The sequence below is a fragment of the Barnesiella sp. An55 genome, assembly GCF_002161555.1.
In the GTDB taxonomy this organism is placed as follows: Bacteria; Bacteroidota; Bacteroidia; order Bacteroidales; family Barnesiellaceae; genus Barnesiella; species Barnesiella merdipullorum.
This window is the reverse complement of sequence record NZ_NFHZ01000002.1, coordinates 1-57,380: the sequence shown is the minus strand read 5'-3', so window position 1 is coordinate 57,380 and position 57,380 is coordinate 1. Positions and strand designations below refer to the sequence as shown.

The following is a 57,380-nucleotide window of genomic DNA, read 5'->3' as shown; positions in this document are numbered from 1 at the left end:
CGATGCAACTATCTTGAACCAGAATCTGGTCATCAGCGACAAGGAGGCCGAGCTGATGCGCATTTATGCCCTCTTGGCTGGGGTGACGGCTGTTGTGCTGGTGCTGGCCCTCCTGTTTGTGTATCGGCGCAAGCGGGTGAAACAGCGTGAGGAACAGATGTTGCGTCGCATCGTTACCATGAAGATGGAGAATGCGCGCAACCGCATTACTCCGCACTTCATCTACAATGCTCTCAACCATGAGCTCTTGGCCCGGCAAGAGGGTCGGCCTTCGTCGTTGGGCGTATTGGTCGATATGCTTCGCCAGGGGCAGTCGTTGGCCAGTGTGTTTTGCACGACACTGCGCGAGGAACTGAAGTTTATCGACCTCTACGTGGCGGTCGAAGGGGAATCGCTGGGCGAGAAATTTGAGTATAAAGTGTCGGTGGCCGAGGGTATCGATCTGGATGCCGTGCGGTTACCGTCGATGATGGTGCAGATATTTGTCGAGAATGCCATTAAGCATGGGCTGAAAAAGAAACCTCTCGATGCCGAAAAACGCCTGACCGTGCAGGTCGAACATCGCGATGCCGCCATTTGCATCGAGGTCCTCAACAACGGTCCGCTGCCCGTGGTGCAGCGGGGAGGCGACAAGTCGCAGGTGGGGTTGAGGGTGGTTGCCCAGATTATACAACTGCTCAATGCCCGCAACAAGCACCAGATGCGGTTTGAGTTGAACGGCTATCATAGCCCCGAGGGGGAGGAGGGGTGCCGCGCCCTGCTGGTTATTCCCGACGTCTATAATTTCGATATAAACGACTGATCATGGAAAATAGAATTGACACGGTAATTGTCGATGACGATAATCTGTCGATACGAGTACTGGCCGAGCGTCTGAAGGCCTATCCCGATGTGCATCTTGTAGCGACTGCGGGCAATGGCGAGGAGGGCTGGAACACGGTGATGCAATACAAACCCGAGTTGCTGTTTCTCGATGTAGAGTTGTCCGACACGTCGGGATTGGAGTTCCTGTCGTCGCTCGACAAGCACATCGATTGGAATATGAAGGTCGTGTTTTATACTTCGTATGAGAAGTATCTGTTGCCGGCCTTGCGGTTACAGGCGTTCGACTTCCTGCTCAAGCCAGTCAGCGACAGTGAACTTTCGTTGATCATGAACCGTTTTTCTCTGTCGCGCGAGGAGGCATTGCGGTCGGGGGCCCAGCCGGTTCCGCCGAGGCCCGTGTCGCAGCCGGCCCAATCGATATTGATCACGACCATTACCAACGACAAGCTCATCGTTCGCCCCGAGAATATCGGATTCTTCAAATACGACTCGGAACGCAAGTTGTGGAAGGTGGTGCTGAACAGTCTGCAGCATTTCATCCTGAAGCACCAGACAACGGCCGATACAATCTTGAATTATGCTCCCGAGTTTATCCAGATTCACAAGGCGTATATCATCAACATCAATTACCTGTACCTCATTTCGGAGAACAGCTGCACGTTGTTGCCGCCATTCAACAAGGTGTCGGAGTTGAAGGTGAGCAAGATGTACAAAAAGAAATTGCTGGACAAGTTTTACGATATGTAACCCTTGCCCAGCAATAGTTTCGTTAATCGGCTCTGACTTTTATTTCGAGGCTTTCAACCCTCGGATGACGGCTGTCGAGAAACCGGCAGCCTCCATTTCGTTGAGCCCTTTGATGGTAATTCCGCCAGGGGTGGTTACCCGGTCTATCTCTACCTCGGGGTGATTGCCGGTAGCCAGCAGCAGTTCGGCTGCCCCTTTTACGGTCTGTTCGACTACCAACTGGGCATCCTTGGGGTAGAATCCCATCTCTACGCCGCCTTCGACCGCCGCGCGCATGTAGCGCATGGCAAAGGCGGTACCGCATGAGCAGAGGGCCGTGCCGGCCTCCATGAGGCTCTCATCGACGAGCAGGCTCTTGCCCAGACTGTCGAGCATGGCCCGGATGCAATCGACTTGCTCGGGCACTGCATTGTAGGGAGTGAAGAGGGTCATGCTCTGCCGGATGGCAATAGCCGTGTTGGGCATCGCCCTGAAGATGGCGGGGATGGAGTCGCCCGAGGTGAAGAGCGAAGCCAGTCGCTCGATGGTGACACCGGCCACAATCGATACAATAATCTGGCGGGGCAGGTCGAGCTCGTTGCGGATGTCGATGGCCACGCTCTCGAGTACCCAGGGCTTCACGGCCAGCACAATGATGTCGGCATCTTTCACGGCCGCCTTGTTGTCGGTCGTGGTGTGGACTTCGGGGTTGTAGGTCTTGAGTAAATCGAGTTTCTCTTTGCCCCGGTTGCTCACGGTGATGTCGGCCGGAGCCACAAAATTGCTTTTTGCCAGTCCGCGGGCGATGGCTCCACCCATATTCCCGCAGCCTATAATCGTTATTTTCATGGGAGTATATGTTTAAGTTTACCGATAAAACAATCGGCTTGTTCTTGCGATAGCGACAGGGGCGGCAGCAGCCGTATGACATGAGTGCCCGAGGCCCCGGTAAATACGTGTTGCTCAAACAGAAGCTTTTGCCGCAGCTCTTTCACGGGGTGGTCAAACTCGAGCCCGATCATCAGTCCTTTGCCTCGCACCTCCTTGATTTGGGGTATCTCCCTGAGCCGGTCGATGAGGTATTGCCCCACGCGGGCCGCATTGTCGATGAGGTGTTCGTCGCGCATGACGTCGAGCACGGCACAGGCTGCGGTGCAGGCCAGGTGGTTGCCGCCGAAGGTGGTGCCCAGCATCCCATACACCGGGGTGAACTGGGGACTGATGAGGACTCCACCGATGGGAAATCCGTTGCCCATTCCCTTGGCGACGGTAATGAGGTCGGGGCGTATGCCGGCGTGCTGGTGGGCAAAGAACTTGCCCGTGCGGCCGTAGCCCGATTGCACTTCGTCGAGGATGAGTACAACGTGGTGGCGGGTGCAGGCTTCGCGCAGGTCGCGCAGGAATTGGGGGTCGGGTATCTGTATGCCGCCCACGCCCTGTATGCCTTCGATGATGACGGCACACACATCGCCACCGGCCATCTCGCGCTCTACCCGTTCCATGTCGTTGAGGGGCAGGAAGGCCACCTCGAAGGTGTCGTTGATGGGAGCGACGATGCGGGGATTGTCGGTCACCTTGACAGCGGCCGAGGTGCGGCCGTGAAAGGAGTGGGCAAAGGCGATGACCTTCTTCTTGCCGGTGTGGAACGAGGCCAGTTTCAAGGCGTTTTCGTTGGCCTCGGCACCCGAGTTGATGAGGAAGAGGGCGTAGTCGTCATAGCCCGACAGGCTGCCCAGCTTGTCGGCCAGCTGTTGTTGCAGGGGGTTGACAACCGAGTTGGAATAGAAGACGAGCTTCTGGGCCTGCTCGGTGATGCGGCTCACATAGTAGGGATGCGAGTGACCTATGGAGATGACGGCGTGGCCGCCGTAGAGGTCGAGGTACTCGGTGCCTTGCGAGTCGTAGGTATAGCAACCCTTCCCCGATACGATTTCTATATCGAAAAGCGGATATACATCGAAAAGTTTCATAACGGTTTCTCCCTTAAAAGGCCGAAGGTTTCAAATGCAACCCTACCCGTTCGTGCAGGCCGAACAGAAGGTTCATGTTGTGTACGGCTTGTCCCGAGGCTCCTTTCAACAAGTTGTCGATGACCGATACGATGAGCAGCTTGTTGTCGTGTTTCTCGAGATACAAGAGGCACTTGTTGGTGTTGACCACCTGTTTCAAGTCGGGCATCCTGTCGGTGAGGAACGTGAAGTTGTGATCCTCGTAGTAGTTGTTGTACAACTCTTTCAACAACTCCAGCTCGACGGGGCAGTCGAGGTAGAGCGAGGCAAAGATGCCTCGCGAGAAGTTCCCTCGCACGGGTATGAAGTTGATGGGAGCCGAGAAGCTGTTTTGCAGTTTCGAGAGGCTCTGCCGTATCTCGGCCAGATGCTGGTGGTTGAACGGCTTGTAGATGGAGATGTTGTCGTTGCGCCAGCTGAAGTGGCTGGTGGGCGACGGTTTCTGCCCTGCACCGGTCGAGCCGGTGATGGCATGAACGTGTATCTCGCTGTTGAGCAGCAGGTTCTTGGCCAGGGGAAGCAGTGCCAGTTGAATGGCTGTGGCAAAACAGCCGGGGTTGGCCACATGTTTCGACCGGATGATGTACTTCCGGTTCAACTCGGGCAACCCGTAGATGAAGTCGTTGTCGGGCGAGTCGAGCCGGTAGTCGGCCGAGAGGTCGATAGTGCGCAGCTCGTCGGGCAGCGAGTGGCTCTCCATAAACTTGCGGGTATCGCCGTGTGCCGTACAGAAGAAAAGCAGGTCAATCTCGTCGAAGGGCATCTCGCGGGTGAAGACAAGATCGGTCTCGCCAAACAGACCGGTGTGTACGTCGGTGATTTTGTTGCCGGCGTTGCTCTCGCTGTGTACAAACACAATCTCGACATCGGGGTGGTTGATCAACAATCTTATCAGTTCTCCGGCGGTGTATCCAGCGCCTCCAATAATACCTACTTTAATCATAATGATGGGTTAACGATTTGATTTCGGACTCGAATCTACGATTTATTTTTTGTTTTTATTTTGTACGGAATAGAAAATTTTCATCTGGTTGCCCAAAATTTTTGTGAATCCCTTCACGTCGTCGGCACTCCAGGCTTTGTTCACCTCGCCATATTCGCCGAAGTCGGACTTCATCAGGTCGTAGTCGCTCTCGATGCCCACCAGTACATAGCGGTAGGGATGCAGCTCGACAATTACGCGGCCCGTGACATTCTGTTGCGAGTTGTCGAGGAAGGCCTCGATGTCGCGCATGACCGGCTCGAGGTGTTGGGCTTCGTGCAGAAACATGCCATACCAGGTGCCCAATTGGTCTTTCCAGTATTGCTGCCACTTGGTGAGGGTGTGTTTCTCGAGCATCTTGTGGGCGGCGATGATGAGCATGGGGGCTGCGGCTTCGAATCCTACCCGGCCCTTGATACCGATGATGGTGTCGCCTATGTGCATGTCGCGGCCTATGGCATAGGGCGCGGCGATGGCTTCGAGAGCCTGTATGGCCTTTACCTTGTCGGTGTAGCTTTTCCCGTCGATGGCGGCAATCTCTCCCTTGACGAAATCGATCGTGAGGGTGCGGCTTTGGGTGGCAGTCATCTGCGAGGGGTAGGCCTCTTCGGGCAGAGTCTGGTTGCTTTTGAGGGTCTCCTTGCCCCCTATGCTGGTGCCCCACAGCCCTTTGTTGATCGAGTATTCCATCTTTTTGAAGTCGGCGGTATAGCCATGATTCTTGAGGTATTCGATTTCGTATTCGCGGGTGAGGGTCATGTCGCGGGTAGGGGTGATGATGCCAATCTCGGGAGCCAGAATTTGGAAGGTGAGGTCGAACCGCACCTGGTCGTTACCGGCTCCGGTGCTGCCGTGAGCCACGTAGTCGGCCCCTATCTCTTTGGCATAGTTGATGATGGCAATGGCCTGGAAGGTGCGTTCGGAACTTACCGAGATGGGGTAGGTACCGTTGCGCAGGATATTGCCGAATACCATGTATTTGATACTCTTCTGGTAATACTCCTGGGTGATGTCGAGTGTGACGTGTCGCACGGCGCCCAGCCGGTAGGCTCGCTCTTCGATTGATTTCAACTCTTCGGGACCGAAACCGCCGGTGTTGGCAATGGCGGTATAGACGTCATACCCGCATTCTTGCGACAGGTATTTCACGCAAAAGGAGGTGTCGAGACCTCCGCTAAAAGCCAATACTACTTTCTTGTTAGCCATAATGTGCTGTATTATTTAGAGGGTTGGTTGTCGTGGTTGTCGTTCTCGTGTTCGTGTTCGTGGGGGTCGTAGAGCATGCCGGTGCAGAGGCACATGCGACGGTTGTTGCGTTGCAGAATGTCGAAGTTGACACAACTCTCGCACCCTTTCCAGAAGGCGGGATCGTCGGTGAGTGAGGCAAAGGCGACGGGTCGGTATCCCAACTCGTTGTTGATTTTCATCACGGCCTCACCGGTGGTGAGGCCAAAGATTTTGGCTTCGGGAAACCGCTCTCTCGACAGTTCGAAGGCTTTGCGCTTGATGCGCTTGGCCAGACCGTGGCCACGGTAGGTATCGACCACGATAAGTCCCGAGTTGGCCACAAACTGCTTGTTGCTCCAACTCTCGATGTAGCAGAAGCCTGCAAACTTGTCGCCGTCGAGGGCGATGATGGCTTTGTGCTCGAGCATCTTCTGTTTTACATATTCGGGGGAACGTTTGGCAATACCGGTTCCTCTTATCTTGGCGGCTTTTTCGATGGTGTCGAGAATGGTATCGACATACTTGATGTGACGTTCGTCGGCTACAATGACTTTAATTTCTTCCATAATGTGGTTCACCTCTTCTCCTTAAAAGAGGATTTTGACGTCGGGGGGGATAGTGAGTTTACTTGTGCAGGTCGGGCATGAAGGGCGAGAGCGCCAGCATGGCCTGCTGGTGGTTGATGTTCTCATTGAGAATCACCAGCACCGTATCGTCACCGGCAATTGTGCCGAGGACCTCGGGCGGGGTGTTGCTGTCGATGTCGTAGGCCAGGCTGCCGGCGTATCCCGGGCGGGTCTTGATGACGGCCAGGTTGCCCGAAAAGTTGATTGAGATGAAGCTCCCGGAGATTTGTCGTTCGGGATTTTCGGCCAGTTTCTCCTGCATGAGTTTGCCTACGCTCCCGATCTCGGGCATGATATAGACATAGGACCCGTCGCTGCCGGGTACTTTGGCAATGCGCAGTTGTTTCAAGTCGCGGGAGAGGGTGGCTTGAGTCAGGTCGAATCCCGATTCGTGAAGGCGGCTCAAGATTTCGTCCTGGCTTTTTACCCTCGAGTGGATGATGATTTCTCGGATGGCTTGTAGGCGAGCAGCTTTATTTTTCATATAATAGAATTTTATGGGTTGAATAATTATGCGGCAAATATAACTATAATTTGGTATATTCGAACGATATTTGTATATTTTTTACAGTATAACCTGAAAATTTAAACTATTGATGCATGTGTATGCAGGAATAAGAGCCCCGTCGGGCAGTGTCATCGGTTGTTACGGATGATAAACTTGAAGCGGGTGCACCTCGGTATTGGGTACACCCGCCCGATAGGGATGAACGTGTGTGATTTGTATTGTCTATAGGCCCAGTATCGAAGCAAATTCGGGAGTAACACCTGTGGCCGAGTCGTCGGTCGTGCAGGGAACGATGGTAGCATATCCCCGGTCGAGCCAATACTCGTCGGTGTCGGTAGCCTGCGGTTCGTTGTTGACAAACTTGCCTGTGAGCCAGAAATACTCCTGTCCGTGAGGATCTACCCGGCAGTCATACTCTTCGGTCCAGTAGCCTTGGGCCGCCCGGCATAGTTTGATGCCCTTGAGTTGAGGCGTGTTGGGTATGTTGATGTTGAGCCCGATACCTTGCGGCCAGTTGGTGGCGGCCAGAGCTTTCTGGCAAATGCCGGTGACGAGTTCGTGATAGTGTGAGAAGTCGGCATCGGCCTTGTGGTTGCAGAGTGAGAATCCAATGGAGGGGATATGTTGCAGAGCCCCCTCGAAAACGGCACCCATGGTGCCCGAATAGATGACGCTCACCCCCGAGTTGGAGCCGTGGTTGATACCCGACACGATGAGGTCGGGGTGACGGTCGAGCAGGATGTTCATCGACAGTTTGATACAATCGACCGGTGTGCCGTTGGTGCGAATCAGGTAGAACCCCTCCTGCTCGTCGATAACCTTTATGCGCAGGGGTGTGGTGACCGTGATGGCCGAACTTTGTCCCGAGCGGGGGCCGTCGGGAGCTACGACCACGATATCGCCCAACGGTCTCAGAAATTCGGCAACCTGCTGCAGGCCCTTGGCCTGGATGCCATCGTCGTTGGTGATGAGGATAAGCGGTCTGTGGGAATGAATTATTTTTTTCATAAAATGCAAAAACCTGTTTAGTTCATGCAAAAGTAATGAATAAAAGCCTTAATCTTTTATATTTTAACGGATAATATGGAGTCCTAAAATAGATAAAAGAGCCGGGCTGTTCTGGTAGAACATTCTGAAAAAAAGTGTATCTTTACGCAGAAAAACAGCAAAGTGGCTCTTGTGTTTATCAACAAAAGGGGGCACTTATCAACAATTGGACTATTTTCGTCCCCGCAAGAGAGGGGAATGTGAATTAAAAAATATTCCTTTGTGAAGAGAAAAAATAACAGTATGGGTAAAATTATCGCTATTGCAAATCAAAAAGGGGGAGTTGGTAAAACAACGACTTCCATCAATTTGGCTACCTCTCTGGCTGTTTTGGAAAAGAAGGTTTTGCTCATCGATGCCGACCCGCAGGCCAACGCCTCGTCGGGGTTGGGTATAGACCCGCAACAGGTGAAGTCGTCGATCTACGAATGTCTGGTAGGACAATCGTCGATTCAAGACTCGGTGGTGGGTACCTGTGTCGATGGCCTCAACCTGGTAGCTTCGCATATCGACTTGGTGGGTGCCGAGCTGGAACTGATGAATATGAGAACCCGCGAACGGGTGTTGGCACAAGCCTTGAGCCAGGTGCGCGACGACTATGACTACATATTGATCGACTGCTCACCCTCGTTGGGATTGATTACGGTCAATGCCCTCACCGCGGCCGATTCTGTTATTATCCCCGTACAGGCCGAGTATTTTGCCCTGGAGGGAATCAGCAAGTTGTTGAACACGATCAAGATCATCAAGTCAAAGTTGAATCCGAAGCTCGAAATCGAAGGTTTCCTGCTCACGATGTACGACTCGCGCTTGAGACTGGCCAACCAAATCTATGAAGAGTTGAAAGGTCACTTCGGCAGCCTGGTATTCAACACGGTTATTCAGCGGAATATCCGGTTGAGCGAGGCGCCTAGCCACGGTCTGCCCGCCCTTTTGTATGACTGCGAGTCGCGAGGCAGTGTCAACCACATGGAGCTGGCCAAGGAGTTGATTACGAAAAATCGATAAAAAGGAGAATAAAGATATGTCAGCACCTAAGAGAAGTGCATTGGGTAGAGGACTGGACGCGCTGATTTCGATGGACGACATCGTGACCAGCGGCACCTCTTCGATCCACGAAATAGAGCTGTCGCGAATTGTGCCCAACCCCGACCAGCCCCGTCGCGAGTTTGACCAGGAGGCGCTCGAGGAGTTGGCTGCCTCGATTCGCGAATTGGGTATCATACAACCCATATCGCTCAGGCAGTTGGCCGATGGCGATTATCAGATCATTGCCGGTGAGCGTCGTTATCGGGCCGCCCAGATGGCCGGGCTCGAAACCATTCCCGCCTATGTGCGCACGGCCGAGGACGAGACCCTCATGGAGATGGCTCTCATCGAGAATATTCAACGCGAAGATTTGAACTCGATCGAGATAGCTCTCGCATTCCAGAAACTGATCGAGCTCTACCAGCTCACCCAGGAGAAACTGAGCGAGCGGGTGGGTAAGAAACGGACGACTATCGCCAATTACCTGCGTCTGCTGAAACTCCCTGCCGAGGTGCAGATAGGCTTGCGCGACAAGCGTATCGACATGGGTCATGCTCGCGCCCTGTTGTCGGTATCCGATCCGGCTCTGCAACTCGAGCTCTATGAGCGCATCCTCTCCGACGGGTTGAGTGTGCGCAACGTCGAGGAGCTGGCCAAGACCCTCGCGGCCGGAGGCGAACGCGCTCGCAAGAAGGCGCAGAAGAAAGTGATGATGCGTCAAGAGTACAACGTGCTCAAGACCCATCTCTCCGACTTTTTCCAGGCCAAAGTGCAGTTTAGCTGCGACGAGAAAGGAAAAGGAAAAATATCGATCCCGTTTAAGAACGAGGAGGATTTGGAACGAATTATCGGTTTGTTCGATAAATTGAAATAAAGGTTTTGAGACAATCGGCTAACATAGGCTGGAAGAGAGCCTCGGTTCTGGTGTGGATAATGAGTGTGTGGACCTTGTCGTCGTTGGGCGCGGTTCCCGAGTTGTCACGTTCTGTCAGAGCCGGAAATTCCTCTCCTGCCGAGGTGCGTAAGGCCGAGGGGGCAAAGACGGTTTCCATCGACTCTGTGCAGGTTGCTCTCCCGTCGGCGGTAGCCGATACGATTTCGGTAGCCTCGGGCGACAGTGTGGAAGCTCTATTGCAAGATTCTGTCCCGCTGATGATTACCGATTCGATGGGGCACTTGTCGTTGGCCGACTCCACTCGGTTGGAATCGACTGCCCGCAAGTCGTGGCGCCCCTCGTCGTTCAACCCCGACCCCATGCGCGCGGTGTGGCTGTCGGCCCTATTCCCGGGGCTCGGGCAGATTTATAACCGCCGTTATTGGAAACTGCCTATCGTCGTGGGCGGTTATGTAGGTCTCTTTTATGCGACGACCTGGAACAGCAATATGTTGGCCGACTATCAACGGGCCTATCTCGATATCATGGACAGCGACCCCACGACCAACAGCTATATGGACTTTTTCTCCTCGGCATATAAAGAGGAGGATATAGATAAGGATTGGCTCACCAGCGTGTTGAAACAGCGCAAGGACTACTACCGGCAGTATCGCGACCTGTGTATCATCTGCATGATAGGGTTGTATGCCGTGTGTATGATCGATGCCTATGTCGATGCCCAGTTGTACCATTTCGACGTGAGCCCCGATATCTCTATGCAATGGCAGCCGGCCGTTATCCCCACCGGGCGATCGGCATTGCCGGCGGTGGGAGTGCAATGTGCAATTACATTTTAATGATTGATGAATGATGAAGAGGAGGATATGTTTATTTTTAACGGGGTTGAGCTTCGTGTGGTGTAGCTTCGCCCAGGAGACGGGGTTCGACGGTGAGTATGTCGGGCCCGATACGGCCGAGATGACACTGAGCGATACGGTAGATATCATTTTGCCCGACAGTGCCGTGGTCTATCCCGAGAGTATGGAGGCCAACCTGGATACGCTGCGAACCAACTGGTATATGCAGCAGTATGCCGTGGTGGACAACTCGTGTCTGGAGAATAGCGTGAACATCGATTATCCAGATTCGGTCTATATCCGCAAACTGTCGCAACTGCCCACGGTTATCGAGATGCCCTACAACAGCGTGGTGCGGCGATATATCGATATGTATGTGCAGAAACGCCGTGCCCTGGTAGAGAATCTGCTGGGACTGAGTACCTATTATATGCCCATCTTTGAGCAGGCTCTCGAGCGTGAGGGGCTTCCGCTCGAATTGAAATACCTCCCCATCATCGAGTCGGCCCTGCGTCCCGACGCCACTTCGCGAGCCGGTGCGGCCGGGTTGTGGCAGTTTATGGTAAGAACCGGCAAAAGCATGGGGCTCGAGATAAACAGCCTGGTCGATGAACGGCGCGACCCCATCAAGTCGTCGGCCATGGCGGCCCGTTATCTCAAAGACCTCTATGGCATCTATCACGACTGGGCGCTGGCCATTGCCTCGTATAACTGCGGTCCCGGCAATGTGAATAAGGCCATTCGCCGCTCGGGTGGCAAGACCGACTATTGGGCCATCTATCCCTATCTGCCTCGTGAGACGAGGGGATATGTGCCTGCCTTTATTGCCGTCAATTATGTGATGAACTATTACAGCGACCACAATATCTGCCCCGTGCTCACTCGTCGTCCGCTCCTCACCGACACGGTGCAGGTGACCCATCGGGTACACTTCAAGCAGATATCCGATGTGCTGCAACTGTCGCTCGACGAGATTCGCAGCCTCAACCCGCAATATCGTCGCGATATCATTCCGGGTCACATACGGCCCTATACCCTCATTTTACCTTCACAGCAGGTCTATGCCTATATCGAAGCCGAGGCCGAGATATTGGCTCACGATGCCGAGTTGTATGCACAACGCACGGTGGTCGAGCCGGCTGGTGTAGCTCCCGGTACCACCATCTATCACAAAGTGCGCAAGGGCGAGACGCTCTCGAAGATTGCCCGCAAGTATGGTGTGTCGGTGAGCAATCTGCGGGCGTGGAACAATCTGCGTAAGAGTTCCTACCTGCGCGTGGGACAGCGGTTGGCCGTCAGTAAGAAAGGGGCTGTGAAAAAGAGTAACAGCACTGTGACGGCTTCGTCGAAGACACAGACCAAGAAGTCGTCCGCATCGAAGTATCACACCGTGCGCAAGGGCGAGAGCCTGTGGTCTATTTCTCAAAAATACAAAGGCGTTTCGGCCGAGGATATCCGGCGTGAAAATAATCTGCGGGGAAATGCCATTCGGCCGGGTCAGCGGCTGAAGATTCCGGCTGCCTGATTATTCTGTAACCGGTCCTTCCTCGAAGGGGCTCGCATCGTCGGCTTCGTCGAGGTCGATGATGGCATCGAGCAACGATTGCTGGTCGATTTGTGCAAAATAGATGCGTCGTGCACCCATGTACCGTTGGGCGTAGTAGGGGGCGTTGCTCCAGTCTTCGCGTATCCCCCGGGAGGTGGAGGCGTGTATGAATTTGAACCGTCCGTCGGCATAGACCTCGGTCACGAGCCCCACATGCCCCACGGTGGCCCTGCGGCTGTTCCTTCCCTTGAAAAATACCAGGTCGCCCCGGCGTATCTTCTCGTCGGGCACCGAGATGCCTTGCAGGTATTGCGAGGCCGAACTGGCGTTGAGCGAATAGGAAAAATGGTTGAAGACGTATTGCATGAACCCTGAGCAGTCGAACCGGTTGGGCCCTTTCCCGCCCCGACGATAAGGCGTCCCCGTGTATTTGCGGGCATAGACGATGAGGCTGTCGATTTGTTTATCGACCAGACTTTGAGGTGTAGGCAGCGTGATTGGCAGCGAATCGGCAGCCGTGGTTGTTGCCTCGGTCGTTGTGCGGGGCGCATCGGCCTTTCGGCTTTTCTTTTTGGCCGCTCCGGCCGACAGGGCACAGGCTGTGGCCAGGAGCACGATGGCTATTTTGTGATACAGGGTAATGCGGTTTTTCATAATCTCGTTGTTTGTGTGTGATTGGCGGGGATATCGGTTGTGCTAATACGCCTCCCGGTACTTGCCGTCGGAACTGTCGTCGATGATGCTCAGGTAACTGGCATATCTCGATTCGCTTATTTCGTGATTTTCGAGTGCCTTCAGTACCGCGCAGCCGGGTTCGTGCCGGTGGGTGCAGTTGCTGAAACGGCAATCTTGCGAAATGCGGAATATCTCGGGGAAGAAGTGCGCCACTTCGCCGGGGTCGAAGTCGATGGTCCCGAAACCCTTGATGCCCGGGGTATCGATGAGGTATCCTCCTTGAGGCAACGGATACATTTCGGAGAAGGTGGTCGTGTGCATCCCTTTGTGATGAGCCGTCGATACGGCTCCGATTTTGATATCGACACCGGGCAGGATGCGGCTGATGATGGTCGATTTGCCTACCCCCGAATTGCCCGAGAGCAGAGTAATGCGGTCTTTGAGGGCATCGGTGATGAAGTCGAATCCCTCGCCCGTGGTGGCCGACACGCAGCGGCACTCATACCCGATGGAGCGGTAGAGGTAGCAGAGGGCCTCGGCATATTCGCGGTCGTCGGGGGTGAAGGTGTCGCACTTGTTGATGACGATGTGCACCGGTATGCGATAGGCCTCGGCCGTGGCCAGAAACCGGTCGATGAAGGTGGTCGAGGTCAACGGGGTGGTCACGGTGACGATGAGCAGGGCCAGATCGATGTTGGCCGCGATGATGTGCGACTCTTTCGACAGGTTGGAGGCTCGGCGTATGATGTAGTTTTTCCGTTCGTGTATGCGTGTGATGAAGGCGGTACGGTCGGGGTTGATTTCGATATCGACACGGTCGCCCACCGATACGGGATTGGTGCTGCGTATCCCTTTCAATCTGAAATTTCCTTTGATTTTGCAAGGTATCGACTCACCCTCGGCGGTGCCGACGATGTACCAACTGCCCGTATTTTTGATGACAAGACCTTCCACGTAATCTGGTTTTAGCGACAAATGTAACAGAAAGTTTTCTGAAATGGAAACGAAAAAGGGTATGCCTGCGGTTTTCGCGCCCGGCACACCCTTTTTGTGTGGCGATGGAAATTATACGGTGAGAATCTCTTTCTCTTTTTCGGCAAATATCTCGTCGATTTTCTTCATGTACTTGTCGTGAAGTTTCTGGGCCGAGGTTTCACCATCTTTGGCTACATCTTCAGCCATACCCTCTTTCTGGGCTTTCTTCAGGCTGTCGATGACGTCGCGGCGGGCGTTACGCACACTCACCTTGGCATTCTCGGCCTCCTGTTTCGATTGTTTCACGAGGGCTTTGCGTCGTTCCTCGGTCAACGGGGGTATGGAGAGGCGTATGATTTCGCCGTTGTTCTCGGGGGTGATACCCAGCTCGGAGTCGAGAATGGCTTTTTCAATCACTTTGAACATCGATTTTTCCCACGGGGTGATGACGATGGTGCGTGCATCGGGCACCGAGATATTGGCTACGTTCGAGAGAGGAGCCTGACTGCCATAGTAGTCCACCCGTATGCCGTCGAGAATCCGCGGGTTTGCTTTGCCGGCTCGAATGTGGGCCAGAGCTTCGTCGAGAAATTCGATAGCCATGGTCATTTTTTCTTCGGCTGCGCTGAGATATGATTTTACGTCGTTCATAATAAGTATGGGTTGAAATGTTTCTAATAGTTTTGTCAACAAATGTACTCTTTTTTTCAAGAATGACAAAGGGCACCGGTCAATATACCAGAGTCCCTATGTTTTCGCCTGTCATGACCTTTTTCAGGTTGCCCACGGTGTCCATGTCGAATACGATGATGGGCAGGTGGTTCTCTTTGCACAGGGTAGTGGCCGTGAGGTCCATCACCTTCAGGCCCCGGGTATAGATTTCGTCGTAGCTTATCTTGTCGAACTTCACAGCCGTGGGGTCCTTTTCGGGATCGGCCGTGTAGATGCCATCGACGCGGGTGCCTTTGAGCATCACATCGGCTTCGATTTCGATACCGCGCAGGGCCGAGCCGGTGTCGGTCGTGAAGAAGGGGTTGCCCGTGCCGCACGAGATGATGGCGATTTCGCCCTTCTGCATGGCCTCGATAGCTTTCCATTTGCTGTAATGCTCACCTATGGGAAACATGTTGATGGCCGTGAATACCCGGGCTTTCTGGCCTACCTTTTCGAGGGTCGAACTCAGGGCCAGGCTGTTGATAACCGTGGCGAGCATGCCCATCTGGTCGCCCTTGACCCGATCGACTCCCTGGGTCGTACCGCTCAGTCCGCGGAAGATGTTGCCGCCACCGATAACGATGCCTATCTCGATGCCCATGTCGGCAATCTCCTTGATTTGCGAGGCATACTCGTTGACTCTCTTCTCGTCGATGCCATATTGTTTTTCGCCCATGAGCGACTCGCCGCTCAGTTTCAGTAGAATTCTTTTGTATTGATTACTCATAATCACTCGGTTGTTCGTTGGATTTTTGGTTTTCCAAAAATAGTGAATTTTTATTATTCTCTGAATTTTAGTTGTCAAAATCTGATTGAGGGGTAGATGTTTTGTTTTTTTATCCTCTTCAGTGGTTATATTCCAAGGGTGAATGATTATCTTTGTCCATCGGTAATTTGTTCGATTAAGCTTATGTATATGAGGCGAGTAATAGGAATCATTCTGCTTTGCGCGATTCTTTTCCCCGTGTTTGGCGAGATGCCGTACCGTACTGCGTTGCGAAAGGCCAACGACCATTTTGTCAACGAGGAGTGGCGCGACGCGCTTGCCTTGTATGATACCCTGCTCGAGCGCCGGCCTACCCGCATGAAGACCTATGTCGATGCCGTGGTTGCCTCGGCCATGCTCAACGATTCGACGGCTATCATGCAGTATGTGGTGCGGTCCGAAATGCAGGGCCTTTCGCTCGACTCGCTTTTTACGGGAGTCGATTTTCTCTCCCGTTCCATCGGTCATACGGGACTCTATGAACAGGTGCTGTTGCTGGTCAAGAGCGAGCAGCCGTGGTTTACCCGTGTGGCCAACAATTATCTGTTGGGCTATTACGAGTTCAGGCGCGATGCTGCCCGCACTCTCTCGATTGCCGACGAATTGCTGGCGGTGATGCCTCGGCAGATAAACTATCTCAAATCCAAGGCCAATGCCTTGTTGCTGGCTGGCGATAATGAGGCGGCTGTCGAGGTGCAGAAGTCGATTCTGCAACTCGATTCACTCGACTTCGATGCCAATATTTTCCTGGGAAGTTACTATGCGGTCAAAGGGCAGGAACGTCTCGACTCGATTGACGAGCGTTATCTCGATTCGATGGATGGGACATTGTCGATGCAAGGACCCTCCTTCCGTACCGAGAAACGCGAGGTGCTCGATACCGACATTGCCTGTGCCCGTCACTATTTTACGGTCGCAGCCAGCATTAAAAGTAATCGCTATTTGACCGAACAGCTCGACCGGTTATCGCAACTTACCGATGCGTTGCCCCAGAGTAGTGGTATTGTATCCCCCTTGCTCCGGCGGTTAAAGCAGGAATGAAACCTCTTTGAAGGCAAAACGCCGCTCTTCGCCCGCATCGGTCATGAGAATCAGGTGACCGTCGGGCTCCACGCCAACAATCGAAGCATAGAATTTTTCGCTTGCGCTATCGTAGGGATATCTGCCGTCGTTGCGGTAGAGGGTGCTTAGGTACTCCTCGCGCAGCGACTGGGACGAGTTGGTAAATGTCTGCAGGTAACGACGCCTGAAGGCATCGATAAACTGGTCGAGCAGCCTATCGATGTCGTAGGTGTGTCCTGTAATTTGGGTGAGCGACACGGGGTTGGGAGCGTCGCTGATAAATTTCTCCTGGTTGATATTCAGTCCTATACCCACTATTGAACGGGCAAACGTGCTGCCGCTCAATACATTCTCGATGAGGATGCCGGCAATCTTCTTGTCCTCCCAATAGATGTCGTTGGGCCACTTGATCGAAAATCCCGGGGCATACTGGTTAAGTACATCGGTCATGGCCAGCGATACGGCCTGTGAGAGCAGAAACTGTTGATTGGCCGAGATATGTTCGGGCCTGAGCAAAAGGCTGAAGGTGAGGTTTTTCCCCGGTTCCGATTCCCACGAGTTGCCCCGCTGACCCCGACCGGCCCGCTGGGTATCGGTATAGACCAGGTAGCCTTCGGGCAGGTGCCGTTCGTTGTCCAGTTCTTGCAGATAGGTATTGGTCGAGCCCGTTTCGGGCAGGCGGTCTTTGATGAAGATTATCTCTTTGTTCTCCATAATTGGCATGATAATAAAGTTTGTACACGGTCACAAGCCCGAGCTTCAACCATTTAGCGGGGCGAGGAATGCATCTTCGATGTGCTCGATTTCGAAACGGTCGTTGTCGCCTACGAGAGTAACGATGTCGAACCGTACCTCAAACGGGATGTTGAACAACCGTATATAGGCGTCGGTAGCCCGCACGATATTCTTGATCTTGCGCAGATTGACCGCCTCCTCGGGGCGCAGAAACTCGTGGCTGCTGCGGGTCTTGACCTCGACCACCACGAGGGTTGAGTCGCGGTAGGCTACAAGGTCGAGCTCCATCTTTCCGCTGCGCCAGTTGATGTCGCGGATGATATACCCTTTTGAAATGAGGTACTCGGCCGCCCGCTCTTCGCCGGTTTTTCCTAACTGGTTGTGTCGTGCCATAGGCCTGAGATTGGTGAAGCGAATATACAAAGATTCGGTTGAAATATGAAACTCGACGAAAAATAACTCCAGTAGGAGTAGGGGGAAGAACGTCTGCTATCGTTATTTATTCAAGGAGAACGAAGCTTTGGATAGACCGAATCGTGTAGGATACGACTCGGCAAAACTTTGTTTTCATTTGCTTTGGCACTTACCTTTTACTATATTTGTACAGGAGTATGTAATACCTATTTATAATAGAAGAGTTATGAAAAACCAATGGATTGTACCGGCTATCATTGTAGCCTTGGGCCTGTTTTTGTTGGGCCAGCGAATCGAGAGTGGTATCGTCAAGTCGAAAGAGGCTGTGCGCACGGTTTCGGTAAAAGGCTTGTCGGAGCGTGAAGTCCCGGCCGATAAAGTCATTTGGCCTCTGGTGTATAAAGAGCTGGGCAACGATTTGGTTTCGATATACCGTGCGGTAAATACCAAAAACCAGATTGTAATCGATTTCTTGAAGTCGAACGGAATTCCCGAAAGCGAAATTTCGGTGGCTCCCCCCAGCATCGTCGATATGCAGGCCGACCGGTACAGCAATCTCAATAATCCGTATCGGTACAACGTTACCTCGGTTATCACGGTTTCGTCCAATCAGGTCGATAAGGTGCGCGAACTTATCGTGAAACAGGCCTCTCTGCTCGAGAAAGGGGTGGCCATCGTGTCGGGCGACTACCAGTACAACACCCAGTTCCTCTTTACGAAGTTGAACGAGCTGAAGCCCGAGATGATTGCCGAGGCTACCCAAAATGCCCGGGTCGCTGCCGAGAAGTTTGCCAAGGATTCAGACAGCAAGCTGGGTAAAATCTCTTCGGCCTATCAAGGACAGTTCTCAATCGAAGATCGTGATGCCAATACACCTTATTTAAAACATGTGCGTGTGGTGACCTCGGTAGTCTTCTATTTGAAAGATTGAACAAAACCTCTTGAATACCCTCGCGGAGAGTACTTGCCCCGGTCAATCGGGAAGGGAGTATTCTCCGCTTTTTTAGCTATAATCGAACAACCCATGAACGACAAGGAAAGAGAGAAAGACGAGCGATACATGCGGATGGCCTTGCAGGAGGCCCGGGCCGCTTTTGATGCCGGCGAGATACCGGTGGGAGCCATTGTGGTGTGTAAAGACCGGGTGGTGGCCCGAGCCCATAACCTCACCGAGCGCCTGGGCGATGTGACGGCGCATGCCGAGATGCAGGCCATTACCTCGGCTGCGGCTACCCTGGGGGGTAAATACCTGACCGATTGTACGCTCTATGTCACGCTCGAACCCTGTGTGATGTGTGCCGGAGCCATCGGGTGGGCCCAACTCTCCCGGCTCGTTTTCGGAGCCGGTGACGACAAGCGGGGGTACAGACGGTTTGCCCCCGATGCTCTGCACCCCAAGACTCAGGTCGAACAGGGCATCTTGGCCGGCGAGTGTGTGGCCTTGATGAAAGATTTCTTTGCCCGGAGACGATAGCCTGTTTACAATCCAAAGCAGCGGCGGATGAGCGCACTGCGGCTTTTCTCGATCACTTTGGCAACGAGAACCGGCAGATAGACTCCCAGTAGAATACTTGCCAGATAGAGCCCCCAGTAGGAAAATTCGGTGTGGGGAATGTAACCATACAATATTCTCACCGCTATTTGCGGGAAGATACCCAGCAGAAATATCTGGAAGGTGTAGTCTCGGAATGAAGAGAAGAGGCGGGGAACGACGGGTTCGAGATTAAGAGCCAGAGCTACCGAGAAGGCTATGCCCGAGAGGTTCAGCAGGAGCTTGGGGCAACCGGGCGCGAGGGTCAGCCCGACAAAAAGGAGAGTCAGTACCAGGAGAGCCCAGGGCGTAGCGAGATACCGTTGTATCCGATGTTGACAAAACAAAATACCCAAACAAAAGAACAGAAGCATGTAGGCTACACTCGAGAGGCATAGCAGCTCGATATCGGTCGGGAAGAAGAGGTTCAGCACCAGGCATCCCAGCAGAAGCAGACCACTTCTGAGTCGGGTGGCAACCATGAACTTGAGCAACGGGTAGGTGAGCATGATGAGAAAGAGGGTGGCGACAAACCACATCTCGCTCAGAGGGTTGCTGCCCGGATAGAGGAAACTGTCGATAAATTGCGATAGAGACAGTTCCACGGGGCGTTTCATGAAGGGGGCAAATATGATTTTGACAATAAAGGTAAAGAGGGTAAAGAAGAGAAACGGTGTGCCCAGCCGTTTGAGTTTATCGACCGCCACTTCGGGATAGGCCTTGTCGCGGCTGATTTTGGTCAGGTAAAAAAGAAACCCCGATATGAACATGAACAGCGGCATGTGGAAACTATAGATAATAGTCTCGATAGCCGAACTTACCGGAGTCTCGGGATTCTTGAACGTGCCGGTGAGCGTGATGTGGCCGATAACGACCAACAGCATACTCCACCCTTGGAGTATTTGCAACCAGGTAATTTTCTGTTTCATGCAGGTAGAAATGATAACTATCCTTTTAAAAAACAAAAAACAGCGCCGTTTATTGCATGACCTCGGGTTTTCGCAGGTCGCCGTGTGGTATGGTCGTGAACGATTGTAAGTTATTATTTTGGAAATAGTTTGCAGAGAAAAAAAGATTTCGTATCTTCGCACCGATTTTAACAGACCATATAATGTCTAACTTAGTAATCAAAAAATCAATTATTTAATAAACATGAGTGAAGAACTGAAAAATGGCCCGGTAGAAAATTTCGACTGGGATGCCTATGAAAAAGGCGAAGTGTATGGCGACAAAAGCCACGACGAGTTGGTAAAAACCTATGACCAATCTCTCAACACGGTTAAAGACAAAGAGGTAATCGAGGGAACGGTTATCGCCTTGAACAAACGCGAGGTAGTCGTAAACATCGGTTACAAATCGGATGGTATCATCCCGATGAGCGAATTCCGCTACAATCCCGACTTGAAAGTGGGCGATAAAGTAGAGGTTTATATCGAAAATCAAGAAGACAAGAAAGGACAACTGGTTTTGTCGCACAAGAAAGCCCGTGCTACCCGTTCTTGGGATCGCATCAACTCGGCTCTCGAAAACGATGAAATCATCAAGGGTTATATCAAATGCCGTACGAAAGGCGGTATGATTGTCGATGTATTTGGTATCGAGGCATTCTTGCCCGGTTCTCAAATCGACGTGAAACCCATCCGCGACTACGATGTATTCGTGGGCAAAACGATGGAATTCAAAGTTGTTAAAATCAATCAAGAGTTCAAGAACGTGGTTGTTTCGCACAAGGCTCTCATCGAAGCCGAGCTCGAACAACAAAAGAAAGAGATCATCGCCAAACTCGAAAAAGGTCAGGTACTCGAGGGTACTGTCAAGAACATTACCTCTTACGGTGTATTCATCGACCTGGGCGGCGTAGATGGTCTTATTCACATCACCGACCTCTCTTGGGGCCGCGTTTCTCACCCCGAAGAGGTGGTTTCGCTCGACCAGAAGCTCAATGTGGTTATCCTCGACTTCGACGACGAGAAGAAACGTATCGCTCTGGGCTTGAAACAACTGCAACCCCATCCTTGGGATGCTCTCGATCCCAACCTGAAGGTAGGCGACAAAGTAAAAGGCAAAGTAGTTGTCATGGCCGATTACGGTGCATTCATCGAAATCGCTCCGGGCGTAGAGGGTCTTATCCACGTTTCGGAAATGTCGTGGTCGCAACACCTGCGCAGCGCTCAAGACTTCATGAAAGTAGGCGACGAGGTAGAAGCCGTAATCCTTACTCTCGACCGCGAAGAGCGCAAGATGTCGCTGGGTATCAAACAACTCAAACCCGATCCCTGGGAAAATATCGAGGAGAAATATGCTGTGGGTTCGCGTCACCACGCCAAAGTTCGCAACTTCACCAACTTCGGTGTATTTGTTGAACTCGAAGAGGGCGTAGATGGCTTGATTCACATCTCGGATCTCTCTTGGACGAAGAAGATCAAACACCCGTCGGAGTTCACTCAGATCGGTGCCGATATCGAAGTTCAAGTACTCGAAATCGACAAAGAGAACCGTCGTCTCAGCCTCGGTCACAAACAACTCGAGGAGAATCCTTGGGATGTATTCGAGAACATCTTTACCGTTGACTCGATTCACGAGGGTACAATCGTCGAGATGCTCGACAAGGGTGCCGTTATCGCTTTGCCCTACGGTGTAGAAGGCTTTGCTACTCCCAAACACCTGGTAAAACAAGACGGAACTCAAGCTCAGCTCGAGGAGAAACTTCCCTTCAAGGTAATCGAATTCAACAAAGACGCCAAACGTATCATCCTCTCGCACAGCCGTATCTTCGAAGATGAGGCTAAGGCCGAAGCCAAGAAAGAGTCTGCTGCCAAGAAAGCTGCCAAGAAAGCTGCTAAATCGGAAGACGCTATCGTAACTCCGCAAGTAGAGAAAACTACTCTGGGTGATATCGATGCTCTGGCTGCTCTCAAAGAGAAACTCGAAGCCGAGAAGAAATAATTTGCGTAGAACCATACAAATTCTATAGGACGATAGGCCGGCAATTTTGTCGGCCTATCTTGTTTTCGGGCCGTCGGTAGAATGTATCGGCTCGGAGAAAAAGATTATCTTTGTCGATGTATGTGATAGACCATCGATCGTTATGGGAAAATTTGAAATCAATATCTTGGGGTGCGGTTCGGCTTTGCCCACACTGCGACATTACCCCAGCACGCAAGTACTCAACATTCGCGACAATCTGTTTATGATCGACTGTGGCGAGGGGGCACAAATACAGTTCCGGCGCATGCACCTGAAGTTTACACGACTGGGGCACATCTTTCTCAGTCACCTGCATGGCGACCATTGTTTCGGACTTATCGGCATGATTTCGACCCTGTCGTTGTTGGGTCGAACGGGCGAACTCGTCATCCACGCTCATCCGCAGGCCGAGGCGGTCTTTCGCCCGCAACTCGATTTCTTCTGCCGGGAGTTGCCCTTTGCAGTGCGGTTTGAGCCGGTTGTTCCCAACCGTTCGGAGGTTATCTATGAAGATCGTTCCATCCGGGTAACCTCTCTGCCGTTGATTCACCGGGTACCCTGCTCGGGGTTTCTCTTTGAGGAAAAACCGGGGCAACTTCATTTGCGGGGCGATATGGTGAAGTTTTACGATATTCCCATCTACCGTCGGGCCGAGATCAAGGCCGGGGCCGACTATACGACCCCCGACGGGCAAATCGTGCCCAATGCCCGGTTGACCACACCGGCCGATGAGCCCTTGCGATATGCCTACTGTTCCGATACCGCCTATAACGAGGCGCTTATTCCTCTCATTCGTGGGGTCGATTGTCTCTATCACGAAGCTACCTTTGGCGACGATGCCGAGGAGTTGGCTCGGCTTACTTGCCACTCGACGGCTCGCCAGGCTGCCCGTATGGCTCGAAAAGCCGCGGTTAAACAGTTGTTGCTGGGGCATTTCTCGGCTCGCTATGACGACGAGCAACCCCTTTGCGACGAGGCCAGCCAGGAATTTACCCCCTGTATGCTGGCACATGAAGGGATGAAAATCGTTTTAGGTCGATGAGCTGCATAAACAAAATTGCTACTCAAAACGTTGTTTCAATATCGATTTTCTTGATAAAAATGCAGGAAGAACGTAAAAAATACATTGTTTATTAAAAATAAAGAAAAAATGTATTACCTTTGCATCGATTTAAAAAACAATGTGTTTTCAAGTTGTTTCATTTAAACGTAAAAAAGAATGAATGTAGAAGTTATTGGAACATGGGCAGGCCAGGTTTGGAATGCTTTGCATGAGTCGGGTAAACTGACTGTAAAAGGTCTGAAGAAAGCGACTAAGCTGAAAGAAAAAGAGATCTATGCTGCCCTTGGCTGGTTGGCTCGCGAAGGTAAAGTGAGCATCTGTGAAACAGAAGCAGACGTAGAAGTAGTATTGCTCTAATTGAGACGTAATACGGCAGTTTATAAATCGGGGGCGCGAAAATAACTTTCGCGCCCCCGATTGTGTTGTAGGGTAGCGGGGCGATAAACAAAAGAGGGGCATCGGCTGTTTAGTAAGCAAGACATTAAAACCAAACAGCTATGAAAGAAGCCATCGTACCCGTAAAACCCGAGGTTGTCGTGAAAGTAATCGAGTGTGGCCCGCTGCGTATCGGCGGGCATGTGCGCATTATGTTTTCCGACGGGAGCATGGTGATTAAACAACGGGCATTTATGTGCCGTTGTGGCAAATCGGCCAATCAGCCTTTTTGCGATGGGTCCCATGCCAAGAAATAACGATTGCCATCCGGGCAGTCGAAACAGGCCTACTTCCTCCCTGCAGAGGAAGTAGGCCTGTTTTGTAAACTCCCGGGTGAGCCATGCTTGTAGAGAACACGTGTCGTTCGAGATAATCGACCTTGAAAATCGTATCTCGATTGCCCCTATGCTCACCTTTTTTTATCTTTGGATAAGATAGGAGTTGGTTTGGCATAGCCAAATGTTGAAAACTATGTTTCCCATTTGCCTCTGCACTCGCCTTTCACTATCTTTGTACAAGAAAAACATACAAACTCACATAATACTATGGTAGAAATAGGAACGGTACTGACCCCTGTCGGTAAAAAAGCATTGCTCTGCGGTAGCGGAGAGTTGGGAAAAGAGGTTGCAATCGAGTTGCAACGCTATGGAGTAGAGGTGGTAGCCTTGGATAAATATGCCAATGCACCGGCCATGCAGGTAGCTCATCGCAGTCACGTGCTGTCGATGCTCGACGGTAAGAAATTGCGTGAGGTAATCGAGGAGGAGCGCCCCGATTATATTATCCCCGAGGTAGAGGCTATCGCTACCGATACACTGGTCGCTCTTGAAAAAGAGGGCTATTCGGTTACCCCTACCGCTACGGCCGCCTACCTCACAATGAATCGCGAGGGCATACGTCGCCTGGCCGCCGAGCAACTGGGCTTGCCCACCTCGCCCTACAAGTTTGCCTCTACACGCGAAGAGTTTGAAGAGGCAGTTCGTGAGATAGGAATGCCCTGTGTGGTGAAACCCATCATGAGTTCGTCGGGACACGGACAGAGTGTGATACGTACGGCCGACGATATAGACCACGCCTGGCACTATGCTCAAGAGGGCGGCCGTGCCGGAGCCGGCCGGGTTATTGTCGAGGGGTTCGTGAAGTTCGACTACGAGATTACGCAACTCACGGTGCGCCACTCGGCAGGGACAACCTTCCTCAATCCCGTGGGGCACATACAGGTCGATGGCGACTATCGGGAGTCGTGGCAACCACAAGCCATGTCGCCAAAAGCGTTGGAAAAGGCTCGCGAGATAGCCCGTAAGATAACCGATGCCTTGGGGGGATATGGTATCTTCGGGGTAGAGTTGTTTATCAAGGGCGACGATGTGCTCTTCAGCGAAGTATCTCCCCGCCCGCACGACACGGGTATGGTGACGATGATTTCGCAAGACCTCTCGCAGTTTGCCCTGCATGCTCGTGCCGTATTGGGATTGCCTGTCCCCGGCGTGCGCTTCTACGGTCCGTCGGCCTCTCGGGCCATTGTCGTAGAGGGCGATACCGACAAGGTCGTATTTGCCAACCTCGATCAAGTACTCGCCGAAGAGGGGGTACAGATGCGTATCTTTGGTAAACCCGAGGTGGTAGGCCATCGTCGTCTGGGTGTAATTTTGGCCATTGCCGATACCGTAGAAGAGGCTCGGGCCAAGGCCGATCGTGCCTATAAGAAACTGCAGATAAAAGTGCTGCCCCGATAATCTTTTGCCCGGTTCGGCAAGCTTCTTCCAGAGTTGGCCGAAGGCACCGGGGAATATCGTGACCAGACTTTCCGATACTTTTTGAGTTCCCGAAGATGTTCTGTGAGGACATTTCGGGAACTCTTGTTTTATCTCTCTCTTTGTAAAAATGGAATTGGCGGGGGAATAAACCAAAACGAGGCTGTGCATTTTGCACAACCTCGTTTTGCTGTGGTGCCAACGGGAATCGAACCAGTGACACAAGGATTTTCAGTCCTTTGCTCTACCAACTGAGCTATGGCACCCTCATTTTTGCGACTGCAAAGATAGGATTATTTTTTTGTATCCGCCTAATTTTTTACGGTAAAAATGAAAAAGAAAAGATATTTTGGTCGCGGAGAGAAGATTTTTAGACGTTTCGTTTTTGCTTTTGTCAAACTTTATGTATCTTTGTCCCCGCAAAACAAAGTGCGGGGTGTAGCACAGTTGGTTAGCGCGCCACGTTCGGGACGTGGAGGTCGGACGTTCGAGTCGTCTCACCCCGACAGACAATCGCAATAGCTTCGTCAGGAAGTTGTTGCGATTGGTCGTTTAAAGGGTTTCTTGCCATGGAGGGGGCTTGCGATAAATTGAATTAAATGGTTTTGATTTTTAAGGGATTTGAGTAACTTTATACCCGCATAGAGAGGAGGAATGTCATGAATAAACACATCATTACAGAAATATCACCCCTGTCGGAAAAGGATTGCCTGTTTATTGTAGAGCGGTATAAGACCGAGTTTACCTATCCGTTGCATAATCACAAGGAGTATGAGCTTAATTTTGTAGAGAACGGCGCCGGTGTGCGTCGTATTGTGGGCGATTCGGTCGAGGAGATTGGCGACTATGACCTGGTGTTGTTGTGTGGCGACAACCTGGAGCATGTGTGGGAGCAGGGTAATTGTCATTCCAAGCAGATACGGGAGATTACGATTCAGTTTTCGCCCGACCTGTTCTCCAATAACTTTATTGAGAAGAAACAGTTTACTTCGATTCGCAAGATGCTCGAGCGGGCGCAGAAGGGGTTGTCGTTCCCGTTGCATGCCGTGATGAAGGTCTATGCAAATCTCGATTCTTTGTTGAAGGGGGAACCGGGTTTTTATCAGTTTGTGAAATTCCTGACCATCTTGTATGAACTGTCGATTTGTGACGATGCCCGCACCTTGTCGAGCAGCTCTTTTGCACGTTCCAAGACGGCATCGGACAGTCGCCGTGTGCAGAAGGTCGAAGAGTATATCAACCAGCATTATACCGAGGAGATAAGGTTGGCGCAGTTGGCCGAACTTACCGATATGACGCCGGTCTCGTTCAGCCGTTTTTTCAAGTTGCGAACCGGGAAGAGCCTGTCGGACTATATCATCGATATCCGTTTGGGGCATGCTACCCGGCAATTGGTCGATTCGACCAAGACCGTGGCCGAAATCTGTTACGAATGTGGTTTTAACAATTTGTCGAACTTCAATCGCATCTTCAAAAAGAAAAAAGGGTGCTCGCCCAAAGAGTTCAGAGAGATCTATTACAAGAAAAAGATTTTTGTATAGTGCGTTGTTTTTTGATTTTTGGGGAGAAAATAGGCCGAATACTTGTGTGTGCCGATTTTTTGTAGTACTTTTGTGGGCTGATTCTGATATGGGCTCAAAAAGAGGTGCCTCGGTTGGCCCCGCCCGGCAGAGATAAACGTAAAAAACAAATATAAAATGTACGTTATTGTTGAGATTCAAGGACAACAATTCAAGGTAGAAAACGGAAAGAAGTTGTTTGTCCACTATTTGGGAGCAGAGCATGGCGCCGTTCTCGAATTTGACAGAGTATTGCTCGTTGACAAAGATGGAGCAGTAACCGTAGGCACTCCCACCGTAGAAGGTGCGAAGGTCGTATGTGAGGTTGTTTCGAACGACGGGTTCGGTAAGAAAGGCCTCGTAAAAGGTGAAAGAGTTCTTGTTTTCAAGAAGAAAAGAAGAAAAGGCTATCGTCGTTTGAACGGTCACCGTCAATATTTCACCGAAGTGTTAGTTAAAGAAATTGTTGCTTAACCCTATTAAACTTCTAAGAAAATGGCACATAAGAAAGGTGTTGGTAGTTCTAAGAACGGTCGTGAATCGGAAAGCAAACGATTGGGTATCAAAATTTTCGGTGGCCAGTATGCCAAAGCCGGAAATATCCTGGTACGTCAAAGAGGTACTGTTCATCACCCGGGTGAGAACGTAGGTATGGGTAAAGACCACACGTTGTTTGCCTTGGTAAACGGTACGGTAGTATTCCGCAAACGTCAAGAGAACCGTTCGTATGTATCGGTTGTACCTGCAGATAATAACTAAAAAGTTATAACCTTATTGATAGAAAGCGTGACGGCTCGCAAGAGCAGTCACGTTTTTTATTTTTGTGCGGCGGTAGTGGGTCGAGTAAGGGTTGGTGCTGTGAGAGGGGAGGCTGTTTGTCGCCTCGTTGTACCTGGTTTCTTGTTCTTTCTCCTGATTCTTATGGCAATGATGCTCATGGTATAAGCGATAGGGGTAAGGTTGGCTCTATAGAGGAGGTAACATCCAAATTTAAAGATAATGATTATATCGAGAAGGGCGGATCTTATAATAAATACATGAAATATAAATATTCTACTGTTCAGCCCAATCATGGCTATGCGGCCTTTTTTACGACAGAAGAGAATGAAGTCAAATATTTGCGCATTTTCATAGAAGGTTATACTCTTGATCATTCTGGAACTCTTGAGTCCATAACCATCCAGTATCAGCTGTATTGATTCTCCGATAATCTTCTGTCAAAATAAGAAAGGGCCTGTATCTGTGTGATACAGGCCCCTTTTTAATCTTTCACGTGTGTGCTTCTTATGCTTCGTGGATAGCGTCGTTAGGACAAACCTCGGCGCAAGTTCCGCAGCTCAAGCATTTTTCGGGATCGATTTTGTAGATATCGCCTTCCGAGATAGCTTCTACCGGGCACTCGCTAATGCAAGAACCGCAAGCAACACAGTTGTCATTAATTACGTAAGCCATTGTTCTTTAGTTTTTAGTTTGAAATAATTAGATCTAATTGCAGCACAAATGTAGTACTTTTATTGCGATTGCAAAAAAAATAGGGCGATAATTTCTGGCGCAAATAGCATTCTCGCCAAACAATATCCCCGCTGTTTTTGCGTTTGATAAATAGTTACCCGATGATGGAACGATGGTTACATAGAGGCTCTGTGGGACGGCAGATATTCCTGGGTCGGAAGTCTGTTGCGTGCTGGTGTGCGGGGGCGATTGCGCTCTTGTCGCTGGTGTGCGGTACGGCGTGGGCTCAGCCCCGCAAGGTGCAGAATTTGCCTTATGCCGACTACAAGATTTTACATTTGGGTTTCTCTATCGGCACCCATGTGCAGGACATGACGTTTGTCCACTCGGGGGTTGTGACCGAGGGGGGTGAGAGCTGGTACATGGATATACCCGATTTTTCACCGGGGTTTAATGTGAATCTTTTGGCCGACCTCTATCTGTGCCAATATCTCAACCTGCGGGTATCGCCGGGTATATTCTTTGGTAACAAGGTGGTGAAGTATCGTGAGTCGAACACGCAGGAGACTCGAACTCAGGACCTGAAGTCGAACTACATTGTGCTGCCTGTCGAGCTGAAGTTCAGTGCCCAGCGTTGCAACAATTATCGGCCTTATCTGATTGGCGGAGTAATGGGTACGGCCGATGTGTCGAAAAAGCGTAACGACTTGCTCAAGTTGAATACCTTTGACGGCTACCTCACCATTGGCATTGGGTGCGATTTCTATTTGCCTTATTTCAAGCTGATTCCCGAATTGAAATTCTGCTTTGGGCTTACCAATGTAATTAATCGCAATCGTAATGATTTGAAGGATCCTGCCGATATCAAATTTACCCAGTCGCTAAAGAGGGCTACCTCCAATATGGTGGTCTTGTCGTTCTACTTCGAATAATCGTCGATTGATTGATAGATAACCGAGAATAGTTCGGGCCGCGTGTTGAGCTCGGACAGGGCATTGTGCGTGCGCGAGGGATAGACCCGGTTGCAGAGGAAGATGTAGATGAGCTGTTGCTCGGGGTCTATCCAGAAGCAGGTGCCGGTAAATCCCAGGTGCCCTACGGTCGAGGCCGATGCCTCGAGGGCGGTGGGGCTCTTTTCGGGATCTTTCATGTCGGGCTTGTCAAATCCCAGTCCCCGGCGGCTGGTGGCACTCTTCTCGGTCATGAACCGGTGTACGGTTTCGGGCGAGAGAATCTGTTCGCCTCCATAGCTGCCGTTGTTGAGCCACATCTGACATAGTTTGGCCAGATCGTTGGCCGAGGAGAATAGCCCTGCATTGCCTTGTACGCCTCCAAAGAAAGCCGCTGTCTCGTCGTGGACATACCCCTGGAGCTGCTGCCGGCGGTAGAACTGGTCGTTCTCGGTGGGGGCTATCCGCTCGACGGGGAATCGGGTAGTGGGGCAATAGCCGGTCGTACTCATTCCCAGCGGGGCATAAATGTACCGTTGCAGATATTTGTCCATGGGTACTCCCGTGGCACTTTCGACAGTCTCTTTCAGAAGGATGAAGTTGAGGCAGCTGTACAGGTATCGTTTGGAGGGGCGTAGCTTGCTGCCGATGATACGGGCCATGAGCGTGTCGGGGAGGGCGGTTGCGCCATAGAGTCCCCGGGCTATCTCCATGGGAAATTGCGGCGACGGTTCGGTGGCTACCAGGTCGGCCCGTAGCCGGGCGTTGCGGTTGCCATAGGTGTGGACATCGACCGGTATCGAATAGGTGGCATTTTTTGTCCGTTTGAAGAGGGGCGGGGTGAAGCTGTTCGGGTCGATGAGCACTGCCGAGGCTTGCAGCGAGGGCTGCATGCCGGTTTCATGGAGAAGTGCCTGGCGCAGGGTGAGTCCCCGCTTGTCGCTGTGCCACAGTGGCGCAAAGTAGCGGCTCATGGGTCGATCCAGGGCGACAACGCCCTCGTCGCAGGCCTTCATGACAGCAGGCAGGGTGCCCGTGGCTTTCGATACTGAAGCCAGGTCGTAGAGGTCGGTCGTGGTGACGGGGTGGCTGTGGGTCTCGTAGTCGAAGTAGCCATAGGCCTTGTTCCAAACGACTTCGCCCCGACGGGCCACTACCAACTGACAACCGGGGAAAGCCTCATGCTCGATGCCTTCGGCGATAATCGAATCGACCTTCGCCAATACATGGCTGTCCATTCCTACCGCTTCGGGCAGGGTATAGCCCAGGCGGCATTTCTCGGTCTCTATCCCCTCGCCCAGTTCAAAGGCTCCTTCCAGTTTTACCGGCAGTTTGCCCCGAATGGCACAGCCGCCAAAGATGGCTTGTGCGGCATACTCTTGAGCCAGCGGGGTATTTTCGTAGGCCAGCAGCAGAGCCCGGTTGTGGGCCAGCTCGTGTTTGAGTCTGTTCATTTGGTAGGGCGATATGAAACAGACGGCAATAGCTTTGCCCGTTTGGCCGATACGGCCGATGCGGGCCCGGTATTGTGCCTTGTCACTATGGATGGCTACAATTACCCGGTCGTAGTGGCGCAGGGTGTCGAGCAGGAGTTCCAAATCGGTGCTGTCGTCGAACTGCCCCAGGGTTGCATAGCGTGCCGCCGTCGATTGGAAAACCGATTGGGCGGAGGCTCCCACCGATACGACGGCAATCTCTGTTCTGGCCAGATGCGTGATGGGGAGTGTGTGGTGGCGGTTATGCAGCAGGGTGAGCGCCTCGGCATTGAGCCGACGGTTCAGTGCCTCGTAGCGGGGTTCGTTCAGGTCGGCCATGAGCCCCTTCAATTCAATGGGCTTTTGCCGGGCCAGCCCCAGCGCGTATTTGTATCGCAGAACCTTTTTGCATTTTTCGTCGATGAGCCGTTGGGATATCTTTCCCTTGGCAACGGCTTCACAAATGCTCTTGAGCTGTTCCTTGGGGTTCAAGGGATTCAGCACGATGTCGTTACCGGCCATGAGGGCCATCAGAGCAGTGTTGCCAAAGGTCGATGCCCCTTTCATCTTGAGGGCGTCGGTGAAAATCAGCCCCTCGAATCCCAGTGAATTGCCCAGCAGGTTGAGGGTGATGGCCCGTGAGAGAGAGGCCGGGAGTCCCGAGTTGTCGAGTGCCGGGATATTCAGGTGTCCCACCATCATGCCCGATAGACCGCTGTCGATGTAGCGTTTGAAGGGAACCATCTCTACCTGTGTGAGCCGGTCGAGGCTGTGTGGCACAAGAGGCAGGGTCTTGTGCGAATCTTCCGAAGTGTCGCCGTGCCCCGGGAAGTGTTTGCCAACGGCCATCACCCCCTCGGTCTCGAGCCCGCGGGCATAGGCAATGGCTTTGGCCGAAACGTTGTCGAGCCCTTGCCCGAACGACCGCATGCCAATGACCGGGTTGCGGGGGTTGCTGTTGACGTCGAGTACCGGAGCAAAGTTGACCTGGATGCCCAGGCGACGGCATTGCCGGCCTACGGCCCGGCCGTATTCATAGATGAGCGAGTCGTTTTGAATGGCTCCCAGCATCATGTTCATGGGGAATCGGGGGGTATCGTTCAGGCGCATGGCCAGTCCCCACTCGCCATCGAGGGTGATGAGCAGGGGAACCCGAGCCAACGATTGGCAGTAGTTGGTGAGGGTGGCCTGGTCGGTGGCGGTACCGGCATCGAAGAGGAGGCCGCCGATTTTCAGTTTCTGCACGAGCCGTTGCAAGGACTGGCGGTTTTGCCGAGTATCGCTGTTGCGCACGGTAACCACAAACAGTTGGGCAATGCGCTCCTCGGGGGTGAGGGTGTTGAAAACCGAGTCGGCCCACTGTTCCATCTGTTGGCGGTCGGTCGTTTGCAGCAGATGGGGTTCGACTGCCCGGAGGGGCAGCATGGCGATGAGGCAGAAAATTGCCATGCAGAGAACTGTCTTTTTCATATCCCGTTATTAAGGCGTTGCAAAGGAGATGCGCTCTTCGTCCTGAGCCGAAATGGCCCGGTTGGCTTTCGTCTCCCGTTCGATATAATCAATTACGATATCGCGCAGAAAGGTCGCGCTGTCTTTTCGCTCGGTTGCCTTCAGGCAAGGCGTCAGGTGGTCGCCTCCGTTGGCCACATAGTCGATGGTGGCAATGGTGTAGATGCGGTTGTCGTCGATGGGGGTCCCGTCGATGGTGAGGTTGGCAGCTTTCCCGTCGGCAATGGTCATGCGCACGCCATGACTCACGGCTTCGCCCTTGCGTGAGGCGATAATGTCGAAGAGGTCGCGCAGGTCGCTCCCTTTCAGTTTAATGAGGCACAGCGTGTTGTCGAAGGGGAAGATGGAGTAGATTGTGCCAAGGGTAATCTCGCCCTGCATCATGGGGTTGCGTATGCCGCCGATGTTGGTGATGGCCAGGTCGATGGGTGTGTTGAACACGGTTGCAGCCTCGCTCTTGATCATGTCGGCCGAGAGGTTGGTGAGCAGGGAGCCGGGACGACGGGCCTCCATATACTGGCTCGAGGTGCCGATGACGATGCGCATGATGCTATCGACGCTTGTCTTGTATTTGGCTACGATAGCCTCCATTTGAGGCTCGGGTGTGCGACTCCAGTGGGCATCGACAGGAATGAGACGCGAGTTGATGTCGAACTCGGGGCGCGAAGCCGTGCAGGCCGAGCCGAAGAGCAGGGCTGCGGCCAGAAGATATAATGTGTGTGGAAATGTGGTTTTCATCATGTGTGTGCAGCTTGGTTATTTGTTTTTAGGATCAATAGTGATGCAGCCCAGGTAGGCTCCGCTCATGCCGGTTTGGGCAATGATGACATCGCGGCCCTGGCGGTTCTTCACGCGGTACTGTATGTCCGACTCGGGATTGGCGTCGATCTTCTCGGGGTTAATTGCAGTGTGCGAGTGGCCGCCGATGATAATGTCGATATCGGTGCTGGCCGCTGCTACCTGCGGGTCGGTAGTGCTCTGTTCGCTCTCGGGCGTGTATCCCAGGTGCGAGAGTACCACTACCAGGTCGGCCCCCTTTTCGCGAAGCAGTCGGGCCGTGCGGTTGGCCGCCTCGATGGGGTCGTGGAATACCACCCCCTGGCACGACTCGGCCGGGATGAGGTTCTCGGGGTTGACATTCAGAGCCAGGAATCCCACCTTGTAGCCGCCAATCTCGCGGATAACCCAGGGTTTCACCAGCCCGGCCAGCGGGGTGGCCGACAGGTCGTAGTTGGTCGAGATGAAGTCGGCCGTCGAGTTCTTGATCAGCTCGGCAAGTTTCTCCATGCCGGCGTCGAATTCGTGGTTGCCCAGGGTGCGCACGTCGTAGCCCATGGCATTCATAGCCTCAAACTCGGCATCGCCCTTGAACAGATTGAAGTAGGGAGTGCCCTGTATGGCATCGCCCGCATCGACCAGCAGCACGTTGGGTTCGGCATGGCGCACACTGTCGATGATAGCCATGCGCCGCACGACGCCGCCCAGGTCGCCATAGCTCTTGTGCGAGGGGTCGAACGGTTCCATCTGGCTATGGGTGTCGTTGGTGTGGAGAATGACGATGCGCCCGCTCTGAGCCCATCCTCCCAGGGCGATAGAGAGGCATATGGTCGTGATTCCGATAATTTTCTTTACCATAAATTGCAGGATAAATTGGTGAATTACTTGATTTCTGTTGGACGAAATTACAAATTTCGGAAGGATATATCAAACGGCTGTGACAGAAATTTGTTATCGGTAACCGAGATAATTCTCGGTCAGAGCCTGTTGATGCATAAAAAAAACGGGTACCTCTTGGCTATGTAGCAAAAAAGTTGTTACTTTGCACCGCTTTTCGTAATCTCTGGCAGGAAAAGTGGCCTGTTATATTACGTTTCATTATAAACATTTTAAATAGCTATTGAAAATGGATTTAGTTAAGATTGCAGAAGAAGCATTCGCGTGCGGTAAAGAGCACCCCGATTTCCGCAGTGGTGACACGATTACCGTATCGTACCGTATCAAAGAGGGTAACAAGGAGCGTATCCAGCAATTCCGCGGAGACGTTATCCGCATCTCGGGTCACGGTAACAAAAAGCGTTTTACGGTTCGCAAGATGTCGGGCAACGTAGGTGTAGAGAGAATCTTCCCCATCGAGTCGCCGTTCATCGAAGAGATCGTAATCAACCGTCGTGGTAAAGTGCGTCGCGCCAAACTGTACTATCTGCGTGCACTCACCGGTAAGAAAGCCCGTATCAAAGAGAAGAGAGTCTAATCTCTTTACCGAGGCATATAAAAACCGCACCGAGCAGTCGGTGCGGTTTTTATGTTTTAAGACGTAGCATATCAGACCCCTCTTAAATGAATATTAGGATTCCCTTAACGAATTGAAATAAATTTTGCGATGCCCGTGGTTTGCACTATCTTTGCATGGTCTATGCGCAAGTCGCTCTGTTTGGGCCGGGTTGGCGGAATACCGGAACCCGGTAGGGCGCAGGACAATTTGACAGAGAGGGCCCCGTCGTGGCGGCCCGAGTTGTAGGCGCGAGCCGGCAGCACCGACTTCGGCACTGTTTTTGCCGAGGAGAGAATAGAAGATAAATAACTCTAAATAATAGAAGAGATGAGCAAAAAAGCACTTTTGATGATTCTCGATGGCTGGGGCATCGGCAATCATTCTCACGCAGATGTAATCTACAATACCCCTACTCCTTATTGGGACTATCTGTTGAAAACCTATCCTCACTCGCAACTGCAAGCCAGTGGCGAGAATGTGGGTTTGCCCGACGGTCAGATGGGTAACTCGGAGGTAGGTCACCTCAATATCGGTGCCGGCCGCATCGTTTACCAGGATTTGGTAAAGATCAACAAGGCTTGTGCAGACAACTCTATCATGCAGAACAAAGAGATCGTTTCGGCCTTCTCGTATGCCCGTGACAACGGCAAGAACATGCACTTCATGGGCTTGACCTCGAACGGCGGTGTACACAGTTCGCTCGATCACCTGTTCAAATTGTGCGACATTGCCAAAGAGTATGGCTTGGAGAACACCTTCATTCACTGCTTCATGGATGGTCGTGATACCGACCCTCATAGCGGCAAGGGTTTCATCCAGGAACTGGAGGCCCACTGCGCAACTTCGGCCGGTAAGGTGGCCTCAATCATTGGCCGTTACTATGCCATGGACCGTGACAAACGTTGGGAGCGCATCAAGGAGGCTTATGACCTGTTGGTAAACGGTATCGGCCGCCAGTCGGACAATATGGTACAGGCCATGCAGGAGTCGTATGATGCCGATGTAACCGATGAGTTTATCAAACCTATCGTCAACACGACCTGCGACGGTCGCATCAAAGAGGGCGATGTGGTTATCTTCTTCAACTACCGTAACGACCGGGCCAAAGAGCTCACTATCGTGCTCACGCAGCAGGATATGCCTGAAGCCGGCATGCACACCATCCCCGGGTTGCAGTACTACTGCATGACTCCCTACGATGCTTCGTTCAAGGGTGTACACATCCTCTTTGACAAAGAGAACGTGCACAACACGCTGGGCGAATATCTGTCGAAACAGCATAAGAGCCAGTTGCACATTGCCGAGACCGAGAAGTATGCCCACGTAACCTTCTTCTTCAACGGCGGTCGCGAGGCTCCGTTCGAAGGTGAGGATCGTATTCTGGTGCCCTCGCCCAAGGTAGCCACCTATGATCTGAAGCCCGAGATGAGCGCCTATGAGGTGAAAGACAAACTGGTAGCTGCCCTCAACGAAAATAAATACGACTTTATCGTAGTGAACTATGCCAACGGCGATATGGTGGGTCACACCGGTGTTTACTCGGCTATCGAGAAAGCCGTGATTGCCATCGACGCTTGCGTGCGCGATACGGTCGAGGCTGCCAAGGCCAACGGCTACGAGGTAATCATCATTGCCGACCACGGTAATGCCGACAATGCCGAGAACCCCGACGGTACGCCCAACACGGCCCACTCGCTCAACCCCGTGCCGTTTGTCTATGTGACCGAGAACAAAGAGGCCCGTGTCGAAAACGGTATCCTGGCCGATGTGGCTCCTTCGATCTGCCACATCATGGGCTTGCCCCAGCCTGCCGAAATGACGGGTCATGACCTGTTGAAATAAACTGTAATCTTTTTGATTGGAATATGCCGGAGCGTATGTCATGTGCGCCCCGGCTTTTCTGCCTTGTAATAACCGATGAAATCAACCGTAACCGAGGAAATTATGTTGCAAGTAGGCCGTGCTCTGGTGAGCCTCGACGTCGTAGAACGTTTCTTTATCTGTAACCTTGAGAAGTGCTTGGGCGCCTGTTGTGTCGAGGGTGATGCCGGTGCCCCCATTACCGAAGAGGAGCGTCGCAAACTCAAGGAAATACTCGACGTCGTGTGGGACGATTTGTTGCCCGAGGCCCGGCGGGTCATCGAGCAGCAGGGGGTAGCCTATGTCGATGAGGAGGGCGATCTGGTAACCTCGATTGTCAACGGCAAGGATTGCGTGTTTACCTGCTACGACAAGAACGGGATGTGCCAGTGTGCCATCGAGAAGGCCTATCGGGCCGGGAAGATTGACTTCTACAAACCCATTTCGTGTCACCTCTATCCCATACGGTTGAAAGAGTATCCCGACTTCTCGGCCGTGAATTATCACCGCTGGAAAATCTGCAAGGCCGGCGAGGTGCTGGGTCGTCGCGAGCAGGTGCGGGTTTATGAATTTTTGAAGGAACCCTTGATACGCCGGTTTGGCGAAGCGTGGTACAACGAGCTTTGCGAGGCGGCCGAGGCCTATCTGCAACAGTATGGCGAATAATGCGGTAAAATACAGTAACAAACAGATTTGGCACATAGCCTATCCCATACTCATCAGCCTGGTGATGGAGCAGCTTATCGGCATGACCGATACAGCGTTCATGGGCCGGGTAGGCGAGGTGGAGTTGGGTGCGTCGGCCATTGCGGGGGTCTATTACATGACCTTCTTCATGATAGCCTTCGGCTTCAGTCTGGGGGCTCAGATTATCATGGGCCGTCGCAACGGTGAGGGGAATTACAGCCGCATAGGTCCCATCTTCTACAAAGGTACACTGTTTCTGCTAGGCGTGGCGCTGGTGCTGTTTGTCTGCTCCTATTTCGTTTCGCCCATTCTGCTGGCCCGGGTCATCGAGTCGCCCCATGTCTATGAGGCAGCCATGAGTTATATTCACTGGCGGGTCTATGGCTTTTTCTTTGCCTTTGTTGCCGTGATGTTCAGGGCCTTCTTCGTGGGAACGACACAAACCAAGACCCTCACGCTCAACTCGGTGGTGATGGTGCTGTCGAATGTGGTATTCAACTATATCCTCGTGTTTGGTAAACTGGGATTCCCGGCCATGGGCATTGCGGGAGCCGCTATCGGGTCGTCGCTGGCCGAGCTGGTCTCGCTTATCTTCTTTATCGTCTATACCCGATTGCGGGTCGATATAGGCAAGTATGGGCTCAACAGTTTCGGGTTGCATCGGGGCGACTCCCTCGGGCATATCCTGAATACCTCGGTGTGGACAATGATTCAGAATTTCGTGTCGATGTCCACCTGGTTCCTCTTCTTCATCGCGGTCGAGCATTTGGGTGAACGTTCGCTGGCCATTACCAACATCATCCGCAACGTATCGGCGCTGCCCTTTATGATTGTCATCACCTTTGCCTCGACATGCAGTACCCTTGTGAGCAACCTGATTGGGGCGGGCGATGCCCGCTATGTGCGGGGCACACTGGGGCAATGCATCCGCATGGCCTATCTCATGGAGCTGCCGCTTATTCTCTTTTTCGTCTTCTTTCCCACCCTCATCCTGCGCATCTATACCGATATGCCCGATCTCGTATCGGCTTCGATACCTTCGCTTTTTGTCCTTTGTTCGGCCTATATCCTCATTGTGCCGGGCAACGTCTATTTCCAGGCCGTATCGGGCACAGGCAATACCCGCATGGCCTTCTTTCTGGAGTTGATTACCTTGCTCATCTACATCGTCTATGTGGTGGTGATGATATTCTACCTGCGGGTCGATGTCGCTGTTTGCTGGACTACCGAGCACGTCTATGCGTTGGGGATACTACTGTTCTCTGCTGCTTATATAAAACGAGGCAAATGGCTCGACAAAAAGATATGAAATAGAGCCGTATGCCTGTTTGAGGGTATGATTCTTGCATAAACTTGCATTTATCGTAGAAATAAAAGAGAGACGGATTGTTGCAAGTTTAGATAAATTCGTTATCTTTGTTGCAAAGATGTAATGTCTGAGGGACTTATTTTATATCGCTTAATATTAGGAGGTTTTATGGTAAAAAGAGTGTTGATAGTGTGTGCTTTTGTCGGTTTTTGTGCTTTGTTAAAGGCACAAGATGCTTCGGTTGCGCCATATCAGTTGCCCGATATACCCGATAGTTTGACGACCCCCGATGTCAGAAGCGAGTATCTTATAACCCATTATTGGGATAATTTTGAAGTAGAGAACCGGGCCTATCTGGATGCTCCTCTGGTAGTCGAGCAGGCCTTTGTCGATTTCATGTCGATTATGCGTCTCACTTCGCGCGATTGCACCATGAACTCGATTGACCGTTTGCTCGAGCGCGCCTCGAGCGATGGCGACATTTTGTTGATGTATGCCGATATTGCCGACAAATATTTGTATAGCGGGCAGGGGCCTTTTGTGAGTGAGGAGGCTTATCTGCCATTTGTCAACGCGGTTATCGAGTCGAAAAAGGTCGATAAGCTGCGCAAGTTGCGTTATGAGTACCAGTATGATGTACTCACGAAAAACCAGTTGGGCATGAAGATGACCGACTTTGAATACAAGTTGCCGGGTGAGAAAAAGATGTATCGCCTCAAGAAACTGAAATCGCCTTTCATATTGGTCTATATCAATGATCCCGACTGTGACGATTGTTCGTTGACCACCTTGCGATTGAGCGTGTCGCAGGCCTTGTTGAAAGAGATACGGGAAGGGCGACTCACCATACTCTCGGTCTATCCCGACGGTGAGACCGAGGAGTGGCTGGCTGGAGTGGGGGAATATCCCAAGGAGTGGATAGTGGCCTCGATGGAGAATGGCGATCGTTATTTCGATTTACGAATCATGCCGGCCATGTATTTGCTGGATAAGGATAAAAAGATAATCCTGCGCAATACCTCGCTCGAAGAGGTAGAGCAGACTTTAAGTAAGGAAGAAAATAGTACGAAATAGACTTTGTGGCTTTGATTCTATTTTAAGGACGATGAGAATCGTTATTTTGAGATCCCCTCTGTGCGTGAGCATAGTTTTTTTGACCCAATAACACCTGAAAAGGAAGAATCGGCCACAAAGTCTTTTTTTATGCCCCTCGGTTTTGTCGCATATTTCTGGCATCGCGAGTCCAATGGTACGATATTTTTGTTATTTTTGTTTCTCATAAAACAAGTGAGCCGTGGAAAATCGTATCAAGTTAAAGGTATTGGGCTTGACGTATAGTCAAGTGAAAAAGGGCGCGTATGCCCTGGTGCTGGCCGAAGAGGATGGCCCCCGTCGCATACCCGTAGTGATCGGGGTGGCCGAGGCGCAGTCGATAGCCATATCGCTCGAGGGGATTATCCCGCCGCGGCCCATCACCCACGATCTGTTTGTCAGTTTCGCTCACGGTTTCGGGATACGATTGAAAGAGGTCTGTATCTATAAATTTGAGAATGGCGTTTTCTCGTCGGAGATGATTTTTGACGACGGCACTCGCGAGATACGGCTCGATGCCCGCACCTCCGATGCCATAGCCATAGCTCTGCGTACACGCTCCGATATCTTTGTCATGCCAGAGATTATCGAGGAGGCCGGGTTTATTTACGAGGGCGACGACGACCGGGAGAGTGTGCGGGGCAAGAAAGAGCCTGCTGCGGCAGATCGCAGTCTGTCGAACTGTTCGCGCAAGGAGCTGAAGGACCGGCTCGAAAAGGCGATTGCCTCGGAGGCCTACGAAGAGGCCGCCCGCATACAGGAAGAACTCAATAAAAGGGATAATCATTTGTAAAAGCAGCGATATTTTGGTAGCTTTGCCTGCTCTCGTCTAAAACCATGAGACGATAGGAAACGAATCGTAAAACAAACACAACAATATGAAGAATATCAAGCAGCGACTTATCGTAATGAATTTTCTCCAATTCTTTATTTGGGGAGCCTGGCTCTGCACGTTGGGCCTTTATATGACTACACCCGTCGAAAAGGGGGGCCTTGCCTTTAACAGTGAACTCGTGGGTAGTGTGTTTGCCCTCTCGGGTATTGCTTCGCTCATCATGCCGGCACTCATTGGTATCGTCTCCGACAAATGGATCAATGCCGAGCGGTTGATGGGAGGCCTGCATTTCGTAGGAGCCATCGCACTCTTCAGTGCGGCATTCATTTCGGACTACGATCTTTTCAAGATAGCCATGCTGGTAAATATGCTGGCCTATATGCCCACCCTTTCACTCTCCTATACGGTAGCCTACAACGCCATCGACAAGGCTGGACTGGACCGTGTGAAAGACTATCCGCCGGTGAGGGTATGGGGTACGGTAGGATTTATCGTTGCCATGTGGATCGACAACTTTACGGGATTCAGCGCCAACCACGGGCAACTCATCATGGCCGGTTGTGCATCGGTAGTGATGGGCTTTTACTGTTTCACGCTGCCTGCTTGTCCGCCAGCCAAGATGATGAAGAACAGCGGTCTCATGTCGATGTTGGGGCTCGATGCTCTGGTTCTCTTCAAGAACTACCGCACGGCTGTATTCCTGCTCTTCTCGTTCCTGTTGGGTGCGGCTCTGCAAGTGACCAACATGTATGGGGTGCCTTTCCTCGACAGCTTCGAAACCACCTCGCCCGACTCTTGGGCCGTGAAATATGCGGTTATTCTGTCGTCGCTTTCGCAGGTATCCGAGACCCTCTTTATCCTGGCCATTCCCTTCTTTATGAGCCGTTACGGCATTAAACGGGTTATGATTATCAGTTTCACCGCCTGGGTATTGCGGTTTGGCTTCTTTGCCGTTGGCGGCCCCGAAGGATTCTCGGTGGTATTCCTCATTCTCTCGATGATAGTCTATGGTATGGCCTTCGACTTCTTCAACGTGTCGGGCTCGCTGTTTATCGCCGATGAGGCTCCGTCTGCCATCAAGGCCAGTGCCCAGGGTATCTTCATGATGATGACCAACGGATTGGGCTCGATTGTGGGTGGTTATGGCGCCGGATGGGTAATCAAGGCTCATACCACGGCCGGAGAAACCGACTGGACGACCTGCTGGACTATCTTTGCCGCCTATGCCCTTGTTATCGGAGTCTTGTTTGCCTTGACATTCCATTACAAACATCAACGTACTACAACGGCTCACGCCTAATTGTCACCAAGAAACCATGCAGGAGTTTTATGCCCCCGATATAGAGACGGTTCACGAGTTGCCCGAGACCGAAAGCCAACACTGCGTGAAGGTGTTGCGCATGAAGGAGGGCGACGAGATAGGTATTATCGACGGGCAGGGTAACCGCTATCGGGCCGAGATTGTGCTGGCGCATCCGAAACGTTGCGGTGTGAAGCTGCTCGAGCGGGAGGCTGTACCCAACCCGTGGAGGGCTCAGGTGCATGTGGCCATTGCTCCCACCAAGAATCTCGACCGCATCGAGTGGTTTGCCGAGAAGGTGACCGAGATAGGCATCGACTCCATTACGTTGTTGCGTTGCCGTTTCTCGGAACGGAAGGAGTTGAAGACCGAGCGATTGAACAAGATTCTGGTTTCGGCCATGAAGCAGTCGCTCAAAGCGGTACTGCCAACTCTCTCCGAGATGACCCCCTTTGCCGAGTTTGTGACCCGTCCCTTCGACGGCCAGAAGTTCATTGCCCACTGTTACAAAGAGGGTGACCGCAAGGAGTTGACCGAACTTTACCGTCCTGGCGAGAACGCCTTGGTGCTCATTGGTCCCGAGGGCGACTTCAGCCCCGAAGAGGTGGAGCAGGCGATTGCCTGCGGATTCCGTCCCGTGATGCTGGGACCGAGCCGCCTGCGCACCGAGACGGCTGGTGTGGTGGCCTGCCACACGATTCAGATTATGAACCAATTAAACCCGAAATTATGAAAATCGAGAAACTGAAACATACCGATAGCGGTAATTTCTTTTTGCTGGCCGGCCCTTGTGTAATCGAGGGTGAGGCTATGGCTATGGATATTGCCGAGAAGATTGTACAGATAACCGACGCGTTGCAGATACCCTATGTGTTCAAGGGTTCTTACCGCAAGGCCAACCGCTCGCGCCTCGACTCCTTTACCGGCATTGGCGACGAGAAGGCCCTGAAGATACTGCGTCGGGTGGGTGAGACCTACCAGATTCCCGTGGTAACCGATATCCACACGGCCGAGGAGGCTCGCATGGCAGCCCAATATGTCGATGTGTTGCAGATTCCCGCTTTCCTCTGTCGCCAGACCGACCTGCTGGTGGCCGCTGCCCAAACGGGGCGCGTGGTGAATATCAAGAAGGGGCAGTTCCTCTCGCCCGAGGCGATGAAGTTTGCCGCTCAAAAGGTGGTCGATGCCGGCAATGACCGGGTGATGATTACCGAGCGGGGAACGACCTTTGGCTACCAGGACCTGGTGGTCGATTACCGGGGTATCCCGGTGATGCAGAAGTTCGGATTTCCCGTGGTCCTCGATGCTACGCACTCGTTGCAGAAACCCAATCAAGACTCGGGGGTGACTGGCGGTATGCCCGAACTCATCGAGACGATAGCTCGTGCCGGGGTGGCTGTGGGGGTCGATGGCCTCTTCATGGAGACACATCCCAATCCCCGTGAAGCCAAGTCGGACGGGGCCAACATGCTGCCTCTCTCGCTACTCGAGGGGTTGCTCACCCGACTGGTACAAATCAGGCAGACGGTTGTCGCCTTTGACAAGAAATAGCCTGCCCACAGGGGCCCTGTGGCAAATATAGGCTCTACCGTATCCTTCGGTGGGGCCCAGTTGTACCGCTAAAACAAAAAGCTGAAGAGATGAGTCACAATACAATTACCATGCTGGGGACGGGCAATGCCATCGTCACCCGGTGTTACAATACCTGTTTCGTCCTGAGTACCGGGAAGGCCCGCTGTCTGGTCGATGCCGGGGGTGGAAACGGGGTGCTTTCGCAACTCGAGAAGGCCCAAATCGACTTGGGTTCCATTCACGATATGTTCATTACCCATGCCCATACCGACCATATACTGGGAGCCGTGTGGGTGGTGCGCATGATTATCAACCGCCTCAAGAGCAATCGTTACGAGGGGGTGTTTACCGTGTATGGACATGACAAGTCGCTGACGGTGCTCGACTGGATATGCCGCATGACCCTCTCGGCCAAAGACCGTTCCTACTTGGGCCAAGGGGTTCGGTTTTGTGAGGTGAAGGATAAAGACCGTTTTGAGGTGGGCGATATGGCCTTCCAGTGTTTCGATATTCTCTCGACCAAGGAGAAGCAATTCGGATTTCGGGTTGCCTTGCCCGGTGGGCAGACTTTGGTTTGCCTGGGCGACGAACCCTACAACGAGGCTAACCGTTCGTATGTCGAGCAGGCCGACTGGCTGCTGTGCGAGGCTTTTTGCCTCTATCGCGACCGAGCCATTTTCAAGCCCTATGAGAAGCATCACAGTACAGCGCTCGAGGCCGGGGCTCTGGCTCAGGAGTTGGGGGTAAAGAATCTCTTGCTCTATCACACCGAAGATCGCAACTTGGCCTCCCGCAAAGCGTTGTATCGGGCCGAAGCTCGGCAACATTTCACGGGGCGAGTGTTTGTGCCCGACGATTTGGAAGTCATCGACTTGGGCTGATTCCAGCGACTGGCGTTGAGAGGTATTTTGTGCGACTTCAATAGCCGTGACAGGCGTTTGCCCATTTCGAGAAATATTGTACTTTTGTAATCAGGAAAGAGTCGCATCAGGAAAGAGGAGAATCGAATCTTGGCCGACAGGCGAATGATTCACTTCAAAATCCAGATCTTTGTTACGACTCGGAGTAGAATTGAAAACAAAAATGAAAAGGGGGTTCACAATGGGTGTACGACGTAATTGTGTAATGGGAGTTGTCTTGTTGGGTCTCTCGATTGTTTCGGCTCCGGTTTCGGCGGAGGCGGGAAAAGACGATCTGGTAAATGCGATGATGGAGGTCTATGCCGAGGAACTGGCGGCCAACCCTCGCGATTACCGTACCTATTACAGCCGGGCCATGGCCTATTTCGGACAAGAAAATTTCGACCTGGCCTTGTCGGATATCAACCAGGCCATCAAATATTTTCCTCGACGTGAGAAAGACGATTTGGCTCAGGCCTATCTGTTACGGGCCAAGATTTTGACCGTGAAGGGCGATGACAAACCGGCCTTGACCGACCTGAACAGTGCCCTTCGCCTGGTGCCCAGCCATCGGCTGGCCTTGAAAGATCGGGGCGATTTGTTGTGCAAGTTGGGACAGTATGAGCTGGCCGCTATCGATTATAAACATCTGTTGCGGCTGGATACCCGCAGCCAAAGTGCCTATATGGGGCTGGCTCGGGTCGAGGCACACACCGGGCAGCCCGTGCGGGCCAAAGACCTGCTGGCCCAGGCGGTGAACCTGTCGCCCAAAGATCCTACGGTCTATCTCGAGCGTAGCGAGATTTACAAAGAGATGGGGCTGTTGCCCGAGGCGGTCGATGACCTGGTCTATGCCGTGTCGCTCGACGATGGCCGCTCGGGAGCCATTCAGCAGCTGGTGGGTTACAGCCGCGAATTTTACGACGAGGTGATTGCCGGGCTCACCCGCAATATCGAACGTTCTCCCCGTCAGGGTATGCTCTACTATGTACGGGGTTCTATCTACAAAGACCACTATGACTATTGCTCGTCGTTGCGCGACTGGAATACCATTTTGCAGGAGAACTTTTTCAATTTCCATAGCATCTATTACAACCGGGCCTACTGCTTGTCGCGATTGGGTCGGTTTGACGAGGCTCGCAACGATATCAAGCGGGCTATCGAAAAAGAGGGGCAGAATGTCGAGTATTACCGATTGCTGGCCGAGGTGGAGCGAGGTGCGGGTAATCTGGTCGAGGCCGACCAGGCCATACGACAGGCCGCCGTGTATGACCCCTCGAATGTGCTGGTGTGCATCGAGCGGGGAATGATTGCTTATAGCGAAGGGAATTTTACCGATGCCGTAAGCTATTACAGCGATGCTGTGGCGGTTGACCCCACGTTGCCCTATCCCTATCTGTTGCGGGGTTATACGCAGGAATACGGGTTGGAAAATCGTGCCGCAGCCGAGGCCGATTATCGCAAGGTGCTGAGCCTCGACGATCGGTCGGACTATTATGGCGATAACCTCAAGGGCATCGCTTTTGCCCGGCTTCACCAACCCGATGCGATGGCCGAGTGGGAACGCAGGCTCCTGGAATCGGGTAAGGTGCGTAATATCGACTATTACTATCTGGCCTGCATGTATGCCATGACCGATGCCAACAAGTCGCTCGATTATCTGTCAAAGGCGTTGCAGAGTGGCTTTGGCGATTATTACAGAATACACCTCGAGAGCTCTTCGCCGCTTTCGCTGTTACCCATCAGGCATCTGGCACAGTATAGTGCCTTGTTGCAGCAATATGCCTCTCTGTTTGACCTTGCCAATTGATAGGCGCTTTACTACTCTCTTGTCTTGCCATTTCTTCTTTCTCGACCTGCTTCTTTTCGGTGTATCGTAAAAAGGGAGTAGCTACCTCGGTTTATCTTTATTCGGCTCACACCTCTTGGGGCAAGGTGCCCATGGCCGTGGGGCGAGAATTCGGCCTTGGATATAGTATAGGGATAAAAAAAGCATCAACCTGGAGTTGATGCTTTTTATAGAATGAAGCAGTTTGTTTTAAATGGAAATGATTCGATTTCTTGTTGTTCTTTTTTGTTATTATCTTATTCTCAGAACCTTTCCTTCACGCAAGATGGCGTTTCGTTTGATTCCGTTCAATTTGCACAATTGGTTGATCGAGACTCCGTATTTGCTGGCTATTCTCGAGAGAGAGTCGCCTTTACGTACGCGATAAGATATATATTTCGAACCGTTGTGGGATCCTTTGCTTTTGACATTGCTTTTGTATTTGCCATAACCCAAACCGCTGGCCAACTCTTTGGGGTTGAAGGTGTAGGTATCGGTATGGGGCACTTGGTTGACGAAGTCGAAAATCTTGTTGGGGTTGATATCCATGCCCAGGTAGCGGGTTTCGAAGTGGAGGTGAGGACCGGTAGAACGGCCTGTGTTTCCACCCAATGCGATGGGATCGCCCACTTTTACGATTTGATCGGGTTTTACCAGGAATTTGGAGAGGTGCCCGTATATGGTTTCGAGACCGTTGTTGTGACGGATGATGACATAGTATCCATAGCCGCGACGCTCATACCGGGTGAGGCGTACTTTACCCGAGAATGCGGCACGTACGGTATCGCCAATGTGCAGAGCCAGGTCAACTCCCCGGTGCATGCGGCGGCGACGCCAGCCGTAGTTCGAGGTGATGTGGCTGATGATAGGCATGCAGTACTCCGACACGTCGATGGTCTCGGTCTCGGGCAATTTCTCGGCCGGGACTTTATAGGGGTTTACCCATGTTTGGTCCCAGTTGTCACCATAGATATCCATGCCGGGAAATTCTTCTTCCTCCTCCTCGAGCATCTCGAGCAGAGCAATGGAATCGACCAGGTTGATGGCCTTGTGTATGTTTTGTTGCCCGGCGATAAGGTCTTGGTGCTGTTTGGAGTGTTGGTGAGTAGAGAGATTTCTATTGTGTTGGGCACTGAGGTTGCCTAACGAGAATACAATTAGCAGTGGTAGGATACAATGTTTTATTTTTCCGAAATACATTATTAATTTGTTTTTGGCCCGAGCCAATTCCTAAAAAAAGAGAGTCAATAAAAGAGACTTTCAGTAAGTAAAACCATGATATGGTGTGTGTTTTTTCAAACGCACTCTTCAAAGATAATCAATTTTGGGTATAAGTGTTCTGGGTGGTTAACAAAATTTAGTTCGACTTTGGGGCGATATAGTGAATTTATGCACTTATCTGTATGATTTATAGCAAGATATAGAGAATATGTTTTACAACATAAAAAGCCCCAATTTTACATTAGCTAATCAATCCCCAGTTTTTTTGTCTTTCGAAAATGCGATTTAACTCTTTTCGCACGATGTAGTTTTCGGGGTGTTCCAGCGAGGGGTCTCTGTCGAGCAGGGCGTTGGCTTCGTCGCGTGCGGCCTGCAAGATTTGGCCGTCCTTGGCCAGATTGGCGATTTGCAGGTTAAAGGCAATGCCGCTTTGCTGGGTACCCTCCATATCGCCCGGGCCACGCATCTGCATGTCGGCTTCGGCAATGCGGAACCCGTCGTTGGTCTCGGTCATGAGTTCGAGTCGCTTGCGGGTATCGGGGTTGATTTTGTACGAAGTCATGAGTATGCAGTAGGATTGTTCGGCACCCCGGCCCACGCGTCCGCGCAGCTGGTGCAGTTGGGCCAGGCCGAACCGCTCGGCATTCTCGATAATCATGACCGAGGCGTTGGGCACGTTGACCCCTACCTCGATTACGGTGGTGGCTACCATGATTTGGGCCTCGCCCGAGACGAACTTTTGCATCTCGGCCTCCTTCTCGGCGGCTTTCATCTTGCCGTGTACCATGCACACCTGGTATTCGGGGAAGGCCTCCCGGATGTGGTCATATCCCTCCTCGAGGTTTTTCAGGTCGCTCTTTTCGCTCTCCTGGATGAGGGGATAGACGATATAGGCCTGTCGTCCTATTTGCAGTTGTTTGCGCAGGGCGGCATAGAGTTGGGCCCGCTTGTTGTCGTACTGGAGCAGGGTTTGTATGGGTTTTCGACCGGGAGGCAACTGGTCGATGACCGACACGTCGAGGTCGCCATAAACCGTCATGGCCAGGGTGCGCGGGATGGGGGTGGCCGTCATGACCAGGATGTGGGGAGGTATCGTGTTTTTGTGCCACAGCCGAGCTCGCTGCTCGACACCGAACCGGTGTTGCTCGTCGATGACGACAAAGCCCAGATTGGCAAAAGTGACCGTATCTTCGAGCAGGGCATGGGTGCCGATGAGCAGGTTAACCTCGCCGTTGAGCAACCCCTCGAGGATGGGAGCCCGGCGTTTCTTGGTGACCGACCCGGTGAGCAGTTCGATACGTAGCCCCAGAGGCTCGACCATCGCTTTCAATCCCTCGTAGTGCTGGGTGGCCAGTATCTCGGTGGGGGCCATCAGGCAGGCTTGGTATCCGTTATCGACGGCAATGAGCATGCTCATGAGGGCCACCAGGGTCTTGCCGCTGCCCACGTCGCCTTGCAGCAGACGGTTCATTTGCCGACCGCTGCCCATGTCGGCCCTGATCTCTTTGATAACTCGCTTTTGAGCCTGGGTAAGTTCGAAGGGCAGGATATGGTGGTAGAAGTTGTTGAAGTAGTCGCCTATGTGCTCGAAGCGGAATCCGCCCAGCTTCTGGTTGCGTAGCCGGGTATATCGCAGGATGTGGAGTTGCAGGTAGAACAACTCTTCGAATTTGAGTCGCATTTCGGCCCGGCGCAGGTGGTTGACCGATGCCGGGAAGTGAATGTTGCGCAGGGCATCGGTGAGACCCATCAGTTGCATGTGAGCGATGACGGGTGCCGGCAGAGTCTCGGGCAGAGGGGCCTGGATGCCGGCAAGAAGGGTGTAAATCATCTTTTGGAGCGCCTTGGAGTTGAGAAAGGCGTTCTTCATCTTCTCGGTGGTGTTGTAGTATCCTTGTAGGCCGGTGGTATTGTCGATGCGGTCGTCGATAGGGTCGAGTTCGGGGTGGGCGATGTTGAACTTCCCGTTGAAGAGTGTAGGCCGCCCGAAGAGGGTATATTCCGTGCCCGGTTTGTAGCGGTCGGTAATGTAGCGTATGCCCTTGAACCATACCAGCTCGATTACCCCTGTGCTGTCGGTAAAGAGGGCGGTGAGCCGGCGACGGGCACCTTCGCCTATGGTGTTGTAGGAGACGATGCGCCCCCGCAGTTGGATGTAGGGCATGGAGCCGTCGATTTCGCTTATCTTGTAGGTCTTGCTCCGGTCTATGTATTTGTAGGGGTAGTAGTGGAGCAGGTCGAGATAGGTCGCTATCTCCAGTTCCTTGTTGAGAAGTTCGGCCCGTTTGGGCCCGACCCCGGGCAGATATTTGATATTGAGGCTGGCGAGGTCGGTCATCGGGTAAGCAGAATTTCGGCCAAAGCCAGATCTATGGGTAGGGTTATCTTCAGGTTTTCACGATTCCCCTGGACTAGGTGGGGAGTATATCCGGCCGCTTCATAAACCGAGGCATCGTCGGTAAAGGTGCTCTGGTAGGGCTGGTCGTAGGCTCGTTTGATTTCGCTGCAACGGAAAGTCTGCGGGGTCTGTACCGTGACAAACCGACTGCGGTCTTCGGCCCGGCTGTTCCCTTCGGGGAGAATCTGCCGCAACGAGTCGGTAAGGGGGAGGGTAGGAATGGCTCCTCCGCAAGCCTGAGCCGCTTGGAAACAGGCTTCGATGACCGCATGGGTGACCAGCGGACGCACCCCGTCGTGAATGGCTACGAGTCCCTCGTCGGGGAGGAGTGCCAGCCCGTTGCGCACCGAGTGAAAGCGAGTCTCTCCGCCTGAGGCAATGCGATGGGGAATGTCGATGCGATAGTCGGCACACAATTGTTTCCAGTACTCCTGTTGCGAGGCAGGGAGTACCACCACCAGCTCTATCGTGGGGTCGAATCGGTAGAAGCTGTCGAGGGTATGGGCCAGAATAGGTTTCCCCGCCAGGGTTAAAAACTGCTTGGGCAACTCGCTACCCATGCGTGTGCCCTTACCGCCGGCTACTATGATTGCATATCGTTTCATCGATGACACTCCTGAATGACTTTCTGTTACAAATATACGCAAAGGTGGATGTAAAAAAACAAGGAGGCCTGAGTTTTTTATCGAGTCAACTCTTAGATTATTCGTGTATAGTGAGAACAGACTTTCTTCCGTCGGCTGTATCCCGCACGGTGTAGTGTGCTCCAATGGAATTAATAGGTAGATGAAAGCCTGTGCAAATGAGAAATACGTTTTTCAATATAAGACTATGATAAACGTTTTCTCATCCTATTTAAAAAAGTCGAATTTAAAAATACTTCACAAATGAAGTAAAATGTTATATAAAATTTATACATTTGCATATTAATTAATCATTGTGAAAGGGACGACAGATTAATATCTACAGTATAAAAACAATTACATATTTTTTAATAACACGATTATGAATACAAAGAATTTGATTTATGCATTCATGTGCATGTTTGCAGTGAGTGTCATGTGCTCATGCAGTTCAACTCCTGGGAATTTCGGGCTTTACAGTGATGATCTACGTTATCTTCCGGTCGAAAAGGATGATTATTATACATTCGTAGATATAAAGACAGGTGAAGAGAAGGGACATTATGACGAGATCCTTTCGATGTATCGCGATGGCTATGCTATGATTCAGGAAGATGATAGCATCTATTTTGTCAATCATGACCAGGAAAAATGTTTTGGCCCCTATGCCAGTGCTACATCATTTAGTGAGGGGATTGCATGGGTCGCTCCCAAAGGGAAAGGATTGATGGCCATCAACAAGAAGGGAGAGACCTTGTTTGATTTGCCTCAGGCAGAAATGGTTGGTATCTTTAGAGAGGGTTTGTCGATATTTTTCGATTCCGAGAAAAGAAAGATTGGCGTGGTCGATAAAGAAGGCAATGTGGTCATATCGCCCAAGTATCAATTTTGCATAGGAATGTATGTCGATGGACTGCTGGGTGTTGCCGAGGAAAACGGGAAGTATGGCTTTATCGACAAAGAGGGCAATGTGGTGATTCCTTTTCAATATGATGATATAATAGGCGACGGTGGTATGTATAATACCAATTTGTGGCGAGGTATTAAAGAGGGGCGCATTCCGGTTAAAAAAGGCAGTCAATGGGGTGTCGTAGATCGTGAAGGAAAGTATGTGATTACGCCTCAATTTGATTATATACTGTTGGATGGAGAAAACTATCTTTTCCGTAAAGACTGGAAATATGGCTGGTGCGATAGAGATGGAAAATATATCATAGAACCTCAATATGAAGAGGTATCGCCCTTTGGCAATGGCCCGTTGGCCAGCGTTGGTTTGGAGATAGAAAATGAAGATATGGTAGGGTATATAAATATTGATGGAGATACTGTCATTACTTTGCCGTGTGATGATGAAGTATCAAGGCCTTTCTGGACCAATGGCTTGGCTATAACACAAATGGATGGCGAGTATGGCTTGATTAATGAACAAGGTAAATGGGAGGTTAATCCTCAATATAGAGAGATTGCTTTGTATGGAGACATGTATCTTGTGAAAGACGGTGAAGGCGATTGGGGATTGATAGGGAAAGATGGTAAATATTTGGTTAACCCGGCTTATGACAGAGTCATTCGAGATGTGTATCTTAATAATTCAGGATTATTGTACGCAATGGTTGCCGAGAGTGATTACTTCGACATGACTTCGGTAGTCGATGACTTTGAGACGGCCATTTCAAAGGTTAAGACCTGGAGTGTTGCAGAGGTTTGTGAATTCTTTTCATTGTTAGACTCGGATTTTTCACGTTACAGAACCAATACTCAATTGTATTATGAATCGGGCGACAATAGCTCTGTCGAGATGAAAGCTGTTTATGGCAGCGACATATGGACTCAAAAAAGTAATGGTTGGTGGTATGATTATATCCTTAACAAGGATGCCAAGATAAACCAGTATCTTGTTATTCTTTCGTTAAAGAACAAAGCTATTGATCATCTTCAAAGTATTGAAGATGCAATTGAGGAGAAACTTCGCTCGAATCCTGAAATTAGTGATTTCTCTATTCAACACGACAATAGTAGCATTACCATCAATCTCACGACCAAATAAAGAGAACGAAGAGATAAATAAAAGGGGGGAGCGGATTTGGTCCGCTCCCCCCTTTTTATTTATTGGGGTGAACTCTTTAGAGTCTTACTTTGGCACGTTTCACGCTACCGGCCGTTTGAACCTCGACGATATAAACGCCCTTCAGGTTGGCAGCGTTGATGATGGCCGATTCGGTAGCCGGGCTTTCGGTGATGCAGAGGCTGCCACTCATCGAGTAAACCTTCACCATTTCGATGGGTGTACCGGCTTCGATGTGGATATTGCCCGAGCGGTCGGCAAATATCTTCATGGCGGCTTCGGCTGTGTGGTCGATACCGGTAATGATGGTCAGTTCGAAGTTCTGTTCGATATCTTCGCCTTCTTCGACGGTAATCGTTATACCCTCTGCAGCGGTGTAATTGTCTTTGGTAACACTCATTTCATACTCTTTGCCTGGTTGCATCACGGTAATGCTGTAAGCACCCGAGGCATCGGTCGTTGTCGAGTAGATGATTTCGCCCGATTGCATGGTTACCGTGGCACCTTCGATGGGCTCTTGGTTATCGGCGCGGGTAACGATACCGTGAACGACAGGCGCTTCGGTAGCCAGTCCCAGTGAGATGACCATAACGTTTTGTCTCAGGCTGGGCGAGTAGGTTCCGAGGGTCCAGGCATCCATGTAGTTGGCGGTGGTGCTGCCATCGAACGAGTAGTACTTCATCGAACGGGTTTCCACGCCCATGGTGAAGAAGTTGATACCCGAGCAATAGTTGGTCGAGTCCACCGAAACGATGAGGCTCAGGTTGCCACCTTCATAGGTAATGGGAGTTTCGGGTCTCATCTCGAAGTAGAGAGGATCTACCTGACTGCCTCCAACTTCATATCGCAGATCGGCTCCGATGTGGCTCAGGCCTTCGATGTCGGCTTCAGACATTTTACTGGTCGAGAGTTCGGTCTTTTCGGTATTGCCAATCCAGATATTTACTCTATAACCCTTGGCTGCTGCATTGGTTACATAGTAGGGGATACTGATGGTCTCGATCACGTCGCCGGCTTGGAGCCCGGTCAGTTCGGCCGGTGTGTAGAGCGACTCATAGAGATAGTGCTTGTAGTTGGGGGCCGAAGTGGTGTTGGACAAGTCGCCTACCATGACAGACGATACCAACGATTCTTCAGCTACGTTTACCGTAATCGTGTCGGTCGAGGTAACGGTACCGTTGAGGGTCAGCAAGGCATAAATTTGGGCTTCGCCTACGGTGTGAGGTGTCCACGAGCAGGTATAGCTCTTGAGGTCGCCCAAAGCCATGGCTTCTACTTGGAACGAGCCTACCGTCTCTTCGCCGTTCATCAGGTCTATCGAGTAACTGTCGGCAGTTTCACCTTCGGTGCCCAGACAGGCCACGTCGATGGTAAATTCCTGCGTGTAGTTGACCATACCTTTCGATACACCGGTGAAGTCTTTGATATCGATGCGGTGCTCTTGATAAACTACTTGCGGGCCATAAACCAAGTCGAGGTAGGTCTTCTTGCTGGCAAAACCTATGTAGTAGTCGCCCTCTACAAAGTCTTCGGGCATATAGACTGCCATCGATTCCCAATCGTTCCAGTAAGAGGCATAGATACCTATCGATTTCAGGAGAGTCCAGTTCTTGCCATCGGCCGAGTAGAGTAATTCGGTGCCGTAGCCCGATGAGCTGGTGGCTTTGGCAGTGAATGCGATGGAGTCGCCGGCTGCCAGGTGGAGCAACGGAGTCACAAGCGTATCGGGAGTAGCCGAGGTGATTACGGCACTGGCTTCGCCATGGTATTTGGTACCTACGCTTCTTATCCATTCATTTTGTTTGATATCCCACAAGAGCGGGGGGAATGCTTCGCCTTCGAACGATTCGAGCAGGGCGGTTTCTGTGAGCATGGTTCCCGAAACGGCAAACTTCACATCGCCTATGCCATTGTGCTCTACTGCGATACTGTCGGAGTGGAATCCGGGAGCGGCATCGAAGGTGATTTGAATGGTATCGGACTTACTGCTGGGGATGAGGATGGGCAGTTCGGCATTTACCGAGAAGCCAGACCCTTCGGAGGGGGTGATTCCCGTAATGGTAAGGTCGCCGTTGTTGCTGCTGTTCTTGATGATATAGTCGATGGTGGTCACCTTGTTGACCATGCCAAATTCTACATCCGACAGAGAGGCTGCGCCTTTGTTGGGCTTAATCGTCAGGTTGTTACCGGTTTCAATGCCTGAGAAGTGTGTATTCTCAACATTGTTGGCTTTTACGTTGAATTTGAGCTTATTCAACTCGTCTTCACTTTCAATTAACAGATAACCGCTGATGGTCTTCTCTTCGCCGATGGCAAGGGAGGGCCCTGGAATGACATTGTCTTCGTAGAGTACCACTTCGTCGCCGTTGCTGATATAGGTTTTGTACGTAACGCCCTCTACGGGAGTGTCGTCTTCATTGCTCAGTTGGGTTGTGAAATTATAGGAGTCGGCTTCGATGGCTTGAGTACCGATGTTCTTGAAGGTGAACTGGATGCTGTTGTCGATAGCTTTGGATTCACCGGCATAGAGAGTCATCCAAGTGCTCGGACGGTTGAGCGAGCTCTTCATCATCTGTACACCTTTGGTAATCTCTTGGTGGGCAAAAGCCATGAAGTTGTCGAGATAAGAGTTGCTTATCAAGAAAGCGATACGAGAGCCTTCGGGCACCTCTTCGAGGGTGATAGGAGTCCAGTTGGTTGTGCTGGCGCCCAACTCAATTTCGGTCTTGTTGCCGGTAGCGTCGATAATATAAGCCTTGAAGATAGACGATGCCGAGTAAACTTTCTTGAAATCGAAAGTTACCTTACCCGAAACAACCGGTGAATAGATGGTGTCGAGCGACGAGGTGCTGCCCCAGTAATCCACGGCGCCGGTCAATACGCTCGATCCGTCTTCTCCCACGTTGCTTTTGATGGAGTAGGTTGTCTCGTTTCCGTCGGCGGCAATAACCCATTCGGCAGGCAGGTCGGTAGAGCTGTCAAAGGTCTCATAGTACGAGGTCGCTGGGTAGGTCTCGGCAGTCAGAGGAATGGTATCATTACCGCCATTGGTTATGATGTAAAGGTTGTCGGTAAACTGGCCAATCTCGCTGTTCGAGAAACTTACGGTGAAGGTCTTTTGCTCGTTGAACGGAATAGTGCCAGTCTCGGGCGAAACCGAGAAGGGAGAGTTTTCGTTGTCCATCGAGAAGGATACTTCCAGTTCGTTGGTACCTACGTTGGACAAAGTGAACTCCTTCGATGCGGTCTCACCTACCTTGACGAATCCCAGGTTGAGCGACTCGGTTGTATTCTCCAGTCGCGGGGTGTTGGGCAACAGTTCGATTTTGAGGTTGTCGATAGCGTTGGAATTTCCGTATTCCTGAATGGCTTCGATGATAACGAAGAAATCTTTCCCGGCATATTCGGCGGGGATGTTTACCTCTACGGGGTACATCGTCTCCAAACTTATTTCGCTACCTGCATATCTCTTGGCATGGAGTATGGGATCGACCAGTGTGGTCACGGTGTTGTTGCTGTTAATGACTATGTTTCCGTCGCTGTCGTAGTTGTAAATATCAGCTACCTCGTTGACATATACTTTGAAACCTTCGTTCTCTTTGCTGGAGCCACTGGCCCGACGCATGTAGAACGAGATTTTGGCACTGCGGTCGGCTGCAAAAGTCAGTTTGGGGCTTATCAGCAGGGCGGTGCTTGTAGCTCGGGCGTCGTTGGCTTGCAGCGATTTTCCGTCGCACACATAGGCGCTGGTCGTACAGATACTCCAATAGGTTGCGGTACTGCCCGTGGCATATCCGTTTTTCAAAGTCCAGGATCCCAGGCCCATATTAGGCTCGTCGGCATCAAGCTCGTTGAAGTCTTCGAAGATGGGAGCATCGTCGGTAATCTCGATAGCTGTGTATCCGGTGCCCGTGAGCGATACGGTGATATCGTCGGTATTGCTGTGAATGGTCATAGTGCCGGTAATCTCTCCGCTACTGCTAGGGGTAAACTTGATTTGATAAGTCTTATCTCCATCCATCGCTGCGATGACATCGGGATAGGTAATTGCCTCGGCCAGGGAGAAGTCGGGGTTGGAGAAGGTGATGTCGGTGATATTTAAATCGCCACCACCTGTATTTTTGATATTGAGCAGGGCAATCGAGTTTCCTCCCACTGATGTGAGGGGGAATTCCAGTGATGAGGCAATGGTGACGTTGGGCTCACTGGCCATCTTACTGATGGATACATTATCTATGGCTGCCGACCCTTCTCCACCGCCCCAGCTATCGGCGAAGAACATGAAGGCCAGCTTGTAGGAGCCTACTTCAAGCTCTTGCATGTAACTGCGGTTTTCCCAACTGTACATGCCACCAATCAAGGCTTTATTGGTGAGCGATATGGCTTCGCTGGGGGGCATGGGAAGATTTTCGTTTTGGCCGGCGCTGAACTGAGTATCGCCTGGTGCCAGATAGACATCGGCATAGTCATACTGACCAGAAAGAGAAAACTCGCCCAGTACATTGCAGTCGAAAGAGATGGTGTAAACTCCCGGCTCGGTAACTTCGAACGTGCGATAGGCATATACCGTACATCCCGAGTTGGTGTCGTAACCGCTGCTTGCACCTCCGTCTTGGGAGATATACAGCCCTTTGTCTCCAGTGTTTTTGGCGGCTGTACCTATACACCACTGGTTGGTGTTGTTGCCGTTGACAAATGTCCACTGTGCGTTTTCTGCATCGTCTTCAAACCCACAAAAATAGGGATAGGTTTGAGCATGAGCATTTGGTGAAAGTCCCAACAAGCTCATTATTACACCGATACAAGTGAGTAAATAAGATTTTTTCATAATTAAAACTTGTTAGTGAAGATTTATGTAAAAAATGATATTTCGATTTGTATTTTGCAAATATAAGAAAATGATTGAAAAAATGATACCGAAATGCTATTTTTTTTATCGAAATGTAGCTTTTATTGCTTGTTGGGTGATAAATATCTATTTGTAAAATTTAATAAAGACCTTGCTTTGGGCCTAGTCGACAAAATTCAGGATGAAACCAGTTGAAAAACTTCCTAGTCGACAAAATTCAGGATAATCCTCAATAATGTCTTGATATATATTCGTCAATAAGTTTCATTCTATGAGCC

At 51.6% G+C, this 57,380-nt stretch carries 52 protein-coding genes and 2 tRNA genes (1 of these 54 running past the window's edge); 31 read left to right on the top strand and 23 right to left on the bottom strand.

Annotated features, from left to right (window positions below; all coding sequences use genetic code 11):
• A protein-coding gene (locus B5G10_RS01465; protein ID WP_087423001.1) for a histidine kinase crosses the window boundary here: on the top strand, positions 1-802 show its final stretch. Its footprint begins 1,217 nt before the window's first position; 802 of the gene's 2,019 nt are visible here — the last part of the coding sequence; its start codon lies off the left edge, out of view; its stop codon occupies positions 800-802.
• A 2-nt stretch (positions 803-804) separates the two neighbouring features.
• The gene (locus B5G10_RS01460; protein ID WP_087423000.1) at positions 805-1,572 is read left to right on the top strand and encodes a response regulator; all 768 of its coding nucleotides are present in this window, start codon (positions 805-807) and stop codon (positions 1,570-1,572) included.
• A 39-nt stretch (positions 1,573-1,611) separates the two neighbouring features.
• Here the strand turns inward: B5G10_RS01460 and proC are convergent, their stop codons facing one another.
• The 7 genes from proC to surE all read right to left on the bottom strand — a co-directional run bounded on the left by proC (position 1,612) and on the right by surE (position 7,911).
• Positions 1,612-2,400 carry a pyrroline-5-carboxylate reductase gene (proC, locus tag B5G10_RS01455; RefSeq protein WP_087422999.1) on the bottom strand — a complete coding sequence of 263 codons (789 nt, stop codon included), beginning with the start codon at positions 2,398-2,400 and terminating at the stop codon, positions 1,612-1,614.
• Positions 2,397-3,521 (bottom strand): aminotransferase class III-fold pyridoxal phosphate-dependent enzyme, encoded by a 1,125-nt coding sequence (locus B5G10_RS01450; RefSeq protein ID WP_087422998.1) that lies wholly within the window; start codon positions 3,519-3,521, stop codon positions 2,397-2,399. Before B5G10_RS01450 ends, proC begins: the two co-directional genes overlap by 4 nt.
• Before the next feature lie 13 nt (positions 3,522-3,534).
• Positions 3,535-4,503 (bottom strand): N-acetyl-gamma-glutamyl-phosphate reductase, encoded by a 969-nt coding sequence (gene argC, locus B5G10_RS01445; RefSeq protein WP_087422997.1) that lies wholly within the window; start codon positions 4,501-4,503, stop codon positions 3,535-3,537.
• A 42-nt stretch (positions 4,504-4,545) separates the two neighbouring features.
• Positions 4,546-5,748 (bottom strand): argininosuccinate synthase domain-containing protein, encoded by a 1,203-nt coding sequence (locus B5G10_RS01440; RefSeq protein ID WP_087422996.1) that lies wholly within the window; start codon positions 5,746-5,748, stop codon positions 4,546-4,548.
• An 11-nt stretch (positions 5,749-5,759) separates the two neighbouring features.
• Entirely contained in the window at positions 5,760-6,335 is a 576-nt protein-coding gene (locus tag B5G10_RS01435; protein WP_087422995.1) for a GNAT family N-acetyltransferase, read from the bottom strand.
• 58 nt (positions 6,336-6,393) lie between these two features.
• Positions 6,394-6,879, bottom strand: a complete 486-nt coding sequence (locus B5G10_RS01430; RefSeq protein WP_087422994.1) for an ArgR family transcriptional regulator — start codon at positions 6,877-6,879, stop codon at positions 6,394-6,396.
• Positions 6,880-7,125: 246 nt separating this feature from the next.
• Entirely contained in the window at positions 7,126-7,911 is a 786-nt protein-coding gene (surE, locus tag B5G10_RS01425) for a 5'/3'-nucleotidase SurE (RefSeq protein ID WP_087422993.1), read from the bottom strand.
• A 282-nt stretch (positions 7,912-8,193) separates the two neighbouring features.
• Here surE and B5G10_RS01420 point away from each other — a divergent pair, with 282 nt between their 5' ends.
• From B5G10_RS01420 to B5G10_RS01405, 4 genes are read left to right on the top strand one after another with little or no spacing between them, the layout of a single operon-like run.
• Entirely contained in the window at positions 8,194-8,958 is a 765-nt protein-coding gene (locus B5G10_RS01420; protein ID WP_087422992.1) for an AAA family ATPase, read from the top strand.
• A gap of 16 nt (positions 8,959-8,974) precedes the next feature.
• Positions 8,975-9,853, top strand: a complete 879-nt coding sequence (locus B5G10_RS01415; RefSeq protein ID WP_087422991.1) for a ParB/RepB/Spo0J family partition protein — start codon at positions 8,975-8,977, stop codon at positions 9,851-9,853.
• A gap of 5 nt (positions 9,854-9,858) precedes the next feature.
• Positions 9,859-10,710, top strand: a complete 852-nt coding sequence (locus B5G10_RS01410) for a DUF5683 domain-containing protein (RefSeq protein ID WP_143241023.1) — start codon at positions 9,859-9,861, stop codon at positions 10,708-10,710.
• A 10-nt stretch (positions 10,711-10,720) separates the two neighbouring features.
• Complete coding sequence (locus tag B5G10_RS01405) at positions 10,721-12,235, top strand: lytic transglycosylase domain-containing protein (RefSeq protein WP_241147697.1); 1,515 nt, start codon at positions 10,721-10,723, stop codon at positions 12,233-12,235.
• Here B5G10_RS01405 and B5G10_RS01400 read toward each other — a convergent pair whose 3' ends face one another.
• The 4 genes from B5G10_RS01400 to pyrH all read right to left on the bottom strand — a co-directional run bounded on the left by B5G10_RS01400 (position 12,236) and on the right by pyrH (position 15,347).
• A complete protein-coding gene (locus tag B5G10_RS01400; RefSeq protein WP_087422988.1) occupies positions 12,236-12,910 on the bottom strand; it encodes a C40 family peptidase in 675 nt (224 codons plus the stop codon).
• Positions 12,911-12,952: 42 nt separating this feature from the next.
• A complete protein-coding gene (rsgA, locus tag B5G10_RS01395; RefSeq protein WP_087422987.1) occupies positions 12,953-13,885 on the bottom strand; it encodes a ribosome small subunit-dependent GTPase A in 933 nt (310 codons plus the stop codon).
• 111 nt (positions 13,886-13,996) lie between these two features.
• Positions 13,997-14,557: a ribosome recycling factor gene (frr, locus tag B5G10_RS01390; RefSeq protein ID WP_087422986.1), complete on the bottom strand. Its 561-nt coding sequence runs from the start codon at positions 14,555-14,557 to the stop codon at positions 13,997-13,999.
• 79 nt (positions 14,558-14,636) lie between these two features.
• Complete coding sequence (gene pyrH / locus B5G10_RS01385) at positions 14,637-15,347, bottom strand: UMP kinase (RefSeq protein WP_087422985.1); 711 nt, start codon at positions 15,345-15,347, stop codon at positions 14,637-14,639.
• Positions 15,348-15,536: 189 nt separating this feature from the next.
• On the opposite strand from pyrH, the gene B5G10_RS01380 reads away from it, so the two are divergent.
• Positions 15,537-16,427, top strand: coding sequence for a hypothetical protein (locus B5G10_RS01380; RefSeq protein ID WP_143241022.1), 891 nt, complete (start codon positions 15,537-15,539; stop codon positions 16,425-16,427).
• Here B5G10_RS01380 and B5G10_RS01375 read toward each other — a convergent pair.
• Both B5G10_RS01375 and B5G10_RS01370 read right to left on the bottom strand, forming a co-directional pair.
• On the bottom strand, positions 16,413-17,162 hold the full coding sequence (locus tag B5G10_RS01375; RefSeq protein ID WP_087422983.1) for a biotin--[acetyl-CoA-carboxylase] ligase: 750 nt from the start codon (positions 17,160-17,162) through the stop codon (positions 16,413-16,415). The genes B5G10_RS01380 and B5G10_RS01375 overlap by 15 nt on opposite strands.
• A gap of 45 nt (positions 17,163-17,207) precedes the next feature.
• The gene (locus B5G10_RS01370) at positions 17,208-17,576 is read right to left on the bottom strand and encodes a YraN family protein (protein ID WP_087422982.1); all 369 of its coding nucleotides are present in this window, start codon (positions 17,574-17,576) and stop codon (positions 17,208-17,210) included.
• Between the two features lie 247 nt (positions 17,577-17,823).
• On the opposite strand from B5G10_RS01370, the gene B5G10_RS01365 reads away from it, so the two are divergent.
• The gene (locus tag B5G10_RS01365; RefSeq protein WP_087422981.1) at positions 17,824-18,528 is read left to right on the top strand and encodes an SIMPL domain-containing protein; all 705 of its coding nucleotides are present in this window, start codon (positions 17,824-17,826) and stop codon (positions 18,526-18,528) included.
• Between the two features lie 93 nt (positions 18,529-18,621).
• Complete coding sequence (locus tag B5G10_RS01360; protein ID WP_087422980.1) at positions 18,622-19,071, top strand: nucleoside deaminase; 450 nt, start codon at positions 18,622-18,624, stop codon at positions 19,069-19,071.
• A gap of 5 nt (positions 19,072-19,076) precedes the next feature.
• Here the strand turns inward: B5G10_RS01360 and B5G10_RS01355 are convergent, their stop codons facing one another.
• Positions 19,077-20,057: an acyltransferase family protein gene (locus B5G10_RS01355; RefSeq protein WP_087422979.1), complete on the bottom strand. Its 981-nt coding sequence runs from the start codon at positions 20,055-20,057 to the stop codon at positions 19,077-19,079.
• A gap of 223 nt (positions 20,058-20,280) precedes the next feature.
• Between B5G10_RS01355 and rpsA the strand changes: the two genes are divergently transcribed.
• From rpsA to purT, 5 genes are all read left to right on the top strand, one after another.
• The gene (gene rpsA, locus B5G10_RS01350) at positions 20,281-22,074 is read left to right on the top strand and encodes a 30S ribosomal protein S1 (protein WP_087422978.1); all 1,794 of its coding nucleotides are present in this window, start codon (positions 20,281-20,283) and stop codon (positions 22,072-22,074) included.
• 142 nt (positions 22,075-22,216) lie between these two features.
• A complete protein-coding gene (locus tag B5G10_RS01345; protein WP_087423158.1) occupies positions 22,217-23,137 on the top strand; it encodes a ribonuclease Z in 921 nt (306 codons plus the stop codon).
• 177 nt (positions 23,138-23,314) lie between these two features.
• A complete protein-coding gene (locus tag B5G10_RS01340; protein ID WP_087422977.1) occupies positions 23,315-23,515 on the top strand; it encodes a winged helix-turn-helix domain-containing protein in 201 nt (66 codons plus the stop codon).
• A gap of 140 nt (positions 23,516-23,655) precedes the next feature.
• The gene (locus tag B5G10_RS01335; RefSeq protein ID WP_087422976.1) at positions 23,656-23,850 is read left to right on the top strand and encodes a CDGSH iron-sulfur domain-containing protein; all 195 of its coding nucleotides are present in this window, start codon (positions 23,656-23,658) and stop codon (positions 23,848-23,850) included.
• A 288-nt stretch (positions 23,851-24,138) separates the two neighbouring features.
• The gene (gene purT / locus B5G10_RS01330; protein WP_087422975.1) at positions 24,139-25,329 is read left to right on the top strand and encodes a formate-dependent phosphoribosylglycinamide formyltransferase; all 1,191 of its coding nucleotides are present in this window, start codon (positions 24,139-24,141) and stop codon (positions 25,327-25,329) included.
• 211 nt (positions 25,330-25,540) lie between these two features.
• Here purT and B5G10_RS01325 read toward each other — a convergent pair.
• Positions 25,541-25,613, bottom strand: a tRNA-Phe gene (locus B5G10_RS01325).
• 166 nt (positions 25,614-25,779) lie between these two features.
• On the opposite strand from B5G10_RS01325, the gene B5G10_RS01320 reads away from it, so the two are divergent.
• The 4 genes from B5G10_RS01320 (at position 25,780) to rpmA (ending at position 27,665) form a co-directional block, all read left to right on the top strand.
• A tRNA-Pro gene (locus tag B5G10_RS01320) sits at positions 25,780-25,853 on the top strand.
• 153 nt (positions 25,854-26,006) lie between these two features.
• Positions 26,007-26,888, top strand: a complete 882-nt coding sequence (locus B5G10_RS01315; protein WP_087422974.1) for an AraC family transcriptional regulator — start codon at positions 26,007-26,009, stop codon at positions 26,886-26,888.
• Positions 26,889-27,044: 156 nt separating this feature from the next.
• Positions 27,045-27,380: a 50S ribosomal protein L21 gene (rplU, locus tag B5G10_RS01310; RefSeq protein ID WP_087422973.1), complete on the top strand. Its 336-nt coding sequence runs from the start codon at positions 27,045-27,047 to the stop codon at positions 27,378-27,380.
• A 21-nt stretch (positions 27,381-27,401) separates the two neighbouring features.
• A complete protein-coding gene (rpmA, locus tag B5G10_RS01305; protein ID WP_025278985.1) occupies positions 27,402-27,665 on the top strand; it encodes a 50S ribosomal protein L27 in 264 nt (87 codons plus the stop codon).
• Positions 27,666-28,190: 525 nt separating this feature from the next.
• Here rpmA and B5G10_RS01295 read toward each other — a convergent pair.
• A complete protein-coding gene (locus tag B5G10_RS01295; RefSeq protein ID WP_087408926.1) occupies positions 28,191-28,358 on the bottom strand; it encodes a 4Fe-4S binding protein in 168 nt (55 codons plus the stop codon).
• 161 nt (positions 28,359-28,519) lie between these two features.
• Here B5G10_RS01295 and B5G10_RS01290 point away from each other — a divergent pair, with 161 nt between their 5' ends.
• The gene (locus tag B5G10_RS01290) at positions 28,520-29,290 is read left to right on the top strand and encodes a porin family protein (RefSeq protein WP_241147696.1); all 771 of its coding nucleotides are present in this window, start codon (positions 28,520-28,522) and stop codon (positions 29,288-29,290) included.
• On the opposite strand, the gene B5G10_RS01285 is transcribed toward B5G10_RS01290, so the two are convergent.
• Genes B5G10_RS01285 through B5G10_RS01275 form a run of 3 tightly spaced genes read right to left on the bottom strand, consistent with a single transcriptional unit; the run spans position 29,278 to position 33,927 of the window.
• Positions 29,278-32,253, bottom strand: coding sequence for a glycoside hydrolase family 3 N-terminal domain-containing protein (locus B5G10_RS01285; protein WP_087422970.1), 2,976 nt, complete (start codon positions 32,251-32,253; stop codon positions 29,278-29,280). The genes B5G10_RS01290 and B5G10_RS01285 overlap by 13 nt on opposite strands.
• A 9-nt stretch (positions 32,254-32,262) precedes the next feature.
• Positions 32,263-33,033: a 5'-nucleotidase C-terminal domain-containing protein gene (locus tag B5G10_RS01280; RefSeq protein ID WP_087422969.1), complete on the bottom strand. Its 771-nt coding sequence runs from the start codon at positions 33,031-33,033 to the stop codon at positions 32,263-32,265.
• A 15-nt stretch (positions 33,034-33,048) separates the two neighbouring features.
• The gene (locus B5G10_RS01275; protein WP_087422968.1) at positions 33,049-33,927 is read right to left on the bottom strand and encodes a metallophosphoesterase; all 879 of its coding nucleotides are present in this window, start codon (positions 33,925-33,927) and stop codon (positions 33,049-33,051) included.
• A 268-nt stretch (positions 33,928-34,195) separates the two neighbouring features.
• Here B5G10_RS01275 and rplS point away from each other — a divergent pair, with 268 nt between their 5' ends.
• The 11 genes from rplS to B5G10_RS01215 all read left to right on the top strand — a co-directional run bounded on the left by rplS (position 34,196) and on the right by B5G10_RS01215 (position 45,928).
• Complete coding sequence (rplS, locus tag B5G10_RS01270; protein WP_025278994.1) at positions 34,196-34,543, top strand: 50S ribosomal protein L19; 348 nt, start codon at positions 34,196-34,198, stop codon at positions 34,541-34,543.
• A gap of 348 nt (positions 34,544-34,891) precedes the next feature.
• Entirely contained in the window at positions 34,892-36,406 is a 1,515-nt protein-coding gene (gene gpmI / locus B5G10_RS01260) for a 2,3-bisphosphoglycerate-independent phosphoglycerate mutase (RefSeq protein WP_087422966.1), read from the top strand.
• Between the two features lie 102 nt (positions 36,407-36,508).
• A complete protein-coding gene (locus tag B5G10_RS01255; RefSeq protein WP_087423157.1) occupies positions 36,509-37,090 on the top strand; it encodes a DUF3109 family protein in 582 nt (193 codons plus the stop codon).
• Positions 37,080-38,420 carry an MATE family efflux transporter gene (locus tag B5G10_RS01250; protein ID WP_087422965.1) on the top strand — a complete coding sequence of 447 codons (1,341 nt, stop codon included), beginning with the start codon at positions 37,080-37,082 and terminating at the stop codon, positions 38,418-38,420. Before B5G10_RS01255 ends, B5G10_RS01250 begins: the two co-directional genes overlap by 11 nt.
• 180 nt (positions 38,421-38,600) lie before the next feature.
• Positions 38,601-39,494: a DUF5106 domain-containing protein gene (locus B5G10_RS01245; protein WP_158098755.1), complete on the top strand. Its 894-nt coding sequence runs from the start codon at positions 38,601-38,603 to the stop codon at positions 39,492-39,494.
• 220 nt (positions 39,495-39,714) lie between these two features.
• Positions 39,715-40,305 carry a bifunctional nuclease family protein gene (locus B5G10_RS01240; RefSeq protein ID WP_087422963.1) on the top strand — a complete coding sequence of 197 codons (591 nt, stop codon included), beginning with the start codon at positions 39,715-39,717 and terminating at the stop codon, positions 40,303-40,305.
• A gap of 85 nt (positions 40,306-40,390) precedes the next feature.
• Positions 40,391-41,647, top strand: a complete 1,257-nt coding sequence (locus tag B5G10_RS01235; protein WP_087422962.1) for a nucleoside permease — start codon at positions 40,391-40,393, stop codon at positions 41,645-41,647.
• Between the two features lie 16 nt (positions 41,648-41,663).
• Positions 41,664-42,380 (top strand): 16S rRNA (uracil(1498)-N(3))-methyltransferase, encoded by a 717-nt coding sequence (locus B5G10_RS01230; protein ID WP_087422961.1) that lies wholly within the window; start codon positions 41,664-41,666, stop codon positions 42,378-42,380.
• A gap of 2 nt (positions 42,381-42,382) precedes the next feature.
• Positions 42,383-43,198 carry a 3-deoxy-8-phosphooctulonate synthase gene (gene kdsA / locus B5G10_RS01225; RefSeq protein WP_087423156.1) on the top strand — a complete coding sequence of 272 codons (816 nt, stop codon included), beginning with the start codon at positions 42,383-42,385 and terminating at the stop codon, positions 43,196-43,198.
• Positions 43,199-43,287: 89 nt separating this feature from the next.
• Positions 43,288-44,100 (top strand): MBL fold metallo-hydrolase, encoded by an 813-nt coding sequence (locus B5G10_RS01220; protein ID WP_087422960.1) that lies wholly within the window; start codon positions 43,288-43,290, stop codon positions 44,098-44,100.
• A gap of 220 nt (positions 44,101-44,320) precedes the next feature.
• Positions 44,321-45,928, top strand: a complete 1,608-nt coding sequence (locus tag B5G10_RS01215; protein ID WP_158098754.1) for a tetratricopeptide repeat protein — start codon at positions 44,321-44,323, stop codon at positions 45,926-45,928.
• A 270-nt stretch (positions 45,929-46,198) separates the two neighbouring features.
• Here the strand turns inward: B5G10_RS01215 and B5G10_RS01210 are convergent, their stop codons facing one another.
• The 3 genes from B5G10_RS01210 to B5G10_RS01200 all read right to left on the bottom strand — a co-directional run bounded on the left by B5G10_RS01210 (position 46,199) and on the right by B5G10_RS01200 (position 50,170).
• Positions 46,199-47,146, bottom strand: coding sequence for a M23 family metallopeptidase (locus B5G10_RS01210; RefSeq protein ID WP_087422958.1), 948 nt, complete (start codon positions 47,144-47,146; stop codon positions 46,199-46,201).
• A gap of 262 nt (positions 47,147-47,408) precedes the next feature.
• Positions 47,409-49,505 (bottom strand): ATP-dependent DNA helicase RecG, encoded by a 2,097-nt coding sequence (gene recG / locus B5G10_RS01205; RefSeq protein ID WP_087422957.1) that lies wholly within the window; start codon positions 49,503-49,505, stop codon positions 47,409-47,411.
• Positions 49,502-50,170: a 2-C-methyl-D-erythritol 4-phosphate cytidylyltransferase gene (locus B5G10_RS01200; protein ID WP_087422956.1), complete on the bottom strand. Its 669-nt coding sequence runs from the start codon at positions 50,168-50,170 to the stop codon at positions 49,502-49,504. The genes recG and B5G10_RS01200 overlap by 4 nt, the downstream gene beginning before the upstream one ends.
• Before the next feature lie 400 nt (positions 50,171-50,570).
• On the opposite strand from B5G10_RS01200, the gene B5G10_RS01195 reads away from it, so the two are divergent.
• On the top strand, positions 50,571-52,235 hold the full coding sequence (locus B5G10_RS01195; protein ID WP_087422955.1) for a WG repeat-containing protein: 1,665 nt from the start codon (positions 50,571-50,573) through the stop codon (positions 52,233-52,235).
• Between the two features lie 76 nt (positions 52,236-52,311).
• Here B5G10_RS01195 and B5G10_RS01190 read toward each other — a convergent pair whose 3' ends face one another.
• The gene (locus tag B5G10_RS01190) at positions 52,312-57,081 is read right to left on the bottom strand and encodes a choice-of-anchor D domain-containing protein (protein ID WP_087422954.1); all 4,770 of its coding nucleotides are present in this window, start codon (positions 57,079-57,081) and stop codon (positions 52,312-52,314) included.
• Between the last annotated feature and the right edge of the window lie 299 nt (positions 57,082-57,380).

Excerpts from the sequence above, each read along its gene's own strand:
- purT (WP_087422975.1), top strand. The coding sequence starts at position 24,139 with ATGGTAGAAATAGGAACGGTACTGACCCCTGTCGGTAAAAAAGCATTG.
- B5G10_RS01345 (WP_087423158.1), top strand. The coding sequence starts at position 22,217 with ATGGGAAAATTTGAAATCAATATCTTGGGGTGCGGTTCGGCTTTGCCC.
- B5G10_RS01250 (WP_087422965.1), top strand. The coding sequence starts at position 37,080 with ATGGCGAATAATGCGGTAAAATACAGTAACAAACAGATTTGGCACATA.
- B5G10_RS01220 (WP_087422960.1), top strand. The coding sequence starts at position 43,288 with ATGAGTCACAATACAATTACCATGCTGGGGACGGGCAATGCCATCGTC.
- recG (WP_087422957.1), bottom strand. The coding sequence starts at position 49,505 with ATGACCGACCTCGCCAGCCTCAATATCAAATATCTGCCCGGGGTCGGG.
- B5G10_RS01210 (WP_087422958.1), bottom strand. The coding sequence starts at position 47,146 with ATGTATTTCGGAAAAATAAAACATTGTATCCTACCACTGCTAATTGTA.
- B5G10_RS01230 (WP_087422961.1), top strand. The coding sequence starts at position 41,664 with ATGCAGGAGTTTTATGCCCCCGATATAGAGACGGTTCACGAGTTGCCC.
- B5G10_RS01360 (WP_087422980.1), top strand. The coding sequence starts at position 18,622 with ATGAACGACAAGGAAAGAGAGAAAGACGAGCGATACATGCGGATGGCC.
- B5G10_RS01375 (WP_087422983.1), bottom strand. The coding sequence starts at position 17,162 with ATGGAGAACAAAGAGATAATCTTCATCAAAGACCGCCTGCCCGAAACG.
- rpsA (WP_087422978.1), top strand. The coding sequence starts at position 20,281 with ATGAGTGAAGAACTGAAAAATGGCCCGGTAGAAAATTTCGACTGGGAT.
- B5G10_RS01420 (WP_087422992.1), top strand. The coding sequence starts at position 8,194 with ATGGGTAAAATTATCGCTATTGCAAATCAAAAAGGGGGAGTTGGTAAA.
- B5G10_RS01380 (WP_143241022.1), top strand. The coding sequence starts at position 15,537 with ATGAGGCGAGTAATAGGAATCATTCTGCTTTGCGCGATTCTTTTCCCC.
- B5G10_RS01450 (WP_087422998.1), bottom strand. The coding sequence starts at position 3,521 with ATGAAACTTTTCGATGTATATCCGCTTTTCGATATAGAAATCGTATCG.
- rplU (WP_087422973.1), top strand. The coding sequence starts at position 27,045 with ATGTACGTTATTGTTGAGATTCAAGGACAACAATTCAAGGTAGAAAAC.
- B5G10_RS01255 (WP_087423157.1), top strand. The coding sequence starts at position 36,509 with ATGTTGCAAGTAGGCCGTGCTCTGGTGAGCCTCGACGTCGTAGAACGT.
- B5G10_RS01235 (WP_087422962.1), top strand. The coding sequence starts at position 40,391 with ATGAAGAATATCAAGCAGCGACTTATCGTAATGAATTTTCTCCAATTC.
- B5G10_RS01460 (WP_087423000.1), top strand. The coding sequence starts at position 805 with ATGGAAAATAGAATTGACACGGTAATTGTCGATGACGATAATCTGTCG.
- B5G10_RS01440 (WP_087422996.1), bottom strand. The coding sequence starts at position 5,748 with ATGGCTAACAAGAAAGTAGTATTGGCTTTTAGCGGAGGTCTCGACACC.
- B5G10_RS01200 (WP_087422956.1), bottom strand. The coding sequence starts at position 50,170 with ATGAAACGATATGCAATCATAGTAGCCGGCGGTAAGGGCACACGCATG.
- pyrH (WP_087422985.1), bottom strand. The coding sequence starts at position 15,347 with ATGAGTAATCAATACAAAAGAATTCTACTGAAACTGAGCGGCGAGTCG.
- B5G10_RS01195 (WP_087422955.1), top strand. The coding sequence starts at position 50,571 with ATGAATACAAAGAATTTGATTTATGCATTCATGTGCATGTTTGCAGTG.
- B5G10_RS01365 (WP_087422981.1), top strand. The coding sequence starts at position 17,824 with ATGAAAAACCAATGGATTGTACCGGCTATCATTGTAGCCTTGGGCCTG.
- B5G10_RS01415 (WP_087422991.1), top strand. The coding sequence starts at position 8,975 with ATGTCAGCACCTAAGAGAAGTGCATTGGGTAGAGGACTGGACGCGCTG.
- B5G10_RS01405 (WP_241147697.1), top strand. The coding sequence starts at position 10,721 with ATGATGAAGAGGAGGATATGTTTATTTTTAACGGGGTTGAGCTTCGTG.
- B5G10_RS01335 (WP_087422976.1), top strand. The coding sequence starts at position 23,656 with ATGAAAGAAGCCATCGTACCCGTAAAACCCGAGGTTGTCGTGAAAGTA.
- B5G10_RS01290 (WP_241147696.1), top strand. The coding sequence starts at position 28,520 with ATGATGGAACGATGGTTACATAGAGGCTCTGTGGGACGGCAGATATTC.
- B5G10_RS01435 (WP_087422995.1), bottom strand. The coding sequence starts at position 6,335 with ATGGAAGAAATTAAAGTCATTGTAGCCGACGAACGTCACATCAAGTAT.
- B5G10_RS01355 (WP_087422979.1), bottom strand. The coding sequence starts at position 20,057 with ATGAAACAGAAAATTACCTGGTTGCAAATACTCCAAGGGTGGAGTATG.
- B5G10_RS01275 (WP_087422968.1), bottom strand. The coding sequence starts at position 33,927 with ATGGTAAAGAAAATTATCGGAATCACGACCATATGCCTCTCTATCGCC.
- gpmI (WP_087422966.1), top strand. The coding sequence starts at position 34,892 with ATGAGCAAAAAAGCACTTTTGATGATTCTCGATGGCTGGGGCATCGGC.
- rplS (WP_025278994.1), top strand. The coding sequence starts at position 34,196 with ATGGATTTAGTTAAGATTGCAGAAGAAGCATTCGCGTGCGGTAAAGAG.
- B5G10_RS01215 (WP_158098754.1), top strand. The coding sequence starts at position 44,321 with ATGGGTGTACGACGTAATTGTGTAATGGGAGTTGTCTTGTTGGGTCTC.
- rpmA (WP_025278985.1), top strand. The coding sequence starts at position 27,402 with ATGGCACATAAGAAAGGTGTTGGTAGTTCTAAGAACGGTCGTGAATCG.
- B5G10_RS01400 (WP_087422988.1), bottom strand. The coding sequence starts at position 12,910 with ATGAAAAACCGCATTACCCTGTATCACAAAATAGCCATCGTGCTCCTG.
- B5G10_RS01430 (WP_087422994.1), bottom strand. The coding sequence starts at position 6,879 with ATGAAAAATAAAGCTGCTCGCCTACAAGCCATCCGAGAAATCATCATC.
- surE (WP_087422993.1), bottom strand. The coding sequence starts at position 7,911 with ATGAAAAAAATAATTCATTCCCACAGACCGCTTATCCTCATCACCAAC.
- argC (WP_087422997.1), bottom strand. The coding sequence starts at position 4,503 with ATGATTAAAGTAGGTATTATTGGAGGCGCTGGATACACCGCCGGAGAA.
- B5G10_RS01285 (WP_087422970.1), bottom strand. The coding sequence starts at position 32,253 with ATGAAAAAGACAGTTCTCTGCATGGCAATTTTCTGCCTCATCGCCATG.
- B5G10_RS01190 (WP_087422954.1), bottom strand. The coding sequence starts at position 57,081 with ATGAAAAAATCTTATTTACTCACTTGTATCGGTGTAATAATGAGCTTG.
- B5G10_RS01280 (WP_087422969.1), bottom strand. The coding sequence starts at position 33,033 with ATGATGAAAACCACATTTCCACACACATTATATCTTCTGGCCGCAGCC.
- B5G10_RS01340 (WP_087422977.1), top strand. The coding sequence starts at position 23,315 with ATGAATGTAGAAGTTATTGGAACATGGGCAGGCCAGGTTTGGAATGCT.
- B5G10_RS01315 (WP_087422974.1), top strand. The coding sequence starts at position 26,007 with ATGAATAAACACATCATTACAGAAATATCACCCCTGTCGGAAAAGGAT.
- B5G10_RS01295 (WP_087408926.1), bottom strand. The coding sequence starts at position 28,358 with ATGGCTTACGTAATTAATGACAACTGTGTTGCTTGCGGTTCTTGCATT.
- B5G10_RS01370 (WP_087422982.1), bottom strand. The coding sequence starts at position 17,576 with ATGGCACGACACAACCAGTTAGGAAAAACCGGCGAAGAGCGGGCGGCC.
- proC (WP_087422999.1), bottom strand. The coding sequence starts at position 2,400 with ATGAAAATAACGATTATAGGCTGCGGGAATATGGGTGGAGCCATCGCC.
- frr (WP_087422986.1), bottom strand. The coding sequence starts at position 14,557 with ATGAACGACGTAAAATCATATCTCAGCGCAGCCGAAGAAAAAATGACC.